Below are 56,159 nucleotides of genomic sequence, written 5' to 3' on the forward strand. Positions count from 1 at the left end.
AGCGGCAGCGCGGGCACCCGCACCCGCACGTCCACCCCGAGGCCGCCGATCACCAACAGGTCGTACATGGGGTTCGACGGTAGCCTGTCCCGGCCGCCTATCCTGGGCCCGGGCGTCGACGAGGGGGAGCACGTGCTGGTCATCCACGGGTTGTGGCTGCCCGGCGACGGCTCGGACGGCGGGCTCGCCGTCTGGGCCGAGGACAGCACCCGGCCGGCCGAGGTGCTCCGCCGGCCCGGCCGCGCCCCGCGGGAGCGCCCGCACCCGTTCGCCGCCGACCACGCCGCGCTCGCCGCCGCGCTGGCCGAGGCCGCCGAGCCGGCCGACCTCGGCACCGCGCTGCTCACCCTGCCCACCCGGGTCGGCGCACCGTTGGACTCACCGGAGCTGGTCCGGACCGCCGCGGTGGCACCGGCCCGCGGGCCGGTCACCCTCGCCGGCTGGCGGGTCCCCGTCCTGGTGTACGCCCCGGACGCCGCGTGGGCGCTGCTGCGCCGTCCCGACCTGACGGCCGCGACGCCCGGCGCCAGCCTGCGTCACCTCGCCGAGCTGGCCGAGTTCGCCGCCGACCTGGTCACCCGTGGCCGGGTGCTGCCCGGCCTCGCCGACGTCCCCGCCCAGGCGACGGATCCGGCCGGCGCCCCCGGCCGGCCCGGCGCCGCTGGTTCCGCCGGGGCCGAACCCGCCGCCCCGGGAGGCGGCGGCAGCGCCCGGGCGGTGTGGCGACCGCTGCTCACCGGCACCGACGCGGCCTGGGCCCGGGCGCTCGCGCTGGCTCTGCCCCCGGCCGCCCGGGCCGTGGTCGAGGTGGACCGGCTCGACCCCGAACCGGACGGAGGTCCGCCGGCCCGGCGCACCCTGGCCGCCCCCGCCCGGGACACCGCCGGTCGCCGGCCCGCCACCGCGGTCGAGGTCGCGCCGGGCGCGCTCGTCGCGCAGGCCCTCGACGCGCTCGCCGACGCCGCCGCCCGGGCGGCGCTGGGCGAGATCCGGCTCGGCCGGGGCGTCCGCCCGAACGGCGCGGTGCCGGCCTGGCTGGCCGCGCTCACCGGCCCACGCCGGGACTTCACCGCCGACCCGGCCGCCCTGGACACCCTCCGCACCGAGCTGGACGCCTGGCAGCGCGACGCCGCAGGCGGCTCGGTACGGGCCAGCTTCCGGCTGGTCGAGCCGCCCGCCGACGAGATCACCGAGCCGGTCGTCGTGGTGCCCGCCGACCCCACGGCGGCGGTCGGGCAGGGCGGGCGCTGGCGGGTCGAGTTCGGGCTCCAGGCGGCCAACGAGCCGAGCCTGCACGTCGACGCCGGGCAGGTCTGGCGGGCCCCGCAGGCGGCGGCTGGCCTGGCCGGCCGGCTGGACAGCCCGCAGGAGACCCTGCTGGCCGAGCTGGGCCGGGCCAGCCGGCTCTGGCCGGAGCTGGACACCGCGCTGCGTACCGCCACCCCGGAGGCGCTGGAGCTGGACGTCGAGGGGGCGCACCGGTTCCTCCGCGAGGGCGCCCCGGTGCTGCACGCCGCCGGGTTCGCCGTGCTGCTGCCGTCCTGGTGGCAGCGCCCCTCGTCGCGGCTGGGCGCCCGGCTGCAGGCGCGCAGCCGGACCGCGCCGGGCACCGTGGCCGCCGCCGCCGGCGGGGTCGGGCTGGACGCCCTGGTCGACTACCGCTGGGAGGTGGCCCTCGGCGACCAGCCGCTGACCGCCGACGAGCTGGCCTCGCTGGCCGCCCTGAAGACCCCGCTGGTCCGGCTGCGCGGCCGCTGGGTGGAGCTGGACCCGAAGCGGCTCGCCGCCGGGCTGCGGCTGCTCCGCTCGGCCGGCGAGCTGACCGTGGCCGACCTGCTGCGGCTCGGCCTCTCCGACGCGGAGCAGCCCGACGCGCTGCCGGTGCTGGAGGTGACCGCCGACGGCGCGCTGGGCGACCTGCTCGCCGGCGCGGTGGAGCGGCGGCTCACCCCGCTCGACCCGCCCCCGGGCTTCCAGGGCACGCTGCGGCCGTACCAGCGGCGGGGGCTGGCCTGGCTGGCCTTCCTCCAGTCGCTCGGGCTGGGCGGGGTGCTCGCCGACGACATGGGGCTGGGCAAGACGGTGCAGCTGCTCGCCCTGCTCGCCGGGGACCCGCCGGCGGCCGGGCCGACCCTGCTGGTCTGCCCGATGTCGCTGGTCGGCAACTGGCAGCGGGAGGCCGCCCGGTTCGCGCCCGGGCTGCGCGTACACGTGCACCACGGCGCCGAGCGGGCCCGGGGGGCGGAGTTCGCTGCCACCGCGCACGCCGCGGACCTGGTGCTCACCACCTACTCGGTGGCGGCCCGCGACGCGGTCGCGCTGGCCGGCATCGACTGGCACCGGGTGGTGCTGGACGAGGCCCAGGCGATCAAGAACGCGGCCACCCGGCAGGCCGAGGCGGTACGCGCGCTGCCCGCCCGGCACCGGATCGCGGTCACCGGCACGCCGGTGGAGAACCGGCTCGCCGACCTCTGGTCGATCATGCAGTTCGCCAACCCCGGGCTGCTCGGCCCGGCGGCCACCTTCAAGAAGCGGTTCGCCGAGCCGATCGAGCGGCACGGCGACGCCGAGGCCGCCGAGCGCCTGCGCCGGATCACCGGCCCGTTCGTGCTGCGCCGGCTCAAGACCGACTCGTCGATCATCTCCGACCTGCCGGAGAAGCTGGAGATGGAGGTGGTCTGCAACCTGACCGCCGAGCAGGCCTCGCTCTACCAGGCGGTGGTCGACGACATGATGGCCCGGATCGAGTCCAGCGACGGGATCGAACGGCGAGGGCTGGTGCTGGCCACCATGACCCGGCTCAAGCAGGTCTGCAACCACCCCGCCCAGGTGCTGCGCGACGGTTCGCCGCTGGCCGGGCGCTCCGGCAAGCTGGCCCGGCTGGAGGAGATCCTCGACGAGGTGCTCGCGGCGGGGGAGAAGGCCCTGCTGTTCACGCAGTACGCCGAGTTCGGCGGCATGCTGCGCGGGCACCTGGCGGCCCGGTTCGGCCGCGAGGTGCTCTTTCTGCACGGCGGGGTGGGCAAGGCCGACCGGGACGCGATGGTCACCCGGTTCCAGTCGCCGGACGGGCCGGCGCTGTTCGTGCTCTCGCTCAAGGCCGGCGGCACCGGGCTCACCCTGACCGCCGCCAACCACGTGGTGCACGTCGACCGGTGGTGGAACCCGGCGGTGGAGGACCAGGCCACCGACCGGGCGTTCCGGATCGGCCAGCGTCGCCGGGTACAGGTACGCAAGTTCGTCTGCGCCGGCACCGTGGAGGAGAAGGTGGCCGCGCTGATCGCCGACAAGCGCGGCCTGGCGGAGCGGGTGGTCGGCACCGGCGAGCAGTGGGTGACCGAACTGTCCACCGCGCAGCTGCGCGAGCTGTTCAGCCTGGAGGCCGGGGCGGTGGCGGAGTGAGCGAGAGCGAGACCGCGAACGGCCGGTTCGCCGACTACGGCCGCCCCCGCCGGGTGGACGGCGGCCTGCGGGCCCGCAGCACCCGGGGCGCCATCGGCCGATCCTGGTGGTCGCGCCGCTTCCTGGAGGTGCTGGAGTCGTTCGCGCTCGGCACCCGGCTGACCCGTGGCCGGTCGTATGCGCGGGCCGGCCAGGTGGTCCGCCTGGACATCGCCCCCGGCCTGGTCAGCGCGGTGGTGCAGGGCTCCCGCGCCCAGCCCTACCAGGTGCGCATCGCGCTGCCGGCGTTCCCGGCCGCGCTCTGGTCCCGGATCGAGGACGAGTTGGCCGCCCAGGCGTTCTTCAGCGCCCGGCTGCTCGCCGGTGACCTGCCGGCCGAGCTGGAGGAGCTGTTCGCCGCCGCGGGCGGCCCGCTGTTCCCAGCCAAGATCGAGGAGCTCGACCAGCGCTGCAACTGCCCCGACTTCGCGGTCCCGTGCAAGCACCTCGCGGCCACCTTCTACCTGCTCGCCGAGGCGTTCGACGCCGACCCGTTCCAGCTGCTGCACTGGCGCGGCCGGGCCCGGGCCGAGCTGCTCGACCGGTTGCGCGCCCTGCGCGCCGGGGTCGCCGGCGACGCCGCGGCCGACGCTGGACAGTCCACGCCAGACACTTTGCCTGGCGATCGACCGTCCACGCCGGACGCCTCGGGCGCGACGGCGACGGCCGGACCGGCGGCGGACACTGCGGACGCCCCGGCGGTCGGCGCCGCGCGGGCGGTGGTCGGTCTGCCCCCGGCGCCGCTGGCCGAGACGGTGGACCGGTTCTGGCTCCCACCGGTGCCGCTGCCCGACCGGCCGCCGAGCCTGGCCACCGGGCCGGACCTGCTACTGCGCCAGCTCGGCCCGCCGGCTCCCGCCATCGGCGGGCCGGGGCTGGTGGAACGGCTGCGGCGGGCCTACCGGGCCCTCGGCGGGTCATAGCCAGCGGCGCCGGTACCGCCACATCACCGCGGCATTGGCCAGCAGCACCACCGCGCAGATCGCCCCGGCCAGCCGGCCGGCCAGCACCGTCATCGCCGGCAGCGAGGCCCACAGCACGATGGTCAACAGCATCAGATAGCGGCCGCGGCGGGCCCGGGCCCGGGTGTCGAGCCGGGCGAAGAACGCCGGGTCGCTCTCCCGGAGGTGACGGGTGATCTGCTCGAACCTGCGCTGATCCTCTTTGCTGAGCATGTGCCTTCCCCTCACGCGTTCAGCGGTTCGGCGGCATACCCGCTGCGGCGGCGGCTCACGCTCCCGTCCTGGTGCCACTTTGCCCTCGGCCGGGGTCGGGCGCTTCCCGCCGCGGTCGTCGGCGGCGCTCCCACGCCGGAGCCGACCCGCCCCGCGTGACGCGCCGCCCGGACCACCTCAGCTGAGGCTTATCCGCACCTTAAGTTTCGCTGTGCCGTTGAACGGCGCGATAAGCGTCGGCTACGTCGAAAACGTTACGTCGGGGTCGGAGGGTGACGCGTCGGCCCTGCTCCGGGGGCGCGTGGCGGATGGGGTGGAAATCCCGCCCGGCCCGGCGCCGCTGAGGGCTGTCTTAAGTGTCCTCGCGGGGCCTCCACGAGTGCCTTGAGGGGGCCGGAGGCCTTGGTTACCTTGCCGTAGCAACCCCCTCAGGCAACAGTCGCCGCACCTCGACCTTCGCTGGTCGCAGCCGTGCCGGCGCTCGGTAGAAATCGGGATTGGTACATGGCCGACCAGAATCTGCCACCATGGCGACCGCGGGACGACCGCGGCTGGGACGCACGACAGCACCCCAGCACCGGACACCGCGACCCGAACGCGTCCACCCCGTACGGTCACCCCTCGCCCCACCCGCAGGCGCTGGCCGCGCGGGGACCGCAGTGGGTCGGTCCGGACGGCTTCGGCCAGCAGGCCGTCCCGGCCCGGCCGGCCGGCGCCGGACTGCCCAACCTGGACGACGACGAGGAGCCCGGCCGCCGGGTCGGCCGCCGCAAGGCGCTCGCCACGCTCGGCGGCACCGCCGCGGTGGTCGCCGGTGGCGCCGCCCTCGCGATGACCCCGCAGGTGCGCAGCCTCTTCGGCGACGAGCCGGTGGGCGACGCGACCGGCACCGCGGTCACCGACGGCACCGCCGCCCGGCCCAGCGGCCAGCAGCCGAGCACCGTGCGCACCTACACGGAGCAGAACGAGAGCTACATGGGCTCCCGGGCCGGCGAGGCGCTGAAGAAGAACGCCCCGGCCGGTGGCCGGACCTTCTCCGGGCCGGCCGCCGCCGCGGCGGAGACCCCGGTGACCGTCAAGACGGTGCTGGCCAAGGACCCGATCCTGCACCTCGCCCGGCGGGCCACCTTCGGCGCCACGCCCAGGGTGGTCGCGGACATCAAGGAGAAGGGAATCGACGGCTGGCTGCGCTGGCAGCTCGACCCGGACAAGATCGCCCCCACCCGGGCCGAGCTGAAGCTCGCCGAGCTGCCCACCCTCAAGCTCTCCACCCAGCAGCTGCGCGACCAGCGCGACCAGCTCAACGAGCGGGGCGCCCAGCCGGAGCGGGAGATGGTCGAGGCCACCGTCGCCCGGCAGATCTGGTCGGACCGCCAGCTCTACGAGGTGATGGTCGACTTTTGGAACGACTTCCTGCACGTGGCCGCGGACTTCGACGGCGGCGAGGTGTACCGGGCCTCGTTCGACCGGGACGTCGTCCGGGCGCACGCGCTGGGCAGCTACCCGGAGATGTTCCTGGCCGCCAACAAGCACCCCGCGCTGCTGCTCTACCTCAACCAGAACGACTCCCGCGCCGACGCGGTCAACGAGAACCTCGCCCGGGAGAACCTCGAGCTCTACACCGTCGGCGTCGACGGCGGCTACACCGAGAAGGACGTCCGGCAGGCCGCCCTGCTGCAGACCGGCCGGGGCGTCAACGACGGCCGGTACGTCTTCCGGCCCGAGCGGCACTACGTCGGCAAGGTGAAGATCCTCGGCTCCACCCACGCCAACAACTCCCGGGACCCGAAGAAGGCCGAGGCGGCCATCGACGCGTACCTGACCTACATCGCGCTGCACCCGTCGACCGCGAAGTACGTGGCGCAGAGCCTGGCCACCCGGTTCGTCTCGGACACCCCGCCGAAGTCCCTGGTGGACCGGCTGGCCAAGACGTACACGGCCAACAAGGGCCGGGTGAAGCCGGTGCTGATGACGCTCTTCAGCTCCTCGGAGTTCTGGGCCGCGGTGGGGCAGAAGGTGCGCCGGCCGATGGAGTACCTGGTCGCCACCTACCGCACCCTCGGCGTCTCGCCGGAGGCGTCGCCGAAGCACGACAACGGCGACAACAAGCGCACCCCGTTCGCCCGCGGCCTGCGGCAGATCCACGACAAGCTGCGCGAGCTGGGCCAGTACCCGATGGGCCAGCCCACCCCGGACGGCTACCCGGACGTCTACGTCGCCTGGACCTCCGCCGGCACCATGGTCAACGGCTGGAACGAGGCCGGCGACCTGCTGGCCGGCTACCGCACCGAGTTCACGTACACCAGGCCGGAGAAGCTGGTGGCCAGACCGCCGGCCACCGCCGGGGCGTACGTGGACGCGCTGGCCAAGCGGCTGGTGCAGCAGAAGCTTTCCGCCCGGGAGAAGGCGCTGATCCTCGGCGTGGCCGGCGTCTCGGCCAGCACCAGGGTCGACGCCACCTTCAACGGGGCCGTCGCCGCCGTCGCGCGGGCGATCCTCGCGTCCCCCCAGCACCACCTCCGGTGAGGCATTCGATGGAGAAGACCGTGTACTCGTACCCCCTGCACCCCGAATGCCCCGACCTGCGGCGGCTGGCCGACAACCCGGCCGAGGCGCTGCTGCGCGCGGAGGCCGACGTCGTCGCCGCCGAGAACGCCGCCGAGCGGGACCGCTACCGGCGGCTGGAGGACCTGGAGGAGGCCCAGCAGGACGGTCGCAGGGTGACCCGGCGCACCTTCGTCGCCGGCGCCGCGGCCACCGCTACCGCGCTGGCCACCGCCCAGTTCGTCACCACCTCGGCGTCGTTCGCCGCCACCAAGACCGGCACCCTGATCCACGTCTTCCTCTACGGCGGGCTGGACGGGCTGAGCCTGGTCGCCCCGGCCGACGACCCGGTGCTCGCCAAGGCCCGCCCCGACCTGTTGCTCGCCGACGACTCGCTGGCGGTCGGCCGCGGGTTCAAGCTGACCAGCGCGTTCAAGCCGCTGGAGCCGTGGCTGAAGTCCGGCCAGCTGGGCTTCGTCCCGGCCGTCTCCGACGAGCGGCTGTCCCGCAGCCACTTCCAGGCCGCGGACGCCTGCAACCTCGGCGGCCTGCCCGGCGAGACCGGCGGCCGGGGCTGGCTGGACAGCCTGGTCGACGCGCTCGGCAAGGGCACCGCGTTCCGCAGCGTCGGCATCGGCAGCACGCTGCCCCGCTCGCTGGTCGGCACCAACGGCGCGCTGTCGCTGAACAGCGTCGGCTCGCTGCGGCTCAACGGCGACGACCGGTTCCGCGCCGCCACCGAGAAGGCCATCAAGGGGCTGTTCACCGGGATCAACCACCCGGTCGAGGAGGCCGTGCAGTCCGGCCTGGGCGCGCTGGCCACCGCGCAGAAGCTGGCCGCCAAGCCCTACCAGCCGGCCGAGGGCGTGGAGTACGAGGGCGTCGGCCGCGCCTTCCAGCAGCTCGCGCAGCTCATCAAGGGCGGCGCGAACGTCCGGGTGGCCACGGTCGGGATGGGTGGCTACGACACCCACGAGAACCAGGGCAGCCGGTCCGGCGGCCAACTGCACCGCCGGCTGAACGAGCTGGCCGGCGCGATGGCCGCGTTCTTCACCGACCTCGGCGAGCAGGCCGCCGACGTGACGATCATGGTGTCCAGCGAGTTCGGCCGGCGGGTCGCCTCCAACGGCGGCGGGACCGACCACGGGCACGGCGGGGTGGTGACCATCCTGTCCGGACGCAAGCTGGCCGGTTCGCTGCTCGGCACCTGGAACGGATTGAACGATCTCGACTCCGGCGACGTACCCGAATACAACAACATGTTCAACGTCTACGGGTCCGTCGCGCAGGGTCGGTTCGGGCTCACCAACGCGGAGGTGGAGAAGATCTTCCCCCGGCAGAAGTACGCCCCGATGAAGCTGTACGCGTGACGTACACCCGCACGCACGCCGCCGGCCGCCGCACCGGGACCCCGTCCCGGCACGGCGGCCGGCCGGCTGCGGACGTACCGCCACCGGTGCCGCCGCGGCGCGGACCCGGCGGCCGGCGGCTGTTGGCCGCGCTGCTGGTGGTCGGCCTGCTGGCCAGCGTGCTGCCCTGGTGGCTGGACACCCCGGCCGGCTCGCTGCGCGACTCGGTCGCGACGCTCACCGCGGCCGGCCGGATCACCGGCCTGGTCGCCGGCTACCTGCTGCTGGTGCAGGTGCTGATGATGAGCCGGCTGCCGGTGCTGGAACGGTGGATCGGCGGCGAGCAGTTGGCCCGCTGGCACCGCGACGTCGGTGCCACCCTGCTGGTCGCGGTGCTCGCGCACACCTCGCTGATCGTGGTCGGCTACGCCGGCATGGAGGACAACTCCGTGCTCACCGAGGCGGGGGTGCTGCTGCGCGACTACGAGGACATGGTTTCCGCGTTCGCCGCCGCCGCCATCATGGTGCTGGTCGGCTTCACCAGCATCCGGGCCATCCGCACCGCGTTGCCGTACGAGCTGTGGCACGCCCTGCACCTGTCCGCCTATCCGGTGCTGCTGCTCGGCTTCGGCCACCAGTTCAGCAACGGCGCGCAGCTGTTCCGCCCCGGCCCGGTGCGCACCTTCTGGATCGCCCTGTACGTGCTGGTGGTCGCCGCCCTGCTCTGGGGCCGGGTGGTCGTGCCGCTGCTGTTCAACCTGCGGCACCGGCTGCAGGTCGCCGACGTGGTCGCGGAGAGCCCGGACACCATCTCGATCTACCTGACCGGCCGCTGGCTGGGCCGGATGGAGCTGCTCGGCGGCCAGTTCTTCCGCTGGCGGTTCCTCACCCGGGGCTGCTGGTGGCAGTCCCACCCGTTCTCGGTCTCCGCCGCGGCCAACGGCCGCTGGCTGCGCCTGACCGTCAAGGTGGTCGGTACGCACACCGCCGACCTGCGCGACCTGGACCCGGGCACCCGGGTCTGGGTGCAGGGGCCGTCGGGCACCTTCACCGCCGCGCACCGTACCCGGGAGCGGGCCCTGCTGATCGCCGGCGGCAGCGGGATCACCCCGATCCGGGCGATGCTGGAGGAGCTGCCACCCGGCGCGGCGCTGATCTACCGCGCCCGCACCCCGGCCGACGTGCTGCTCAGCCGGGAGCTGGACTGGCTGGCCCAGGCCCGCGACGTCTCGGTCTGGTACGTCATCGGCTCCCGCCACGACCCCGGCCCTCGGCAGGTGATGAGCCCGGACGGGCTGCACCGGCTGGTGCCCGACGTCGTCCACCGGGACGTCTACCTCTGCGGGCCGCCCGGCCTGGTCGAGCAGTCGCTCCGGGTGCTGCGCCAGGCCGGGGTGCCCCGCCGGCAGATCCACCTCGCCACGTTCGAGTTGTAGGAAGGCATCATGCGCCGCGCACTCCTCGCGATCACCGGCCTGGCGGCCAGCACCACCGCGATGGTGGTGCTCAAGGGCGGGCCGGACACCACCCAGGTCGCCGCCCAGGTCGCCGCCCAGGGCCAGCCGGTCGACGGGCGGCCGGTGGCCCCCGGTGCCGGTTCGGCACCTCCGCAGGCGCCGCCCGGGGCGAAGGACGGCACGCCGGCCGGCAGCACCGCCTCGCCCCGGCCCGCCCGCACCACCGCCCGACCCCCGGCGAGCCGGCCCGGCTCCGGCACCCGGGCGCCGTCCGCGCCGCGGACCAGCAGCAAGCCGGCGCAGCCGACCACCCGCACGGTGACCGGGCCGGTGGTGGAGAACGAGTACGGCAACGTCCAGGTGCAGATCACCCTGGCCGGGTCGCGGATCGTCAACGTGGTCGCGCTGGAGCTGCCCGAGGAGACGGCCCAGTCCGACCAGCGCAGCGAGCAGGTCGACGACCGCTACAGCGGCAGCTCCGGTCTGGTGGTGCAGCAGCAGAGCGCCGACCTGGACACCGTTTCCGGGGCGACCGCCACCAGCGACTCGTACCGGCAGTCGTTGCAGGCCGCGATCGACCGGGCCGGCTGAGGTGCCGGCCGCGCCGGCCCGGCCCGGGCTGCGCCGGGTCGAGCACGTCATGGGTACGGCGATCAGCCTGGACCTCGCCGACGACCTGCCCGTCGCCGAGCTGGCCGAGCTGGCCGACGGGGTGTTCGGCTGGCTGCGCGAGGTGGACGCCCGGTTCAGCACGTACCGGGCGGACAGCGAGGTGTGCCGGGTGGACCGGGGCGAGCTGCCGGTCGCCGACGCCTCGGCCGACCTGCGAGAGGTGCTGGCCCGCTGCGCGGAGCTGCGGCGCGCCACCGACGGGTTCTTCGACGCGTACGCGACCGGCCGGCTCGACCCGTCCGGGTACGTGAAGGGCTGGGCGGCGCAGGTCGCCTCGGACCGGCTGTGCGCAGCCGGCGCGGTCAACCACTGCCTGAATGCCGGCGGCGACGTGCGGGTACGGGGACGGTCGGCGAGCGGGCGGCCGTGGCGGATCGGCGTTCGGCACCCGTGGGACCCGATGGCCACCTGCCTGGTGCTGACCGGCACCGACCTGGCGGTGGCCACCTCCGGGGTGTACGAGCGCGGCCCGCACGTGTGGGATCCGCGGCGGGGCGTGCCGGCGAGCGGCCTGCGTTCGGTCACCGTGGTCGGCGCGGACCTCGGCCTCGCCGACGCGTACGCCACCGTGGCGGTGGCGATGGGCGTCGCCGGCATCGGCTGGTTGGACCGGCTCCCCGGGCACCGGCACGCGATCGTCACCGACGACGGCCGGCTGCTGCACTCGAGCGAACTCCCGCTGGCCGACTGACGCGGCGGACCACGGGGCCATCACCGCCCCCGAACCGGGCGTCTGGCCCGGGGCGAGGCGGAGGAAGCTCCTCCTTCCGGGCCTTCTGCTCTGCTTCAACCGGCGCAGCGGTCGGACCAGGGCGAGGCGGAGGGAGCCCCTCCCGTGCCCTTTGCTCTGCTTCAACCCGCGCAACGGTCGGAGCCTCCGAGTGCTGCGTGGGTTGAAGCAGAGCAAAGCGTGCGTGGGGGTGACTGGTCGCGGCCCGGGCCTGGTGAGAACCGCCTCGCCCGATCGAAACAGCCTTCCGCCCGGGCGAGCACGGCGTCGGCCCGGTGGATCACGGCCGGCTCGGCTCGGCGTGACCCCTACGGTCAGCGGGCCGGGCGGTGGGTGCCGGCGGGCCGGGAGCCGGCGGGCCGGGGCCGGCCCGGGCGGGAGCCGGCGGGCCGGGTGCCGGCCCAGCGGTACGCCGGGCGGCTGTGCCGGGGCGGCTCGGTGCCGTCCGGCTGGCGCGTGGTGTCGTCGGTGGACATGGAACCCCCGCTCCTGGCTGCTGCCCCGTCGCCCTGTGCAACGAGGCGGGGCCGGCCGGCGACGCTGCCCGGCCCGGGTTCACATCCCCCGGCGCGGCAGCGGAAGGTGCCCGGGAAGCAGTTCCGAACTCAACGTCACGCCGGTGGCCCGCAGCGCGTCGATCAGGGCGTTCTGCACCAGGTAGGAGTCGGGCAGCTGCCAGCGGGCCTGTTCGGGCGCGACGGCCCAGCGTACGGTGCCCTCCGGCAGCCGGGTCGGCGGCGCGGGGATCCACGAGCCGGGCCCGTGCCGGACCACGTGGAAGCAGTGGTCCAGCTCCGGCCGGAGCGGGTCACCCGGGCGGACCAGGAACATCCAGCGGCCGGTGGGGGTCACCAGCACCGGCCCGCGGACGCCGACGCCCGCCGGATGGGTCCGCACCGCGTCGAGGACCCGCCGGCCGAGGTGCGCGGCGACCTCCAGCACGTCGAACGCCCGGCCGGTGGGGAGCAGCACGCCGTGCGGCCGGTTCCGCCACCAGGTCGCCACCCGGGCCGGGTCGGCGCTGGCCGCGTGCTCCCAGTTCTCCAGGGCGGGGTGGCAGCCGACGGTGGGGCAGCCGGCACGGCCGCAGACGAACCGGCTCCGCGCCAGGCAGGCGCCCGGGGTCACCTCCCAGCCGTGCAGCGCGTAGCGCACGGCCACCCGGCGCAGCCGCACCCGTTCCAATGGCGACAGTTGGACGACGCGCGGCGCGACATTCCCCCACATGTGTGCCATCTCCCCTCGGCGGACCCGGTCGGACGCCCAGGTCGTATGTCGAACACCGTCACTGCCGTAACCCGCGCTCGTTTGGATTGACGAACGGTTGATGCAAGTTGCACGAAAACTACGAGGACTGGCTGTACGGCTGACGCACAGGCTGTGCGACCAGCGAAAACCTGAAACATGAACGTCGCGCCCGCGGAAGACCACCCGGCACGCCGGCCGGGTGGAGGCAAGGGGAGGGGTGGGGAGATGGACGAGTTACCCATTGGGCGGCGGGTGGCCTACTGGCGCGGGCGGCGCAAGATGTCGCAGCAGGTCTTCGCGGACCGGCTGGGCAAGTCGAAGAGCTGGGTGGACAAGGTCGAGCGCGGGGTACGCCGGCTGGACAAGTTTTCCGTCGTGTACGAGATCGCCGACATCCTCCAGGTCGACGTGCAACTGCTGCTCGGCAAGGACCCGGAGCGGCGTACCGACGCGTTGAACTGCATCGACCAGGTCGAGGTCCAGGAGATCCGGGCCGCCCTCGAGCGCTACGACGCGATGAGCGCGTACTTCGACGCGGCGCCGCACCCGCCACCGCTGGCCGACATGCGCAAGGCGGTCAACCACGCCTGGCTCACCTACCAGTACGGCCGCTACGGGATGCTCACCCGCGCGCTGCCCAAGCTGCTGCGCGACGCCCAGGCCGCCGACGCCGGCTACGGCGGGGACCAGGCCCGCGAGGCGGCCCACCTGCTCGGGCAGGTCTACCAGATCGCCTCCTCGGTGCTGCGCAAGCTCGGCGAGTGCGACCTGGCCTGGCTGGCCGCCGACCGGTCGATGGCGGTCGCCCAGCGCGCCGACGACCAGCTGCTCGCCGGCATCGCCACCACCCGGGTCTGCAACGCGCTGGTCGCGATGGGGCGGGCCCGGCCCGCGCTGGAACTGAACGTCACCATCGCCAACCGGCTCGCCCCCGGCGGGAGCAACGACGCCTCCCCGGAACGGCTCTCCGTCTACGGCATGCTGCTGCTGCAGGGCGCGATGGCCGCGTCCCGGATCGGCGACTCGGCCACCGTCGACGACCTGCTCAACGGCGCCCAGGAGGCGGCGACCCTGCTCGGCAGCGACCAGAACCACTACTGGACCTCGTTCGGCCCGACCAACCTGGAACTGCACCGGGCGGCCGCGGCGGTCGAGCTGGGTGACGGCGGCCGGGCGGTCGAGGTCCACCAGCAGCGGATCCAGGAACCCGCGTTCAACGCGCTGCTGCCGGAGCGGCGGGCGCACCACCTGCTCGACATCGCCCGCGGCTTCGCCCAGATCGGCGACGTGGCCAACGCCGGAGAGATGCTGCTGCGTGGCGACCGGCTGGCCCCGTCCGAGATCCGCTGCCGGCCGATCGCCCACGAGGCGATGTCCGACATCCTGCGTCGCACACGTGGTGCGCCGCCTTCTCCGATCGCGGAGTTGGCTGAGCACATGGGAGTAGGGGTATGAGCGCGGAGCCGGCCTGATGACCGGCCGGCAGCACACCGGGCGCCGCGAGGTGCTCTACGTCATCGCCTGCGGATCACCGCTGGCCCGCCACGTCGGCCGGCTCGTGGAGCTTGCCCAGCAGGACGGCTGGGACGTCTGCGTGATCACCACGCCGGACGGCGCGAAGTTCGTCGACCGGGCCGCGCTGGCCCGGCAGACCGGTCACCCGGTGCGGACCCGCTACAAGAACCCGGGTGACCCGGACGTCCTCCCGCCGGCCGACGCGATGATCGTCTGCCCGGCCACGGTCAACACGGTGAACAAGTGGGCGGCCGGGATCACCGACACGCTCGCGCTGGGCCTGCTGGTCGAGGCGCAGGGCCAGGGGGTGCCGCTGGTCGCGGTGCCGTTCACCAACGCGGCGATGGCCCGGCACCCGGCGTTCCGCAGCGGCATGGCGCGGCTCGCCGAATGGGGGGTGACGGTGCTCTTCGGCGACCACGTCTTCCCGCTGCACCCGCCCGGGACGGGGGAGCGGCACCTGCACGCCTTCCCGTGGGCACTGCCGCTCAGCGCGGTACGCGACCGGCTCTGCCCGGTCGGCCCCGCCGTGGCCTGAAACATCCGCCGCGCCCGAGCATCCGCCCAGGCCGTCCAGGTACCGGTAAGCTGGCCCGCCGTGAGCACAAGTGCAGTTCCGCCGACCGTCGCCGACGTGGTGGCCGAGCTGGAACGGCGCTACCCGCCGGTCTGGGCGGAGGACTGGGACCGGGTGGGGCTGGTGCTCGGCGAGCCCTGCGCCCCGGCGCGCCGGGTGCTCTGCGTGGTCGACGTGGTGCCCGAGACGGTCGCCGAGGCGCTCGCCGCGGGCGTCGGCATGATCGTCGCCCACCACCCGCTGCTGCTGCGCGGGGTCTCCTCGGTGGCGCCCACCACGTACAAGGGGCGGATCGTCCACCAGTTGATCAAGGCGGACATGGCGCTGTACGTCGCACACACCAACGCCGACGTGGCCGCGCCGGGCGTCTCCGACGCGCTGGCCGCCCGGTTCGGGCTGACCGGGCTGCGCCCGCTGCACCCGCCCGCGCCCGGCTCGCCCGCGCACGGCGCCGGGCGGGGAATCGGCCGGATCGGCGAGCTGCCGGAGCCGATGACCCTCGCCGAGCTGGCCCGGCACGCCGCCGCCGTGCTCCCGGTCACCGCCTGGGGGGTGCGCGCCGCCGGCGATCCCGGGCGGATGATCCGTACCCTCGCGGTCAGCGGCGGCTCGGGCGACGCCTTCCTGACCGACGCGGCCGCCGCCGGGGTGGACGCGTACCTCACCGCCGACCTGCGCCACCATCCCGCCGGCGAGCACCTCGCCGCCGGCGGCCCGGCCCTGCTGGACGCCGCCCACTGGGCGACCGAACGACCGTGGCTGGACGACCTGGCCGCCCTGCTGCGGGCGACGCCGGGTGTCGAGACGCTGGTGTCCGACCGGGACACCGACCCGTGGACCGTACACGCCGCCCCATCCGCGGTGGACGACAAGGAGCCCCGACCGTGAAGGCTGACCCCCAGGTCCAGCGCCGCCTGCTCGACCTCCAGGCGATCGACACCGCGCTCACCCAGCTCGCCCACCGCCGCCGTACGCTGCCCGAGCGGGCCGAGCTGGAGGCGCTGGCCCGCCAGCTGTCGGCGCTGGAGGACGAGCGCGTCCGCGCCCAGGTGGCGGTCGACGACCTGGACCGGGACATCGCCCGGCTGGAGAAGGACATCGACCAGGTGCGGGCCCGCAAGGCCAAGGACGAGGCGCGGCTCGCCGCCGGCACCGGCCCGGCCCGGGAGCTGGAGGCGCTCCAGCACGAGCTGGCGTCGCTCAACCGCCGGCAGGGCGACCTGGAGGACGCCGAGCTGGAGCTGATGGAGCAGCGGGAGACCGCGCAGGCCGTGCTGGACGACGTGGAGCGGCGCCTGGCCGAGGCCCGCGACCAGCGGGAGGCCACCGAGCAGCGCCGGGACGAGGCGCTGGCCGAGATCGGCAAGGAGGAGGAGTTCAAGCGGTCCGCCCGGCGGCCGCTCGCCGACGACCTCCCGGCCGACCTGATCCGGCTCTACGACAAGATCCGCGAGGACACCGGGCTCGGCGCGGCGCTGCTCACCGCCGGCCGGTGCGGCGGCTGCCGGCTGGAACTCTCCGGCGCGGACCTGGCCCGGATCCGCAAGGCGGACCCGGACGAGGTGGTCCGCTGCGAGGAGTGCCGGCGGATCATGGTGCGCACCAACGAGTCCGGCCTGTAGCCCCGTGGCGCCGCGGGTGGTCGTCGTCGAGGCCGACGGCGGATCGAGGGGCAACCCCGGGCCGGCCGGCTACGGCGCGGTGGTCCGCGACCCGGACACCGGCGAGGTGCTGGCCGAGCGCTCCGAGTCGATCGGGGTGGCCACCAACAACGTGGCCGAGTACCGGGGCCTGATCGCCGGGCTAGCGGCCGCCGCCGAGCTGGGTGCAGCCGAGGTCGAGGCGCGGATGGACTCGAAGCTGGTGGTCGAGCAGATGTGCGGCCGCTGGCAGATCAAGCACCCCGGGCTGCGCCCGCTCGCCGCCCAGGCGGCCGGGCTGGTCGAGCGGTTCGCCGCGGTCCGGTTCAGCTGGATCCCGCGGGAGCGCAACCGGCACGCCGACGCCCTCGCCAACGCCGCGATGGACGCCGCCGCCGGCGCCGCGCCGGTGGTCCCGGTCGTCGAGCCGCCGCGGGTGGTGGAGCCGCCGCGCGAGGTCGCCGGCCCCGGGCCGGCGGGCCGGGCGCAGACCCGCGAGGCGGCCGCCCGCGCCGCCTCGGCGCGGACCACCGGCACCGATCCGGCCACCGCGCCCGCCTCCTGGGAGCCGCGCCCGACCTTCACCGCCACCCGGCTGATCCTGGTGCGCCACGGCGAGACCGAGTACACCGCGCAGCGCCGCTACTCTGGTCGCGGTGACGTCCCGCTCTCCGAGCGCGGCCGGGCCCAGGCCCGGGCCACCGGCGCCCGGGTGGCCGAGCTGGCGCCGGCTGTCGCGGCGGTGGTCAGTTCCCCGCTGTCCCGGTGTACGGCGACCGCCGAGGCGATCGCCGGGGCGCTCGGCGGGCTGCCGGTGCGCCGCGAGGACGACCTGATCGAGTGCGACTTCGGCGCCTGGGAGGGGCGCACCTTCGCCGAGGTACGCGAGCGGTGGGCCGGCGAGATGGACGCCTGGCTCGCCTCCGCCCGGGTGGCCCCGCCGGACGGGGAGTCGTTCACGGCGGTGGCCGAGCGCACCCGCCGGGCGGTGGACGCGCTGGTCGAGGCGTACCCCGGGGAGACCGTCGTGGTGGTCTCCCACGTCTCGCCGATCAAGCTGGCGTTGCGCGACGCGCTCGCCGCCGGCGACGCCTTCCTGCACCGGCTCTTCCTGGACGCGGCCGGCATCTCGGTGCTGGACGTCTGGCCCGACGGCGGCGTCGCGGTCCGCACCGTCAACGAGACCGCCCACCTGGTCGAGCTCGCCTGACTCCCAGGAACCGGGACGGTGGCGGAGGCCACCGTGGACGATCCGGGAACTTGTTGACAGTGCACCGGCGGCCGGTGAAGATCGGTTTCGTGCGAAGCGTTCACCTGACGAAGCGGGGTCACATCGACCTGCTGCGCGTCGCCAGCGCCGCCTGTCGACGCTCCCTCTGACGCCGGGTTCCACCCTTCCTCGCACGCTGCTGGCGTAACCCCGACGCCGCGGGTCTCCGGCCCTGCGGTGCGTCCGCCTGTGCGCACCCCTCCTCAGGACAGGAGATGTGTCCTTGTTGGTCCGTAGACACCTTTCCCGGCTCACCGCCACCGTGTTGACCGCGTCGGTGCTCGCGACGGCGGCGCTGACCGCGCCCGCCGTCGCCTCGGCGCTGCCGGCGGTGCCGCCGCGCGCCACCGACCTCGCCGATGTGCGGGGCTATCCCCAGCAGCACGTCCTGCCGGTCTGGCCGGACAACCCGGCCGACGCCTCGATCCCGATCGGCGTCATCCCCTACGACGACATCGCCCCGAAGCTGAACGCCCTCCAGGCCGCCAGCGACCGGGTCTCCGCCCGGGTGGCCGGGAGGTCCGCCGGCGGCTACGACCTGTACGCGGTCACGGTGACCGCGCCGGAGAGTCGCGCCGAGGCCCGGCAGCAGGAGGTCTGGAAGCGTCGCATCGAGGACGAGCCGGCCCGGGCCCAGCAGGACGCCGCGCTGCTCGCCGGGTACAAGACCCCGCTCTTCGTCAACGCCAACATCCACGGCAACGAGTGGGAGGGCACCGACGCGGCGCTGCGGGTGATCGAGGACCTGGCCACCGACACCAGCCCCGAGGTGGCCCGGCTGCTGCAGCGCAACCGGCTGGTCTTCAACATCACCTCGAACCCGGACGGCCGGGTCGCCGGCACCCGGGCGAACTCCGCCGGCTACGACCTGAACCGGGATCTCACCATCGTCGCGCAGCCGGAGACCAACCTGATCCGCGAGCTGATCATCGACACGAAGCCGATCATCACGCTCGACCTGCACGGCTACGTCAGCCCGACGCTGCTGCACCCCAGCACCCCGCCGCACAACGTCAACAACGAGTACGACCTCTACATCAAGCACGGCCTGCCGAACGCCCTGGCGATCGAGGCGGACCTGCGCGGCCTCGGGTACGCCGAGACCCAGCGGGCCCGCATCCCGTTCCGGGACGACGAGCCCGGCGTGTGGGACGACTTCCCGCCGATCTACGTGCCGTCCTTCGCGATGCTGCAGAGCAGCATTCCGTACACCATCGAGGCCCCGCTGAACCCGCGCGGCAGCACCCTCACGCCGCAGGAGCGGGTGCGCCGCTCGGGGATCAACACCGACGTGCACGAGGTGGCGATCCGGACCTCCCTGCGGTACATCCAGGAGCACCGGGCCGAGGTGCTGCACGACCAGGCCGAGGTCTACCGGCGCGGCTGGGCGGGCGAGCCGCTGCGCGACATCCCCGACGGCTACGTGCCGGGCTGGGGGCCCGAGGACGACTACCGCACCACCTTCCCCCGCGCGTACGTCATCCCGACCGGCGCCGGCCAGCGGTCGGAGCCGGCCGCCGCCCGCCTCGTCGACCTGTTGATCGGCAGCGGTGGCCGGGTGTGGCGGGCGAAGAAGCCGTTCACCGCGGCCGGCCGGGCCTACCCGGCCGGCTCGTACGTGGTCGACCTGCACCAGCCCAAGCGGGGCCTGGTCAACTCGCTGCTCGAACCGGGCGCCGACATCACCGACCGGGTCGACGACCTCTACGCCGGCCCGGCCGCCTGGAGCCAGGGACTGACCTGGGGCGCCACCGTGGACACCGTCTGGGACGAACTGCCCGACGTGCGGCTGGAGCGGACCTACGACGGGCGGGCCGAGGGGTATCTTCCGCCGGGCGACGGTGACCTGCGCCTCGACCTGCGCGACGCCGCGGACCTGTTGGCGGTCAACTCGCTGCTGAGCCGGGGCGTCGCGGTGCACCGCCTCGCCGACGGTTCGATGGTCGTACCCGGCACGCCGGCCAACCGGAAGCTGGCCCGCGCCGAGGTCCGTGCCCACGGGGTGACCTTCGACCGCGCGCCGGCCGGCTGGAGCGGGACCCGGCTGGACGAGGTGGTCGTCGGGCACCTCGGCACGGTGGAGGAGCGGGACACGCTGGCCGACCTCGGCTTCCCGGCCCGTGCCCTGACCGCCGCCACGCTCAGCACCAGCCTGACCGACGACGTCGACGTGCTCCTCGTCGCCAGCACCGTCAACCTGGCGAACCTGACGGCGGAGAACCGGGCCGCCCTGGACGCCTTCCTCGCCCGCGGCGGCGGCGTCGTCGGCCTGGGCACCCCGGGGGCCGGCTTCAGCAACGCCGCCGGGCTGCTGTCGGTGACCGCCACCGCCGGCCCGAGCCTGGCCAGCGGGGTGGCCAACGTGGGGAACAGCGGCGGACCGGTCACCGCCGGCGCCACCGGGCACTCGTTCATCAGCCAGCCGGTCTGGTTCACCAACCTGGGCTCCGGGGTCAGCGTCGAGCAGTCGTACGCCGCGGACCCGCTGCTCTCCGGCTGGTGGGCCACCGAGGGCGTCGGCGGCCAGGGTGCGGCGGCCAACCAGGCCAGCATCGTCCGTGGGGTGACCGCCGGGGGCAACGGCGTGGTGCTGTTCGGCACCGACCCGACGTTCCGCCTGCACCCCAAGGGCCTGCAGCCGCAACTCGGCCGCGCCCTGCTCTGGGCCGCCGAACGGTGATCGTCAAGCGGTGAGTCGGTGGCGGGCCCGGGTGCGGCGCACCCGGGCCCGTCCGCGTCCGGGCCGTCGTTCCCGGCGTGGCGGGCCGCCGGTGGCGGTCAGACGGACCGGTGGACCAACCTGACCCGCCGTTCGGCGCAGCCGGCACGCCGTTCGGCGCAGCGGTGTGGATCAGTCGAACGTGACGGCGCTCACAGGGTCGTAGCCTCCGGCCGTCACATGCCGAGCTACGACTGGAGGTGGGTCCGATGGCCGCACCCGAACCGGCCACACCCGCACCGGAGACGCCCCTGACAGGGTCGTCCCGGGCAAAGGACAAGAGCGGATGGAACTGGCTGCTCTTCATCCCGATCGTGGTGCCGCTGATCCCGGCGTTCTTCAACGCGGACGGCCCACGGCTGTTCGGCTTCCCGCGGTTCTACTGGCTCCAACTGGCCTACATCGTGCTGGGCGTGACCACCACGACGGTGGTCTACCAGCTCACGAAGAAGCGGGGTGACCGCTGATGTGGCGCGACCACCTCACCGAGATCATCGTCTTCACGCTGCTCTTCCTGCTGGTCAGCGCGATGGGGTTCGTGGCCGCCCGGTGGCGGGCCCCGCGGGACATGGCCCACCTCGACGAGTGGGGCCTGGGCGGGCGCAACTTCGGCGGCTGGATCACCTGGTTCCTGGTCGGCGGTGACCTCTACACCGCGTACACCTTCGTCGCGGTGCCGGCCCTGGTGTTCGGCGCGGGCGCGATGGGCTTCTTCGCCGTGCCGTACACCATCGTCATCTACCCGCTGGTCTTCCTGGTGCTCTGCCGGCTCTGGTCGGTGTCGCACCGGCACGGCTTCGTCACGCCGGCCGACTTCGTCCGCAGCCGGTTCGACTCGCCGGTGCTGGCGCTGCTGGTCGCGATCACCGGCATCGTCGCCACCATGCCGTACATCGCGCTGCAACTGGTCGGCATCGAGGCGGTGCTCAAGGCCATGGGGGTGACCGGGGAGAGCACCATCGCCCGGCACCTGCCGATCATCATCGCGTTCGCCATCCTCGCCGCGTACACCTACCAGTCCGGGCTGCGCGCGCCGGCGCTGATCGCCTTCGTCAAGGACACGCTGATCTACATCGTGATCCTGGTGGCGGTGCTGTACCTGCCGTACAAGCTCGGCGGCTGGGGCGAGATCTTCGACGCGGCCGACGCGAAGTTCGACGCCTCGCCGAGCCCGGGCGACGGGATCCTGCTCAACGCCAACAACCAGCTCCAGTACGTCACGCTGGCGTTCGGTTCGGCGTTGGCGCTCTTCCTCTACCCGCACAGCATCACCGGCGTGCTGGCCAGCCGGAACCGGGACGTGATCAAGCGGAACATGTCCGCGCTGCCGGCGTACAGCCTGCTGCTCGGCCTGATCGCGCTGCTCGGCTACATGGCCATCGCGGCCGGCGTGAAGCCGCTGCCGGGGGCGAAGGAGGGCACGGTGGACAACAACACCATCGTGCCGCTGCTGTTCGACCAGCAGTTCCCGAGCTGGTTCACCGGGGTCGCGTACGCGGCCATCGGCATCGGCGCGCTGGTGCCGGCGGCGATCATGTCGATCGCGGCGGCGAACCTGTTCACCCGCAACATCTACAAGGAGTACCTGCGGCGGGACGCCACCCCGGCGCAGGAGGCGAACGTCTCGAAGATCACCTCGCTGGTGGTCAAGATCGGCGCGGTGGCCTGCATCGTCTTCCTGGACCCGCAGTTCTCCATCGACCTCCAGCTGATCGGCGGCGTGATCATCCTCCAGACGCTGCCGGCGGTGGCGCTGGGCCTCTACACCCGCTGGTTCCACCGGGGCGCGCTGATCGCCGGCTGGGTGGCCGGCATGGGGCTCGGGATGTGGATGCTCTACCAGATCTCCAGCCCGACCCGGAAGCACTTCGCCGGCTCGGCCTTCCCGTTGGAGAAGTTCGGCTTCGACACCACTCGGACGATCTACGTCGGCATCGTGGCCGTCCTGGTGAACCTGCTGGTGGCGGCGATCGTGACGCTGATCCTGCGGGCGGTGAAGGTACGCGAGGGGGTCGACGGCACCACGCCGGACGACTACTTCGCCGACGAGGGCGACCCGCGGGTGACCCCGGGCGAGCGCCGGGACGCCGACGCGGCGCCGGAACCGGTCGCCTGAGCACCCCCGGCACCCGGCTGACCGGCCGGGGGCCGGGCGCGGCGTGCTCGAGTGGGTGGTGCCGCAGTGGACGTGATGCCGCTGGGTCGTCCTGACGACCCGGCGGCATCGCCCTGTCCGGGCCGCCGCCCGCGCCGAGCACGCGCCGCAGGAGCCGGTCGGCGCGGCGTACCGAGCCGGTCAGGCCAGCGCGCGGACGAGCAGGTAGAGCCCGATCACCGTGCCGAACGTGACGATGAGCGTCCTGAGCACCACCGACGGCAGCCGGCGGACCAGCCGGGCGCCAGCGTACCCGCCGACCAGCGTGGCCGGCGCGACCAGCCCGACCGCCGCCCAGTTCACCGGGCCGAAGAGCGCGAAGACCACCAGCGTGGTCAACCCGACCACGGCGGAGAGCAGGTTCTTGATCGCGCTCACCCGGGCCAGCGTGGCGTCCAGCACCAGGGCCAGGCCGGCGACCAGCATCACCCCGAGCGCCGCGCCGAAGTAGCCGCCGTACACCGCGCCGAGCGCGACCATGGTCTGCACGACGACCGTACGGCGGCGCGGCGACAGGTCGCGCGGATGCCCGACCAGCCGGCGCAGCGGGTCCTGGAAGGCCAGCAGCGCCGTCGCCCCGAGCACCAGGAACGGCACCACCAGCTCGAACGCCCGGGCCGGGGTGGCCAGCAGCAACAGCGCCCCGGCGATCGTGCCGACGATCGTGGTGGGCACCAGGGTGGCCAGCGCCCGGCCGCGCGGCAGGTCGACCCGGCTGCCCGCCACGCTGGCCACGTAGCCGGGGAAGACCGCCACCGAGTTGCTGACGTTGGCCGGCACCGGCGGCAGCCCGACCGCGAGCATCGCGGGGAACGTGATGAGCGAGCCCCCGCCGGCCACCGCGTTCACCGTGCCCGCGGCGAGACCGGCGACGAGCAGCAGCGCGGCGTCGGAGAGATCCATGGTCCCCAGAGGCTAGTACGCGCCCCGGGCGGCCGCCGGAGCGGTGCTGCCGCGCCTCTCAACCTTCCGGCCCGGTGTCGCGTCGTACCGGTTGAGACGGCCCCGGGGAAAGGAAGCGGCACCATGACCGGTCATGACCAAGGGGCGGCGTGTGCATGACGCCGATTTCCGGGAGTTCGTCGAGGTGCGCTACGGCGACCTGCTGCGCACCGCGTACCTGCTGACCGGCAGCCGGGACGCCGCGCAGGACCTGGTGCACGACGCGCTGCTAAAGGTGATGCGGCACTGGCGCACGGTCGACGAGCCGATGGCGTACGTCCGCCGGGCGATGATCAACGAACGCACCAGCCGCTGGCGGCGGATCGGCCTGCGGGAACTGCTCACCTCCGTGGTGCCGGACCGGGCCGGCCCGGACGTCACCGACGCGGTCGCCGTCCGCGACGAACTGCTGGCCGCGCTGGACCGGCTGCCCGCCCGGATGCGGGCGGTGCTGGTGCTGCGCTACTGGGAGGACCTCTCCGAGGCCGACGTGGCGGCGGCGATGGGGTGCTCGGTGGGGACGGTGAAGAGCCAGGCGGCGCGGGGGCTGACCCGGCTCCGTGGGGTGCTGCACCCGCCGGCCGGCCGGTCGGGAGTCACCGGCGAGCTGATGGGGGAGCGGGCATGAGCGTGGACGAACTCCGTACCGGGCTGGCCCGGATCGCCGGGACGGTGGTGCCGGACGAGGACCCGTACGGCCGCCTGATGCGGCACGCCCGACGGCGCCGGCGGCGTCGCCTCGCGGGCCTCTGGGCGGCGGCGGCCGCGGTCCTCGCCGCCGCGCTGGCCGGCCCGGCGGCCCTCAGCGCGGCGGGCCTGGACGAACGGTCCGACGACGGCAGGACCGTCAGCCACGGCTACCCGGTCGACTCGGAGTGGACCTGGCGTCTGATCAACTCGCCCGCCCGGGGAAGCCTGGCCGGTGACCGGGCCTTCCTGACCGAGCTGACCCGCCTCGCCCGCCGGGACGACGACGACTGGCTGCGGATGGGCACGGAGTTGTCGACGGTGAAGGTGCTCTGGGCCGACGACACCGCGCGCTTCCGCACCGTCGTCCTGGCCTACCACTCCGACACCCATGCCGCGCTGGTCACCCTGCAGGCCCGGGCCGGGGCTTCACCCCGGGACATGCTCCGGGGCAACGCCACGATAAACGTGCGACCGACCCCTTTCGCCGTGCTGGACGCGAGCTACCGCGACGGCAATACCGAGCACACCTGGCTGCTCGGGTTGGCGCCGTCCGGGTGCACCGTCTCCTACGCCCGCTCGGCGCAGCTGTGGGCCGGCGTGCAGCGGCGCTGGCAGCCCGCACCCGGCGGCGACCACCTGCTGGTCGAGTGGAGCCTGGCCCGCGGCTGGTGGCGGGTCGAGTGCGACGGTCAGCTCCGGCAGGCCGGTCCCGTCGGCGTCCGGCTCTTCACCGTCGAGACCCGATGGGCGGGGATGGACGACCCCCGGGACGGCCGGCGGAACCTTTCGCCGACGGCCGACTGGCGGGCGGCGCGGGGCGCGGACACCGCGTACCGGAAGCTGGTGGACGACAGCGGCCTGGTGGGCGGCGTCATGCCGCCCGAGGTGCGCTGGGCCGGCCAGCTCGACGCCCGGGACGCCGTCCTGGTCGGCCCGCCCGGTGACGGCCCACTGGTCCTGCAACTCGGCTCCGGGGAGGGCGGGCGGCTCGCGCTGGCCGGGCCCGGCGAGACCCGGCCCGACATCCCGCGGGTTGAAGGATTCGGCCGTGAACCCCTCCCGCTGGTGGCCACCGGCACCAGCGTCGCGTACGACCTGGCCGCGGTCCGCGTGCCGGCGCTGGTCGACGGCCATGCCGCCCTCACCGAACGCCTGCTGGTGGTCCCGCGCCGGGAGGCCGTCCGGGTCGAGGCGGTCGCGGGCGGCCAGGTCCGTGCCACGGCCGGGGTACGCGGTGGCGCGGCGCTGCTGACCCTGCCGCTCGGCGCGCAGGTGACCCTGCGCGCGGTGGACGGCGACGGGAAGGTGGTGGGCTCCGGGACGCTGCGTGAGCCGGCGAAGGGCGAGCGGATCTTCAACGAGTCGCTCGTGTGGAACTGGTGAGGCGCTCACGGAGTCGATCTCAGGGGCCGGCGGTCGACACGGGGCGATCCGCCGGCCCCTGAGATATTCCCGCTGCCGCGCGCCGGGGCGGAAATGGGTGCCGCCGCCACGTCGTTAGGATGAGTGCGCGACGGACGAGTCGACCGGGCGGTCGCGTCGGCGGGCTCCGGCCCGCCGCCGAGGAACGTCCGGACTCCACAGGGCAGGGTGGTTGCTAACGGCAACCCGGGGTGACCCGCGGGACAGTGCCACAGAAAACAGACCGCCGGCCCCAACGGGGACGGTAAGGGTGAAACGGTGGGGTAAGAGCCCACCAGCACCCCGGGTGACCGGGGTGGCTCGGTAAACCCCACCCGGAGCAAGGCCAAGAATGGGTCGTCGCCCGCAGGATGACGATCCGCGCAGACGCTTGAGGGTGGCCCGCCCGATGTCTGCGGGTAGGCCGCTGGAGCCTGCCGGCGACGGTAGGCCGAGATGGATGGCCGCCGCCGGCGCGGGCCCTTCGGGGCGCGTGTCGGTCACAGAATCCGGCGTACAGGTCGACTCGTCCGTCGCCCACCAGGTCAGCCGCCTCGCATGCGGCTGGCCTGCTGTTTCTTCGGGCACCGCTGGTCGTCGTCGGTCGTTGTTGGTCCGCGCTCGACGGCCCAGAGACGGCCCCGGGCTGCCTCAGACCAAACGGCAGAGGTGATGATCACCACGCACGCCCGACTCTCCCCTTACGGAAGGGTAGCGTCTGTCGGGGTCGTCAGGGTCTGACCGACAGGTCTCCTTGACGACCGTGCCGCGTCTTGGGCGATGAGGCCCGGATCTGGAGGATCTGGTGCGGCCGTCGCTGATCGTTCTGTAGTCGTCTGCCCCGACCTGGGCGGTTGCTGTGCGCCCGGCTGGGTGCGCCTGAATGGAAATGGCTGCATGTCTTCTGTTTTGTCTGCGGTGTCCCGGCCGCGCCTGTCCCGTCCGTCCTTGCTGTCGCCAAAGGTGTTCCGCACCGAGGTTCTCGCCGGCTTGGTCGTCGCTCTCGCCTTGATTCCCGAGGCGATCTCCTTTTCGATCCTGGCCGGGGTCGATCCTCGGGTGGGCCTGTTCGCCTCGTTCACGATGGCGGTCACGATCGCGATTTGCGGTGGTCGTCCGGCGATGATCTCCGCCGCGACCGGTGCCATCGCACTGGTCGTTGCGCCGCTGGTCAAGGAGCACGGCTTGGACTACCTGATCGCGGCGGTGATCCTAGGTGGCGCGATCCAGGTTCTACTCGCGGTGCTTGGCGTGGCGAAGCTGATGCGGTTCATCCCGCGTAGCGTCATGGTCGGCTTCGTCAATGCCCTTGCGATCCTGATCTTCGCTGCTCAGGTCCCGCAGCTACTCGGCGTGCCGTGGCTGGTCTACCCGCTCGTCGCCGTTGCCCTGGCGATCATGGTCGGGCTGCCCCGGCTCACCAGAGCGATCCCCGCGCCGCTGGTGGCGATCGTCCTGCTGACCATCGTCACGGTGGCTGTCGGCGTAGCCGTGCCGACCGTCGGGAACGAGGGCGCCCTTCCGGACAGCCTGCCCACCCTCGGTGTTCCGCAGGTGCCCTGGACGCTGGACACCCTCACCCTTATCGCGCCATACGCCCTGGGTGTGGCGCTGGTCGGGCTGATGGAGTCGCTGATGACCGCCAAGCTCGTCGACGACATCACCGACACGCACTCCAACAAGACCCGAGAGTCCTGGGGACAGGGCGTCGCCAACATCGTCACCGGGTTCTTCGGTGGTATGGGTGGCTGCGCGATGATCGGTCAGACGATGATCAACGTCAAGGCGTCCGGTGCCCGTACCCGGCTGTCGACCTTCCTGGCAGGTGCGTTCCTCCTGGTCCTGGTCGTCGCGCTCGGCGACGTCGTCGCGGTGATCCCGATGGCCGCCCTGGTCGCCGTGATGATCGTTGTGGCGGTGTCGACGTTCGACTGGCACTCCGTCGCCCCGAAGACGCTGAAACGGATGCCGTACGGCGAGACGATCGTCATGCTGGCCACCGTCGCGACCACCCTGGCGACCCACAACCTGGCCATCGGCGTCGTCGTTGGCGTGCTCACCGCCATGGTGATCTTCGCGCGTCGAGTCGCTCACCTGGTCGAGGTCACCAGCGTGCTTGACCCGGACGGCACCACCCGGATCTACTCCGTGCATGGTGAGCTGTTCTTCGCCTCCAGCAACGACCTGGTCGGTCAGTTCGACTACGCGGGCGACCCTGACAACGTGGTGATCGACATGACCCACGCGCACGTCTGGGATGCCTCTTCGGTCGCCGCTCTGGACGCGATCACCACTAAGTACGCCGCCCGAGGCAAGGCCGTGGAGATTGTCGAGTTGAACAAGCCCAGCGCCCGCATCCACGACACCCTCGCCGGGCAGCTCGGCGTCGGTCACTGATGGCCGCCGCTGCGAGCCGCGGTGCCGAACCGGAGCACAACGCCTCTGGCCCGGCCGCCGGTCGGTTAATGCAAATTGGGGAGGCCGCCGAGCGGGTCGGGCTCAGCATCCGCACCATCCGCCACTACGAGGAAGCCGGCCTCATCGTGCCCTCCGCCCGCAGTGAGGGCGGCTTCCGTCTCTACACCGAATCCGACCTCGACCGCCTCGCGGTGGTGAAGCGGATGAAGCCCCTCGGGTTCACCCTCGATGAGATGCGCGATCTTCTCGCCGTCCTCGACGCCCTCGACACCGCTACCGGCGCCGACCGGGCCGAACTCCTCGACCGGCTCGGCATGTTCCACACCGCCGCCGCCACCCGGGTCACCACGCTCCGGGATCAACTCGCCATGGCAGAAGGCTTCGCCGGCACGCTGCGCACCAAGCTCGACCACCACGGCGGCCCATCGCCTGACCCACCGCCTTGCTGGTGACGTTCGCCCAGCTCAGAGCCTGTGCCACTACGAGAATCCGGCGTGCAGTTCGACTCGTCCGTCGCCCACCAGGTCGCAGCCTCGATCAAGGCTGCAACCTCGCCGTATTCCAGGCCGTCTATGGGCGTTGGCGGTCGTCGGTTGGTCGGAACCTGTGGCAGGTTAACCAGGACTCTGTTGCCGAATTCGCCCCGTCGGTGTTGGGCGGCGGGGCTGACGGGCCCCAGAGATGGCCAGCGGGTGACTGTAGCCGTCGACAGAGTTATGAATCGGCCCGTCCCGGCCGGAACTCCGGGCTGGCCTGCCGGCCTTCGAACAGGGCCCTGCCCACGGAAGCGATGAAGACGGCTGACGCGATGGTCAGCACCACGGCCACAGGAGCGATGTGCTCCGTCTGCCACTCGAAATCGCCTGCGGTGATAGTCGTTTGATCGACGCCAAAGATATCCAACGACGACGGCAGCAGCGAGGCCGGGTACCACAGCGCCGCGTATGAATACGGCAGACCAACACCATCGTTGAGCGTCCAGTAACCGGCCCCGTCGTAGATCAACGCACTATCGACGACGACCGCCACATCGCAGGCCAATAGGGCCGCGACGCACAGCAGCACGACGGCACTCTTGGCGTGCCCCCACCTCGCCAGCCGGCTCGCCAGAAATGCGCCCATGCCGAGGAGCGCCGCCCAGACGCTGGCGGTGAGCGCCTCAATCGGCAGGTACTCGGCACGTAGTCCGTGCGCAAATAGCACAAGGAACAGCACTGCAACGATCCACAACAGACCAAACCGCTGGATCATCGACCAGGTTGAACCCATGCCGCGAGGCTACCGTAGATCGACTCGGGTCCTGAATCAGAGATTCTGGCGGCGGGACGGATTCGCCAACAGAGTCAACCAGGCCCGCAGAGGTGCACGCAGGGAAGGTGACAGGGGCGCCTGGGGACCCATCCTGTTCTCCGACGACACGGCATGCGACGTGCACGACCAAAGCCGCGAAATGCTCTCGAAATACCCTGGTCCGCTAGCAAAGCTAGGGTGCGACGGCTTGTTGGGTGAGTGCGGTCCATGTCTCTGTGCCATGACCGCCTGGCCGCGCTGAGCTTGTCGACGAGATGGGCCGGGGTTAAATCCCTGGTCGGCCGATAGGCGTATCACCGATGATTGCGGCCATGACCACGACCCGACGCGCTGATACATCCACCGCCGGGTCGCTCGATGGCCACCTGGGTGGCAATGCCGCCTCGATCCGGGCGACGGCCCACGCCCTGGCGAAGGTCGAGTCTGCAGCGGCCGTGGTGCTCGTCGAGGGCATCAGCGACCAGATTGCCCTGGAAACGGCCGCAACGGGCCGCGGCCGGGATCTCGAGGCGGAGCGGGTGGTGATCGTGCCGATCGGCGGAGCGCATGCAATCGGCCGCTTCCTGACGACGTTGGCCCCGCTGAGCGCCCGGCTGCGACTTGCCGGTCTGTGCGACCTGCGTGAGGAGGAGGTGTTCCGGCGCGCACTGGACGTGACCCATGGTGGCTCACCCCGCACCCGCACCGACATGGAGCACCTCGGGTTCTACGTCTGCGTCAAGGATCTGGAGGAGGAGCTGATCCGCGCCCTGGGCGCCGCGCAGGTCGAAGCGCTCTTCGACTCGCAGGGCGACCTCCGATTGTTCCGCTCGTTCCAGAGCCAGCCCGCCTGGCGCGGCCGGGAGCCCGAAGCACAGATGTGGCGGTTCCTGCGCAGCAGCTCGCGTCGTAACCAGCGCTACGCACGCCTGCTCGTCGAGGCAGCAGTTGGCCGGGACACCTTGCCGCGGCCGCTCGACGCGCTGCTCACCGCCGTCTGACCCACCGAAGGCGGCTCGGGGTCAGCCTCGGCTCTCCTCGGCCGTTGCTGCGAAGATGCGCCCATAGATGGCGTCGATGACGTCGTTCTTCGCCAGGCTGTAGTCGCCAGGCCGGTGCGCGGTGTCCCGCGCGAGGCGCCGCTTGGTCGCGGCGTAGAGCTCCCGGTCTTCCGGGTGCGAGCGCAGCCAGTCGCGGAAGAGCCGGTGCCGGACAGGTTCGGGCGCTTCGCGCGGCCAGACGTGAAGATTGACGTCCTCCGCGGTGCTGACCAGCATCCGGTGCCCGTGCCACCATGGCTCGCGAAGGACAAGGCGGTACCCGATCCGTTCGAGGGCGGGGAGGTAGCGGTCCTCTTCCGTCGTGTCCTCGACGAGCAGATCGATGTCGATGACGGGCTTTGCCGCCAGGCCGGGCACCGATGTGGACCCGACGTGTTCAAGGCCGACGATCTGGCCGCGCAGAGCGTCGTTGAGCAACGAGCTGGCGGCGGCGAAGCGGTCCACCCAGGCCGGGTCGTAATCCTCGATGACGATGGACTGCCACGTCCTCGGCGCCTCGCCGACCAGCGCGGCGGCCAGTTGCTCGGCGGTGCCGTGGAAGCGCTGCGTGACCTCCGGCGGATTCTCAGCCAACTCAACCTCCGAGCGCGTCAAAGTTGGTCAGGATACGACGTCAGCAATGGCTGTGCTGGAACGCGCTGCGAGTCCGCTTCACCCGAGGTCACTGCGGCGGCCAGTTCCTGAGCAGGGCGTCGAGGGCGTCCAGGGTCCGGGACCACGAGGCGTTTGCCGTACGCGGATGGTGTCGGAAGCCCCCCGTCCGCTCCAGGGTCACGAATCCGTGGAACGTGCTGTGCATCATCCGTACCGCGTCCGTCTGATCGGGCTCGGACAGCCGGTAGCCGCGCAGGATCGCCCGCGTCATCTCCGCGTGCCGGGGGCCCGCGCTGGCGGCCGCCGTCTCCGGGTCGAACTCCTGCTGCATCGCGGCGTACCTGCCCGGATGCTGCTTCGCGTAGTCCCGGTAGGCGTTCGCGAAGGCCACCAGCGCGTCCTTGCCGGCGCGGCCGGCGAGCGCGGCGGCGACCCGGTCGGCGAGTTCGGCCAGGGCCAGCAACGCCACCCTGATCCGCAGGTCCTGTGCGTTCTTGATGTGGGAGTACAGGCTCGCGTCCTTGACGCTGAAGCGGCGCGCGAGCGCCGAGACCGTCACGTTCTCGAAGCCGACCTCGTCGGCCAGCTCCGCCGCCGCAAGGGTCAGGCGCTCAGCGGTCAGCCCCGCACGCGTCATGTGCCGCACCCCACACCTAGTCGTTTTATGTGTTTGCCTAATGAGGTTAGGCTTGTTCCTATGTTACCAAGGACCGAGTCTGCGATCCGCGCCTCCTTCGTCAACTGCACCAAGGGCGAGGCGAAGCGCCTGGCCGTGCCGAAGGATCTGGCGGAGCGCCCCTGGGCCGACCTCGACTTCCTCGGGTGGCGCGACCCGTCCGCGGGGGAGCGGGCCTACCTGGTCGCCGAGACCGGCGCAGGGCTGGTCGGGGTGGCCCTGCGGGTGGCACCCCAGACCGGGCGGGTCCGGCGCAGCATGTGCTCGTTCTGCCTGACCACCCACACCGGAGACGGCGTCTCGCTGATGACCGCGCGCAAGGCCGGGAAGGACGGCCGGCAGGGGAACTCCGTCGGCGCGTACATCTGCACCGACCTGGCCTGCTCGCTCTACCTGCGCGGCAAGAAGAACGCCGGACGGCGCATCGACGAGTCGATCACGCTTGCGGAGAAGATCGAGCGAACCACGGCCAGCGTCGTCGCCTTCCTGCAAAAGGTCGTCGGGTGACCGTGCGCCGGTGACCGGCGGGCCAGGCGGCCTCCGCCGATCGACCGACTGCCGCCCGCCACGAGCGCCGCGATCCGCCTCGTCGAACTGACCTCCCGCGACTGGCATGTCCGACCGGGCAATGCCGCCGCCTTCCTGCGCGACTACCGGGCCTTCCTCCGCCGACCCGGCCGCGAACTGCGGCTCGTCGCCTCCCCGTGCGCCTGTCCCGGCTGCATGTCCCTGGACGTGGCGGTCGTCCGGGACGGGCTGGAGGCGCTCGCCGCCGCGCTCCCCGCCGGTCCAGGTGCGGAACTGCGCCGGCTGCTCGCCACGCTCGATGACGAGTTCCGCCGCCGTACGCTGCCGCAGCTGGACCCGCACCGGTGGCGGGACTGGAGTGGGCAGCCACTGCCCTGGTGGCACCGCCGGCTCTATCAGGACGACTAGGCACGATCGGAGCGGAGGGCGAGGGGACGCGAGGGGACCGGCCGGCAACTACGCTTTCGGCGCATGCATCGAAGCCGCGTCTACGCCCTCCTCATCGACACCCCCGAGGCCGAGCAGGCGACCGCCTTCTGGTCGGCCGCGCTCGGCGTGCCCACCGAGGTCGACCCCCGGTACCCGCAGTTCATCGGCCTGCACGACGCCCTGCCCGGGATCGTCACCGCGGTGCAGGCGGTCGACGACGTACCTCGTTTCCACCTCGACTTCGAAACCGACGACGTCGACGCCGAGACCGCGCGCCTGGTCGCCCTCGGCGCCACCGAGGTGACGCGGTGGCAGGAGTGCCGGGTGCTGCGGGTGCCGGGCGGTCACCTGGTCTGCGTCCTGCCGGTGGAGAGCCCGCCGGAGGTCTTCGACGCGCAGGCCAAGACCTGGCCCTGACCCGCCGTCACGCTGGCGACCGTCGTAAGGATGCGACAGCCGCCGCGGATCGGCCGGCGCCCCGACCGATCCGGGCACCAGATGTCGGGTACGCACCACCTCGCCCCGCCTAGCGTTGCTGCTCGAAAGGGAAGGAGACCGGGGTGCTGGAGCGGCTGAACCAGGCCATGGAGCACATCGAGCGCCACCTCGACCAGCGGATCGAGGTGGCCGAGCTGGCGCGGATCGCGGTGACGTCGGAGTACCACTTCCGGCGGCTCTTCTCCGCGCTCGCCGGCATGCCGCTGTCGGAGTACATCCGCCGCCGGCGGCTCACCGTCGCGGGCGCGGAGGTGCTCGCGGGGGAGCGGACGCTGCTGGAGGTCGCGGTCCGCTACGGCTACGGCTCCACCGAGGCGTTCGCCCGGGCGTTCCAGGCCGTGCACGGCGTGGGCCCCGGCGAGGCCCGGCGTACGGGGGCGGCGCTGCGCTCCCAGCCCCGGATGTCCTTCCGTCTCGTCGTGGAAGGGAGCAGCAGTATGCGATACCGGATCGTGCGCAAGGACGAGTTCCGGCTGGTGGGACGCAAGGCCCGGGTACCGCTGGTGCATGAGGGGATGAATCCCGCGATCGTCGCCTTCGTCAAGGGCATCGACCCGGAGACGGTACGCCGGATCGAGTCGCTGTCCGACCAGGAGCCGCAGGGCATCGTCAACGTCAGCGACAACCTGGCCGGCAGCCGCGTGGAGGGCACCGAGCTGGACTACTGGCACGGGGTGGTGACCGGCGCGGACGCGCCCGCCGACCTGGACGCGCTGACCGTGCCGGCGGGCACCTGGGCGGTCTTCGAGACCTCCGGGGCGTTCCCGCAGGCGTTGCAGTACCTGTGGCGGGACGTGTTCACCCAGTGGTTCCCGTCCAACCCGTACCGGACCCGGCCGGGGCCGGAGATCTCCCGCACCCGGCTCTCCGCCGACGGCAAGGAGGCGGACGCGGAGCTGTGGATCCCGGTGGAGCGGGTGACCGCCTGATCGGTTGACCGGTGGGGGTCCGGCGGGCGGGAACCGCGGGACCCCCACCCTATGTAGGGTTCCGATATAGTGCCGGCGTGCGGATCACGATTCCGGTGGCGCGGGTGCTCGCGGCGTTGCTGGCCGAGCCCGACGCCGAGCGCTACGGCCTGGATCTGATGGCCATGACCGAGCTGCCCAGCGGCACCCTCTACCCGGTGCTGCACCGCCTCCAGTCGGCGGGCTGGCTCACCGCCGAGTGGGAGTCGGTCGATCCGTCCACGGTGGGCCGACCGGCGCGGCGCTACTACCGGCTCACCGCGGAGGGGGCGGTCGCCGCCCGGCGTACCCTCGCCGAGCTGCGGGCGCTGGCACCGGGCCGCCCGGTCCGCGGTGGCGCCGAGCCCACCGGGGCGCCGGCGTGGTGACCCGTCGGGTGGCCGAGCTGCTGCTCGCGGTCGCGCAGCGCCGCTGGCCGGTCGAGCTGCGGGCCGACCTGCGCCGGGAGTGGGCGGGCGAACTGCACGTCCTCGCCGAACGGCGGCAGCGGTTGCCGATGCTGCGCTTCGCCGTCAGCCTCGCCGCCCGCCGCTCCGGCGTCGACGCCGCCGAGCACGTCCCGATCGGCCGCCGGCTGCTCCGTACCGCCCTGCCGCTGCTGCTCGCCCCGGCGGCCGGCGCCGGCGTCGTGTTCGCCGGACTGGTCGTGATGCAGACGGTGGTCGCGGCGCTGAGCTGGCGCGGCGGCCTCTGGGCGTACGAGCTGCAACTGCCGATCGCCTCGGGGGTGACCGCCGCCGGGGCGGTGGGGCTCGCGCTGCTCGCGGACCGGCTCGCCCGGGCCGGTTCGCCCAGCGCGGGATGGCGGACGACGTTCGGCATCGTCGCACCGGTCGCGCTGACCGTCGCGGCGCTCGGCTACCTGGTCTTCGACTACGCCGACGCGCCGGCCCGGGTCGCGCCCGGCCTGGTGCTCTGGCTCGCCGGCCTGGCCCTGGTCCTGCGCGGGGCGGCCCGGCTGGCCGGGCGGGGTCGGGTCCGCGCCGCCTGGTGGCTCGGGGTCCTGGATGCGATCGCCGTCGCCGACGCGGCGACGATCCTCGCCGTGCTGAGTCAGGTGCCGACCGGTGCGGAGGGCGTCGTCGACGGGGTGCCGCAGGGCGACACCCTCGACCCGGTCTCCGCCCCGCTGTGGCTCCTCGTCTGCTACACCGACTCGGCACTGGGGCTGCCCCGGCCGACCGGCCAGGAGGTCTTCCTGATCACCGACGCGGTCCTGCTGGAACCGTTGCTCTACCTCGCCTGCACCCCGTACGCGCTGGCCTGGGCGATCCGTGCGGCGCGCGGGCGGGCGGCCCCGGAGCCTGGCCTCGCCGCGCCCGAACCGGTCGTCCGGCCGTCCTGATCCGACTCCCGGGTCACTCCGCGCCGGCGCCGATCTCGGCCAGCACCCGGCGCTGAAAGGCGCGGGCCTCGGGACCGCTCGGCGGCGGGCCACCGGCCCGGGCCGCGATCGACCGTTCGATCAGGTCGGCCGGCTCACCGTCCGCGGCCCAGCCGTCGGCGATCAGCCGGCGACCGGCCTCGGCCTTCGACAACCACCGGCCGTGCCGGACCTTCGCCAGGGACCGGCAGGCGCCGAGCACCGCGTCCTCCGCGGCGGGGGCGGGGCCGTCGCCGGGCGGGGTGGGCAGCGCGAGCCACCAGCGCAGCGCGTCGACCAGCAGCCGGCGCAGATCCGCCGGGGACAGGTCGGCGAAGGCCTCGGCGGCCGGCGGCCCGAGCAGCACGTGCCCGCACTCGTGCAGGATGCTGCGGTCCAGGCCGTACCAGAACCGCCCGTCCGCGGCGGGCCGGTCGGTCGGGTCCCAGGTGACCCGGAAGTCCATCCGTGCCCCGGTGTTCAGCTCGACCTCGAACCCGGGCTCCGGGGCGCCGGAGCGGGCGACCGCCGCGGTGTAGACGACCAGTTCGAGCCCGCGCGCCGGGCAGGGCAGCGCCTCGTGCCGGAGCCCGGCCACCAGCCGGCGCTCGCGGTCCGCGTCGAGCGGCTCCGCGCAGACCAGCGCCACGTCGACGTCGCTGCGGCCGGGTTGGTAGGCCCCCAGGCCGACCGAGCCGGCGGCGTACGCGCCGACCAGGTCGTCGCCGAGCACGTCACGGGCCACCCCGACCAGGTCCGTCAGGTAGCGGCGCACCTCGCTGTCCACGCCACATTGTGGCCTGCCGGCTCGACGGGGCCGCGGCGAGGGGGCGGCTCAGTCGTCGTCGGTCCACGCCGAGCCCGGCGGCAGGTACCAGGCCACGGACTCCTCGGCCAGGGCGTGCCGGATGACCGTGCGGGCGTGCGCGTCCAGCGTCGGCAGCGCGTCCATCGGGAACCACCGCACGGCCACCGACTCGTCGTCGTTGACCCGGGCCGTGCCACCGAGCAGGCGGCAGTGGAAGCCCAGGTTGAGGTACTCGCAGCGGTCGCCGTTCGGGTACGTGTGCGGGTGCGAGACGACGCTGCTGAGCCGCACCGGCTCGACGTCCAGGCCGGTCTCCTCGTACACCTCGCGGATCACCGCGGTGGCCGGCTGCTCGCCCGGCTCGACGAAGCCGCTGACCACCGACCAGCGCCCGTCGTCGGCGCGCTTGCCGAGCAGCAGTTCGCCGGCGGCGTTGCGGACCACCGCGCTGACGCTCGGCAGCCACAGCAGGTCGTGGCCGACGTGCTTGCGCATCCGCAGGATGTAGTCCGGTACGCCCATCCGCAGACCCTAACCCGGCCCGACGATCCGACCTGGTTCCCGGCGGGCCGGGTCAGGGCCGGGCACCGTGTCGATCATGAGGTCCGGTGGTGGCGTCGGGACGTGCCCGGAGCCGGTCGTCCAGCCGATCCCGCCCCCGTCCCCGCTACGCACCCGTTTTCGCAGTTCCGGCCCGTCGGGCCGGCCGTCACGTCTACTGTGGAGAAGGCGGAGATTTGCGGTGTTCCGGTGGCGGCCGGGCGATTCGCGGTGCACAGTGATCCCATGAGCGACAGCGGGAGTGGTGGGCACTACTACTGGTGCACCCGACACCACCGGGTCGAGACCGATGCCGACGTGTGCCCTGCCAAGCACGTTCTCGGACCGTACGCCTCAGCCGCCGACGCGGAGAACGCGCTGCAGCAGGTGCGGGAGCGCAACGAAGCGTGGGACGCCGAGGACGCCCGCTGGGCCGGGGAGGACAGATAGGCGGCGCGGGACGGCCCGCGTCGAGGTACTCCGTGCTCCGCGAGGAGGCACGCGAGAGCACGTCCCCAAGGAGGGAACCGAGATGGCCCAAGCACAGCAGGCCACCCGCCCGGCCACGAAACGGACCACCGCGAAGAAGACCGCCGCGGCGGAGCGGAACACCGGCGCCAGCCGTACCACGCCCGCGCGCCGGGCCGCGGCGACCACGGCGGCCAAGAAGGCGTCCGCCGGCGCCGGCCGGGCGCCGGCCAAGAAGACCGCGAAGACGACCCCCGCCCGGCAGGCCGCGGCCAAGGCCACCACCGCGGCGAAGAAGGCGGCGGCGAGGAAGACCGCCGCGAAGGCGCCGGCCGAGAAGGCGGCGGCCCGGACCACCGGCACCGCGAAGAAGACCACGGCGGCGGCGAAGGCCCCGGCGAAGAAGGTCAGCGCGGCGGCGAAGAAGACCACCGCCGCGGCGAAGAAGACCACGGCGGCGAAGGCCCCCGCGAAGAAGGCCCCGGCGAAGAAGGCGCCGGCGAAGAAGGCGCCGGCGAGGAAGACCACGGCGGCGAAGGCCCCGGCGAGGAAGACCACCGCGGCGAAGGCCCCGGCGAAGAAGGTCACCGCGGCGAAGGCGCCGGCGAAGAAGGTCACCGCGGCGAAGGCGCCGGCGAAGAAGGTCACTGCGGCGAAGGCGCCGGCGAAGAAGGTCACCGCCAAGAAGACCGCCGCCAAGAAGACCGCGCCGACCCGTCCGACCGGCACCGCCCGCACAGTCGCGGCGAAGAAGGCGCCCGCGAAGAAGGCGACGGCCACCTCCGCGACCGCCCGCAAGGCGGGCACGGCCAAGAAGGCGCCGGCGAAGAAGACCACCGCGGTGAAGACACCGGCGACGAAGATGGCCGGGCGCACGACGTCGGCCCGCGGCACCGGAACCACCGCCCGGAAGGCCACCGGCTGACCGGCCCGCGCTGACCCACCCGCGCCGGGGAAGCGGATCAACCGCCGCGCTGTCAGGATTGACCCGTGGTCATCCGACGCGTACTCGCGCCCCGCATCGATTTCGGCGCGCTGCGCCGCGAGCTGGGACTCCCCGAGGAGTTCCCGGCCGCGGCGCAGCGCGAGGCGGACGCCGCGGCGGCCGCGCCGCCGCGCCCGCCCGTCGACCGCACCGACGTGCCGTTCGTGACCCTCGATCCGGCCACCTCCCGCGACCTGGACCAGGCGATGTGCCTCACCCGCCGGCCCGGCGGCGGCTACCGGGTGCGGTACGCGATCGCCGACGTGGCCGCGCACGTACGCCCCGGTGGCGCGCTGGAGGAGGAGACCTGGCGGCGGGGGCAGACCGTCTACCTGCCCGACGGCAACGTGCCGCTGCACCCGGAGACGCTCAGCGAGGGCGCGGCCAGCCTGCTGCCGACCGTCGACCGGGCCGCCGTGGTGTGGACGATCGACCTGGACGCCGACGGCGGCACCGTCGCCGTCGAGCTGGAACGGGCGCTGGTCCGCAGCCGGGCCAAGCTCGACTACGCCGGCGTCCAGGCCGACGCCGACGCCGGGCGGCTGCCCGACCCGATCGCCCTGCTGCCCGAGCTCGGCGTGCTGCTCACCGCCCGCGGGCTGCGCCGGGGCGCGATCAACCTGCCGCTGCCGGAGCAGGACGTGGAGGCCGACGGCGACGGTTGGCGGCTGGTGCTGCGCGGGCCGGTGCCGATGGAGGAGCACAACGCCCAGATCTCGCTGCTGACCGGGATGGCCGCCGCCGACATCATGCTGGCCGGCCGGGTCGGCCTGCTGCGTACGATGCCGCCGCCGAAGCCCGAGGCGGTGCAGCGGCTGCGGGCCGCCGCCGCCCCGCTGGGCGTGCACTGGCCGGACGGCGCCGGCCCCGGCGAGGTGATCGCCGGGCTGGACCCGTCGCAACCTCGGGCGGCGGCCTTCGTGGACCAGGCCGCCGAGCTGATGCGCGGTGCCGCGTACACCGCCTTCGACGGCGAGGTGCCCGAGCAGCCGGAGCACGGCGGGGTGGCGGCCGCGTACGCCCACGTCACGGCGCCGCTGCGTCGGCTGGCCGACCGGTACGCCACGGAGGTCTGCCTGGCGCTGCACGAGGGCCGGCCGGTGCCGGAGTGGGCCCGGGCGGCGCTGCCCCGGCTGCCCGAGGTGATGGCCACGACCGACCGGACCGCCTCGGCGGCCACCCGGGGCGCGATCGAGCTGGCCGAGGCGGTGCTGCTGGCGCACCGGGTGGGGGAGACCTTCGACGCCGCGGTGCTGGACGTCGACGCGCCGCCGAACGGCCGGAGCCGGCCCGGCCGGCCGCCGGGCGGCACGGTGGCGCTGGACGACCCGCCGGTGCGCGCCCGCTGCGCCGGCGAGCTGCCGCTCGGTGAGCGGATCCGGGTCCGGCTGGTCACCGCCGACCCGGTCGTCCGCTCGGTGGTCTTCGAACGCGCCTGAGCCCCAACGGTCCGGGCAGCGGGGATTGTCACAGCGCCGGACGCTCCTGCCGGGCCGGCGGGTTTGCGAGGATGACCGCATGGCATACGACGCGAGCGCACTGCCCGACGTGTCCGGGCTGACCGTCGGCATCATCGGCGGCACCGGCGACCAGGGGCGGGGGCTCGCCTACCGGTTCGCCCGGGCCGGCCAGACCGTGCTGATCGGCTCCCGGTCGGCCGAGCGGGCCGCGCGGTCCGCCGAGGAGATCGCCGCCCTGCCCGGCGTGCCGGCCGCGGCGAGCGTCACCGGCGCCGACAACGACGAGGTGGCCCGGCGCAGCGACGTGATCGTCATCGCGGTGCCGTGGGACGGGCACGCGGCCACCGTCGCCGCGCTCGCCGAACCGCTCGCCGGCAAGATCGTGGTGGACTGCGTCAACCCGCTCGGCTTCGACAAGCAGGGCCCGTACGCGCTGCCGGTCCCCGAGGGCAGCGCGGTCCAGCAGGCCGCCGGGCTGCTGCCGTCCTCCCGGGTTTGCGCGGCGTTCAACCACGTCAGCGCTCCGCTGCTGGCCGACCCGGAGATCGACCGGATCGACCTGGACGTGCTGATCTGCACCGAGGACCGGGAGGCCGCCGGGGTGGTCGCGGCGCTCGCCGCCCGGATCCCGGGCATGCGCGGCATCTACGCCGGCCGGCTGCGCAACGCCCACCAGATCGAGGCGTTCACCGCCAACCTGATCGCCATCAACAAGCGCTACAAGGCGCACGCCGGCATCCGCGTCACCGACGTCTGAGCCCACGTCGCCCGTGATCGAATGACGCCTGGCAGGGCCGATCAGCCGGTCGTCACCCGCTGAGCAGCAGACGATCATGCCGCGCCCCGGGCACCGGTGGGGCGGTGGCGCCCCACCGGTGCGGACGGGATCAGAAGGTGTGTTCGGCCGTCGGGAAGTCGCCGCCACGCACCTCGTCGGCGAACCGGCGGGTGGCGTCGGCGAGGGTGCCGGCCAGGTCGGCGTAGCGCTTCACGAAGCGCGGCGCCTTGCCGGTGCGCAGCCCGGCCATGTCCTGCCAGACCAGCACCTGGGCGTCGGTGTCCGGGCCGGCGCCGATGCCCACGGTCGGGATCCGCAGCTCGTGCGTGATCCGCTTGGCCACCTCGCCGGGCACCATCTCCAGCACCACCGCGAACGCGCCCGCCTCGGCCACCGCCCGGGCGTCGGCGATCACCTCTTCGGCGGCGTCGCCGCGGCCCTGCACCCGGTAGCCGCCGAGGGCGTGCTCGCTCTGCGGAGTGAAGCCGATGTGCGCCATCACCGGGATGCCGGCGCCGGTGATCGCCGCGATCTGCGCCGCGCAACGCCGGCCGCCCTCCAGCTTCACCGCGTGGCAGCCACCCTCCTTCATGAACCGCACCGCGGTGCGCAGCGCCTGCGTCGGGCCCTCCTCGTACGAGCCGAAGGGCAGGTCACCGACGACCAGTGTCTGCCGGGTGGCGCGGACCACCGCGCGGACCAGCGGCAGCAGCTCCTCGGCGGTCACCGGGATGGTCGTCTCGTAGCCGAACACGTTGTTCGCCGCCGAGTCGCCGACCAGCAGCACCGGGATGCCGGCCTGGTCGAAGATCGACGCGGTGTACTGGTCGTACGAGGTGAGCATCGCCCACCGCTCGCCGCGCTCCTTGGCGGCGATCAGGTCGCGGGTGCGGACCCGCCGGGTGGCCGGGCCGCCGTAGAGGGCGGTCACCTCGGTCGGGGTGGACTCCACCATGACTCTCTCCTTCCTCGAGGCCGCGTGCGCGGTCCCCGGGTTCCGCCGCGATCGTCGCACCGGACGACCGGGCGGCGGCAGAGCGCAGTGGAGGATTTCACTCCCGGCGGGGCCGGCCGTCGGCGGCCACCCCGCGCCGCCGGCCGCCTCAGCCCTTCTCTCGCCACCGGTTGGTGATCGGCAGCCGCCGGTCCCGGCCGAAGGCCTTCATCGAGATCTTCGTGCCGGGCGCGGACTGGCGCCGCTTGTACTCGGCGGTATCCACCATCCGCAGCACCTTGTCGACCACCGCCGGGTCGTGGCCGGACTCGACCAGCCCGTCCCGGCCCAGGTCGCCGTCGACGTAGCCGATCAGGATCGGGTCGAGCACGTCGTAGTCGGGCAGGGTGTCGCTGTCCAGCTGGCCCGGGCTCAGCTCGGCGCTCGGCGGCTTGCCGATGGAGTTCTCCGGAATGGGCGGGGTCTCGCCGCGGCGGGTCGCGTCGGCGTTGCGCCACTTCGCCAGCCGCCAGATCAGCGTCTTCCACACGTCCTTGACCGGGTTGAAGCCGCCGACCGAGTCGCCGTAGAGGGTGGAGTAGCCGACCGCCAGCTCGCTCTTGTTGCCGGTGGTCAGCACCAGGTGACCCTCCTGGTTCGACAGCGCCATCAGGATCACCCCGCGCACCCGGGCCTGGAGGTTCTCCACCGTCACCCCGGACAGCGACATGTTGGCCAGGAACGTGTCGACCATCGGCTGGATCGGCTCGGTCCGGTAGTCCAGCCCGGTGCGCTTGGCTAGCTCGGCCGCGTCCTCCTTGCTGTGCTCGGAGGAGTGCTGGCTGGGCAGCGACACCCCGACCACCCGGTCGGGCCCGAGCGCGTCCACGGCCAGCGCGGCCGCCACCGCCGAGTCGATGCCGCCGGAGAGGCCGAGCACCACCGACGGGAACCGGTTCTTGTTGACGTAGTCGCGCAGGCCGAGCACCAGCGCCTGCCACACCTCGGCCTCGTCGGCCACCGGGGCGATCAGCCCGCCGGCCGCCGCCGGCCCGGCGGGCAGCGGCGGCAGGTCGCCGATCGCGGCGCGCACCACCCGCAGCCCGTCGGCCAGCTCGCCGTCGGGGCCGGTCCGCTCGGCCGCCGCGGGCAGCGCCAGGTCGTGCAGCAGCAGGTGCTCGACGAACTGCGGGGCCCGGGCGAGCAGCTCACCGTCGGCGCCGACCACCATCGAGTCGCCCTCGAAGACCAGCTCGTCCTGGCCGCCGATCATGTTCACGTACGCGATGGCCGCGCCGGCCTCGACGGCCCGGCGGCGGACCAGCGGCAGCCGGATGTCGTCCTTGTTCAGCTCGTACGGCGAGCCGTTGATGTTGACGACCAGGCCGACGCCGGCCTGCCGGGCGGCGGCGAACGGGCCGCCGGCCTGCCACAGGTCCTCGCAGATGGTCAACGCCACGTCCACCCCGCCGGCCCGCACCACGGTCAGCATCTCGCCCGGGACGAAGTAGCGGTCCTCGTCGAACACCCCGTAGTTGGGCAGGTGGTGCTTGAAGTAGGTGGCCGCCACCTCGCCCCGCTGCAGCAGCGCGGCGGCGTTGCGGGCGCCCCGGCCCGGTTCGGCGTCCCCGGCGACCTGCGGCGGGCCGTCGGCGTCCAGGTAGCCGACGACGACCGCCAGCTCGCCCAGCCCGTCCGCGGCGAGGTCGGTGGCGAGCCGGTGCAGGGCGGCCTGCGACGCCGCCACGAAGGACCGCCGGAAGACCAGGTCCTCGACCGGGTAGCCGGTCAGCATCATCTCCGGGAACGCGACGAGCTGGGCGCCGGCGTCGGCGGCCTGACGGGTCCAGCTGCGGACCAGGCCGGCGTTGCCGGCGAGGTCGCCGACGGTGGGGTTGACCTGGCACAGGGCGAGACGCAGGGTCGGCATGCCCTCATCTTGCCCCAGCGGCAAGGGCACGACACGGCGGGCGGCGCGAGACGGCGGCCACCCTCCGGCGGCCCGTCCGGCCGGCGGACCGCCCCGCACCGAAGGAGCCGCCCGCGCGGCGGGGCGGGCCCACCGCGGGCGGCCGCCCGGGCGGCGGGACGTGGGGGGACGACCGGCGGGAGATTCGCGTAACGTCGGCGTAACGAGGCCGGTGGAGACTGGTCGGTCAGGCCGGGCCGGGGCCCGGCCGGTGGCCGACGACGTGTCGCGAGGAGTGGAAGTGGACCGTCAGCAGGAGTTCGTCCTCCGTACGCTGGAAGAGCGGGACATCCGGTTCGTCCGGCTCTGGTTCACCGACGTGCTCGGCACGCTGAAGAGCGTGTCGGTGGCGCCCGCCGAGCTGGAGGCGGCGTTCGAGGAGGGCATCGGGTTCGACGGCTCGGCGATCGAGGGCTTCGCCCGGGTCTTCGAGTCCGACATGGTGGCCATGCCCGACCCGACCACCTTCCAGGTCTTCCCGTTCGAGGGCGGGGTCAGCGGCGAGAGCGCCCGGATGTTCTGCGACATCCTGCTCCCCGACGGCGGGCCGTCCTGGGCCGACCCGCGGCACGTGCTGCGGCGGGCGCTGTCCAGGGCCGCCGAGAAGGGCTTCACCTTCTACACCCACCCGGAGATCGAGTTCTTCCTGCTGGAGAACGGCCCGATGGACGGGTCGGTGCCGGTGCCGGTGGACACCGGCGGCTACTTCGAGCACACCACCCACGCGGTGGCCCGGGACTTCCGCCGCCAGGCGGTGCTGGCCCTGGAGCGGATCGGCATCTCGGTGGAGTTCAGCCACCACGAGGTGGCCCCCGGCCAGCAGGAGATCGACCTGCGCTACGCCGACGCGCTCACCACCGCCGACAACATCATGACCTTCCGGCACGTGGTTAAGGAGGTGGCGCTCTCCACCGGGGTGCAGGCCACCTTCATGCCGAAGCCGTTCACCGACCAGCCGGGCAGCGGCATGCACACCCACCTGTCGCTGTTCGAAGGGGAGCGCAACGCGTTCCACGACGCCGGCGACCCGATGAAGCTGTCCAAGGTGGCCCGGGCGTTCATCGCCGGGCTGCTGGTGCACGCCCGGGAGTACACCGCGGTCACCAACCAGTGGGTGAACTCCTACAAGCGGCTTTTCCCGCAGGCCCTGCCGGACCGGGTCACCGAGAGTCCGGCGTACGTCTGCTGGGGTCACCTGAACCGTTCCGCGTTGGTCCGGGTGCCCGCGTACGGCAAGCCGAACTCGGCCCGGGTCGAGGTCCGCTCGCCGGACTCGGCGGCCAACCCCTACCTGGCCTTCGCGGTGCTGCTCGGCGCCGGTCTCAAGGGCATCGAGGAGGGCTACGAGCTGCCGCCGGGCGCCGAGGACGACGTGTGGTCGCTGACCAGCGCCGAGCGGCGGGCGATGGGCTACGAGCCGCTGCCGGAGAACCTCTCCGAGGCGATCGACGTGATGGCCGGCTCGGAACTGGTCGCCGAGGTGCTCGGCGAGCACGTCTTCGACTTCTTCCTGCGCAACAAGCGCGCCGAGTGGGAGCAGTACCGCCGGGAGGTCACCCCGTACGAGCGGCAGCGCTACCTGTCGCTCTGACCGGGGGCCCCGCACGGGGCTGCCGGCGGTGGCGCGCTGCCGCTATCGTCTCGATCACCGCGCCGGCATCGCGCCGGGCGTACCGGTCGGGAGGCAGTCGGTGCTGGAGGATCTGCTCAGCGGAGCCTGGCAGAGCGTGGTGTTCGGGATCGTCGGGGTGGCCCTGATGGCGGCCGGCTTCCTGCTGGTCGACCTGCTGACCCCGGGGCGGCTGCGGGAGTTGATCTGGGTGCGCCGCAACGGCAACGCCGCGCTGCTGCTCGCCGCCAACCAGCTCGGCATCGCCGGGATCGTGTTCACCGCGATCCTGACCAGCTACAGCGACTTCGGCAAGGGGCTGGCCTCCACGGTGATCTTCGGGCTGGTCGGGCTGGGCATCATGGCGCTGGCCTTCTTCGTGCTGGACCTGCTCACCCCGGGCCGGCTCGGGGAGATCATCTGCTCGGACGAGCCGCACCCCGCGGCCCGGGTCAGCGCCGCCACCCACTTCGGCGCCGCGCTGATCGTCTGCGCCTGCATCGCCTGACCCGGACTGTCGTACCCGCGACCTAGGTTCGCGGGGTGAACCGCACGGACCGTCTCTACGCCCTGGTCGAGGAGTTGCGCGCGGTGTCGCCGCGGCCGCGCAGCGCCCGCTGGCTGGCCGAGCGCTTCGAGGTCAGCACCCGCACCATCGAGCGCGACATCGACGCCCTGCAGCAGTCCGGGGTGCCGATCTGGGCCGAGCCGGGCCGCACCGGCGGCTACGCGGTGGACCGCGCCCGCACCCTGCCGCCGGTGAACCTGACCGCCGCCGAGGCGGTGGCGATGGCGGTTGCCCTGCACCGGCTGCGCGGCACGCCGTTCGCCGCGGCCGCCGGCACCGCGCTGCGCAAGCTGCTCGCGGTGATGCCGGCCGCCGACGCCGCCGAGGCGCACCGGCTGGCCGCGCGGGTGCACCTGATCGGCGACGGGCCGGTGACGCCCGTCCCGGCCACCGTCGCCGACGCGGTGCCCGCCGGGCGGGTGCTGCGCATCCGGTACGCCGACCGCTCCGGCGCCGGGACGCTGCGCGACGTGGAGCCGCTCGGCTACCTCGGCAATCCCCGGCACTGGTACCTGCTGGCCTGGTGCCGGCTGCGCGACGGCATCCGGGCGTTCCGCACCGACCGGATCACCTCGGTGACCACGCTGGCCGGGCGGGTGCCCGAGCGGGAACTGGCCGCCGACGACCTCGACATCCCGCACGAGCGGATCCGCCGGCTCAGCCTGGTCTGATCCTCAGAGGGCGGTCGCTGGCCCGTGGCCTGACCCGGGTCGGGCGGCGTCGGCCGCGGGCCGGTGGGCCCGGTCCGGGTCCTGCGGTGTCGGCCGCTGCTGACGCCCGCTGCGCGTCGGGCGGTGCCGGCCGCTTGGCGAAACCCGTCGCGGACAACGTCGGAAACACCGACAGGACGCTGTCGCGGCCGGCCGCGAGGCTGCTTTCTGACGACGCCGGCCGACCCGGCCGGCGCATGGCACGGGAGGCCACACATGACCATCAGCAACGCCGTCACCTGGTTCGAGATCGGCACCGAGCGGCCGGACGAGGCCCAGCGGTTCTACGGCGACCTGTTCGGCTGGAGCTTCACCGAGGAGGGCAGCGCCGAGGCGTCGTACCGGACGACCGAGGGCGGCACCGGTGCGGGGATCGGCGGGGCGGTCCGGGGCACCGGCGGGGCGAGCCCGAGCTACGCGATCTTCTATGTGCAGGTGGCCGACGTGGCGGAGACCTGCCGGCGGGCGGAGGCGGCCGGCGGCAAGGTGCTGGTGCCGCGCAAGGAGAACGACAACGGGCTGACCTTCGCCCACCTGCTCGACCCGGCCGGCAACCACATCGGCGTCTTCGCCCCGCCGCCCGCCGCCGCGTGACCGGTTGACCATCCCCGGTCGCCGGTGCGGCGGTGCCGGACACCGCCACACCGGCGGGACGGGGCTGGTCAGCCAGCCGTCACTTGACGGCCGGGCCGCCGTGTCCGCCGTGTCCGCCGTGTCCGCCGGGGCCGGCGGGGAAGACGCCGGCCTCGGCCGCCGCGCTGATCGCGTCGGCCTGCTCCTGGGTGAGCTTGCCGTCCTCGACCGCCTGCGCCAGCTGCTCCTTCAGCGCGGCCTGCCGCTCCTCCGCGGACGGGCGTTCCGGCCGGTCGGCCGGCTTGTGCTCCGCGCGGATCTTCTCCAGCGCGGCGGTCACCTTGTCGGCCGGGACGCCCAGTTCCTCGGCGAGCGCCTCGGCGAACTCCGCCTGCCGGTCGGCGCGCTGCTGCTGCCGGTCCTCGCCGGCGCTGGCGCTCGGCGTCGGGTCGGCGCTGTCGGCGGCGAACGCGACCGTCGGCGCCGCGACCCCCAGGCCGAGCGCGCCGGCCGTGGCCAGGGCCGCCAGCAGGTGCTTCCTCGTCATGGCCATGATGTCCTCCAACTCGTCGGTGGTGGTGCGCTGACCTGACCGACGGTGACCAGCCGGGCTGGGGGGAACCCGTGGCGAAGCTGTCAGCGAGCTGGCAATCCGGCGCGGCGGGTCGGACAAACCGGTTGCTCCGGTGCCCGGCGGTGACAAGGGTGGACGGTCGTCAGACCTGACCCGCGCCCCGGGCGCGGGGAGCACCGACCGGAAGGTGACCGCCAGTGACAACCCCGCAGATCCGCGAGATCCCGCTGCCCGACGGCGCCGCCGGCCCGTACGGCATCACCGCCGGGCCGGACGGCGCGCTCTGGGTGACGCTGGTCCAGGCCGGCGCGATCGCCCGGGTGCAGCCGGACGGCACGACCCGGCTGCACCCGGTGGCGCCCGGCAGCCGCCCGCTGATCATCACGACCGGCCCGGACGGGGCGTTGTGGTTCACCCGCTCCGGCGACGACCGGATCGGGCGGATCACCACCGACGGGAGGCAGAGCGCCGTCGCGCTGCCGGCCGGCACGGGCCCGTGCGGCATCGTCGCCGGTCCCGACGGCGCCCTCTGGTACGCGGGGATGACCTCCGACACGGTCGGCCGGGTCGGCACCGACGGGGAACTGGCCGAGTTCCCGCTCCCGGTGACCGGCGGCTTCGCGTCGATGGTCGCGACCGGGCCGGACGGGGCCGTCTGGTGCACGCTCAACCAGGCGAACGCGATCGCACGGATCGGCACGGACGGCGCGGTGGCGGTGCACCCGCTGCCCACCGAGGACGCGGCGCCGGTGGGCATCACCGCCGGGGTCGACGGGGCGCTCTGGTTCGTCGAGATCGCCGCCGGTCAGCTCGGCCGGATCACCCCGGAGGGCCGGATCGACGAGTTCCCGCTGCCGGACCGGGCCGCCCGGCCGCACGCGATCGTCGCCGACCCGACCGGCGGCTGCTGGTACACCGAGTGGGCCGCCAACCGCATCGGCCACGTCGACGAGACCGGCCGGATCGACACGTACGACCTGCCCACCCCCGCCGCCGAACCCCACGGCCTCACCGTCACCCCCGACCACACGGTCTGGACCGCCCTGGAATCCGGCGCCCTGGCCCACCTGACCCCCTGACCCCACCCCGGCCTCCGGACCACGTTGATCATGAGGTTAGCGGGGCCGATTCCGGCATTTCGCCCCGCTAACCTCATGATCAACCAGCGGGGGCGGGGGGAGGGGAGGAGAGGGGTTAGTGGACGGCGGGGGTGACGGTGAGGGTGCCGGCCTCCGCGTCGAGGGTGGCTTCGGTGCCGACGGGGACGGTGAGCTGGCCGACGCCGTGGCCGATGGGGAGGCCGCCGAGGACCGGGACGTCGAGGTCGCCGAGGCGCTCGGCGAGCACGTCGGCGACGGTGGTCGACCAGCCGTCCGCGCAGTCGGTGAACTGCCCCACCGCCACCCCGGCCAGCCCGTCCAGCGCGCCGGCGCGGCGGAGCTGGGTGAGCATCCGGTCCACCTTGTACGGCGGCTCGCCGACGTCCTCGACGAGCAGCACCGCACCGGTCAGGTCCGGCATGTCCGGGGTGCCGAGCGTCGCCACGGTCAGGCAGAGGTTCCCGCCGAGCAGCCGGCCGGTGGCCCGGCCGGGCACCCGCACCGGGTAGGTGTCCTCCTCGGCGACCGCGGTCACGGTGACCGGCTCGGTGGTCATCAGCGCGGCGTGCAGCGACTCGGCGGACCGGGGCGGGGTGCGGTCGTCCGTCCAGGCGGCGCCGGGCCCGTGCACGCTGGCCAGCCGGGCGCCGCGCCAGAGCGCGAACTGCAACGCGGTGATGTCGGAGAAGCCGGCCACCACCTTCGGGTCCCGGCGTACGGCGGCCATGTCGATCGCGTCCACCACCCGCTGCGCGCCGTACCCGCCGCGGGTGCAGATCACGCCGCGCACCTCGGGGTCGGCGAACGCGGCGTTCAGGTCGGCGGCCCGCACCTCGTCCGCGCCGGCCAGGTAGCCCTGCCGGGCATAGACGTTCGGCGCCAGCTTCGGGCGCAGCCCCCAGCCGGTGAGCAGCTCGATGCCCCGGGCCACCCGTTCCGGGCGGGTCGGCCCGGACGGCGACACCAGCATCACCGTGTCGCCGGGGCGCAGGGCGGGTGGTCGTACGACGTCGTCGGTCGGCACAACGGCAGAGCCTAGCGGGCCGGTCGGGTGGTGGCCGCTGTGCGGACCTGGACCCCGGCCAGTAGTCGCCAGCCGAGGTAGGCCGAGGTATGAGCAGCAGCAGGTCGGCGAGGTGGGCGACGATCACCGCACGCGGAATCCGGCTGAGCGGAAAGGCGGCGCCGCCGATCGCCAGCAGCAGTCCCACCCAGAGCGGGGCGAGTCTGGCCTTGATCACGGCGATGCCCAGCACGATCATGCCGAGTGGGAACGCCGGTCCGGCGACCGACCAGAGCAGGATGGCCGACTCCACCGGATACCCGGCCAGGGCGTCGAGCGACTGCTCGGCCGAGAGGCCGAACGCCGCCTCGAAGAAGCCCTGCAGTCCGAAGGCCGTGCCCCCGACCGCGCCCAGAACGGCCAGCGGAGCGCCCGCCGAGCCGAGCAGTGGCGACCGTTCCCGGATCCGGTCCCAGAGGCCGAGCAGCCCACAGAGCCAGACCGCCATGGCGAGCACGAGCACGAGGCCGCCACGCACGCCGTAGCGCCCCTCTTGCCACAGGAACGTCGCGGCGGCGGCCAGTGTGGGGCCGAGGATGAGACAGGTGCCCTGCAGGTTGCGGAACACGGGTGGTTCGTCGGGACGCATCGATCCTCCTCCGGTCGGTGGTCGTCGCCGGGAGCGTATAAGTAGAGTCGCTACATATGCATCAGGGGCCACCCTGATTGCCGTTACGGCCCGCTCCCACCGACCGGCTAGCCTCGACGGCGTGGCAACCGCGCTGGTGATCGAGAACGACCCGACCGACGACGCGCGCCGGCTGGGCGAGTGGCTGACCGAAGCCGGCCTGGACCTGTGGGTGGTGCGCCCGCACGCCGGTGACGAGCTCCCCGCCGACCTCGAGGGGTACGCGGCGCTGGTGGTGCTCGGCGGCGAGCAGCAGGCGTACCCGCTGCCGGACGGCTCGCCCGGCGCGCCCTGGTTCCCGGCGGTGGAGGGGCTGCTGCGCAAGGCCGTCCGGCACCGGGTGCCCACCCTGGCCATCTGCCTGGGCGCGCAGCTGCTGGCCACCGCGCACGCCGGCCAGGTGGAGCGCAGCCCGGCCGGGCCGGAGGTCGGCCCGGCCGTGGTCGGCCGGCGGGACGCCGCCGAGGCCGACCCGCTGTTCCGGTACGTGCCGCTGATCCCGGACGTCCTCCAGTGGCACGCCGACGAGATCACCGAGCTGCCGCGGGGCGCCACCCTGCTGGCCGCCTCCACCCGCTACCCGCACCAGGCGTTCCGCCTCGGCGACCGGGCCTGGGGGCTGCAGTTCCACATCGAGTGCGACACCGCGATGATCGCCGACTGGGCCACCGACTCGACGTTCCTGGCCGACCTGGGCTACGACCCGGAGCTGGTGGTGGCCGCCTGCCACGGGGTGATGGCCGACGTCGAGGAGGTCTGGCAGCCGTTCGCCGCCCGGTTCGCCGCGCTCGCCCTCGGCGAGCTGGACGACGCGCCGCGGCGCAGCCTGCCGCTGCTCGGGCAGTGATGAGCCGGCCGACCAGGGCCGCCGGCCGGTTGGCCCGGTACGGCTTCGGCGTCGGCACCGACGACGGCGGGGCGCGGGCGGCCGACCTGCTCGGCCCGGCCGGGCTGGGCCTGTGGCGGCCGGAGACCCAGGAGCCGGCGGACGAGCCGGCGGCGGAGCTGCTCGCGGCGCTGTCCCGGGCGGCCGACCCCGACTTGGCGTTGCGCCAACTGCACCGCCTGGTCGAGGCCGAGCGCCGGGCGACGACCGGCGGCACCGCACTGCTGGCCGCGCTGGCCGACGACCCGGGGCTGCGGCGGCGGCTGGTCGCCGTGCTCGGCGCCTCCTCGGCGCTCGGCGACCACCTGGTCGCCAACCCGGACCAGTGGACGGCGCTCGGCACCGCCCCGGACGGGCTCGCGCCGACCGCCGAGGGGCGGCTGGACCTGACCGGTGACGGCAACCCGATCGCGGTGCTGCGCAGGGCGTACCGGCTGGCCCTGCTGCGGATCGCGGCGGCCGACCTGACCGGCGGTCGGGGCCTGGAGCAGACCATGGCCGCGCTCTCCGCGCTGGCCGACGCCACCCTCGCGGCGGCGTACGAGATCGCGGTCGGCGGGCTGCCGGCGGGCACGCCACGTCCCCGACTTGCCGTGGTGGCGATGGGCAAGTGCGGCGGCGACGAGCTGAACTACGTCTCCGACGTCGACGTGATCTTCGTGGCCGCCGAGGACAGCGACCTGGCCGCGGCCACCACGGTCGCCACCCGGCTGATCCACATCTGCGGGCTGGTCGCCTGGCCGGTCGACGCCGCGCTGCGCCCGGAGGGCAACCGGGGCCCGCTGGTGCGCACCCTCGCCAGCCACCTGGCCTACTACCGGCGCTGGGCCCGCACCTGGGAGTTCCAGGCGCTGCTCAAGGCCCGGCCGGCCGCCGGCGACCTGACGCTGGCCCGGGAGTGGATCGACCAGCTCGCCCCGCTGGTCTGGCGCGCCGCCGAGCGGCCGGAGGCGGTCGAGGACGTCCGCGCGATGCGGCGCAAGATCATCGACAACATCCCGCCGAAGGAGCTGGAGCGCGAGATCAAGCGCGGCCCGGGCGGGCTGCGCGACATCGAGTTCGCGGTGCAGCTGCTGCAACTGGTGCACGGCCGCGGCGACGAGTCGCTGCGGGCGGCCGGCACCATCCCGGCGCTGCGCGCGCTGGTGGCCGGTGGCTACGTGGGGCGGGCCGACGGTGAGGCGCTGCTGCGCGGCTACCGGTTCCTGCGTACGGTCGAGCACCGCCTCCAGTTGCAGGGCCTGCGCCGCACGCACACCGTGCCGACCGAGCCGGCCGCGCTGCGCTGGCTGGCCGCCGCGCTGGGCTACCTGGCCACGCCGGGGCGCAGCGCCGTCGAGGAGTTCCGCGCCGAGTGGGTCACCCACGCCACCGAGGTACGCCGGCTGCACGCCAAGCTGCTCTACCGGCCGCTGCTGGAGTCGGTGGCCCGGGTGCCGGCCGACGGGTTGCGGCTGACCCCGGAGGCGGCCCGGCACCGGCTGGAGATCCTCGGCTTCGCCGACCCGGCCGGGGCGCTGCGGCACCTGCAGGCCCTGACCGGCGGGGTGAGCCGCACCGCCGCCATCCAGCGCACCCTGCTGCCGGTGCTGCTCAGCGAGTTCGCCGACGCCCCCGAGCCGGACCGCGGCCTGCTGAACTACCGGCAGGTCTCCGACAAGCTCGGCAGCACCCCCTGGTACCTGCGGCTGCTGCGGGACTCCGGCCCGGTGGCCCGCCGGCTGGCCCGGGTGCTCTCCTCCTCCCGGTACGCCGCCGACCTGCTGGCCCGGGAGCCGGAGGCGCTGCGGCTGCTGGCCGAGGAGAGCGAGCTGACCCCGCGCCCCCGGGAGGTGCTCTGCGAGGGGTTCGCCGCCGCGGCCGCCCGGCACGCCGACCCGGTCGAGGCGACCCGGGCGGTGCGCGCGCTGCGCCGCCGGGAACTGGTCCGGCTGGCCTGCGCCGACGTGCTGAGCCGGGCCGGCTCGCTGGCGCCGTCCCCGCCCCGGCCGGAGGGGGACGGGCGCGCCGCGTCGGCGCTGACCGACGTCACCGCGGTCGGCACCGCGCTGGCCGACGTCACCGACGCCACGCTGGCCGCGGCGCTGCGTACCGCCCGGGCGAGCCGGCCGGAGCTGCCGGGGCTGCGGTTCGCGGTGATCGGCATGGGCCGGCTCGGCGGGTACGAGTCGAACTACCTCTCCGACGCCGACGTGCTCTTCGTCTACGACCCGCCGGCCGGCGCCGCCGAGAGCGCGGCCAGCGCCGCCGCGCACGCGATCGCCGAGGAGCTGCGCCGACTGCTCGGCATGCCCGCCCCCGACCCGCCGCTCGGCGTGGACGCGGACCTGCGCCCGGAGGGCCGGCAGGGGCCGCTGGTGCGCAGCCTCGCCGCGTACGCCCAGTACTACGCCCGCTGGTCGCGGGTGTGGGAGGCGCAGGCGCTGCTGCGGGCCCGGTTCGTCTGCGGCGACGCCGACCTGGGCGCGGAGTTCGTGGCGCTGGTCGACCCGGTCCGCTACCCGGCCGACGGGCTGACCCGGGAACAGGTCGTGGAGATCCGCCGGATCAAGGCGCGGGTGGAGCACGAGCGGCTGCCCCGCGGCGCCGACCCGGCCACTCACACCAAGCTGGGCCGGGGCGGGCTCGCCGACGTCGAGTGGGCGGTGCAGCTGCTCCAGTTGCGCCACGGCGGGGCGAACCGGGCGCTGCGCGGCACGCGTACCCTCGACGCGCTCGCGGCGGCCCGGGACGCCGGCCTGGTCGACCCGGCGGACGCCGCCGCGATGGCCGCCGGCTGGACCCTCGCGGCGCAGGTCCGCAACGCGCTGATGCTGGTCCGCGGCCGGGCCGGCGACCAGCTGCCCCGGCACGGGGTCGAGCTGGCCGGGGTGGTCCGGCTGCTCGGGCGGGACGATCCCGGCGAGTTCCTCGACGAGTATCTGCGCACCGGCCGGCGCTCCCGGGCGGCGATGGAACGGGTGCTCGATGCCTGAGGCACAAGGAAGTGGCCCTGCCCATCGGTTCCCGAGGAGCATTCTCCCTCTGCTCACCGGGCGCGCCTGGCTGCCCGCGGCCGGCACGGCGCTGCTGCTGGCTGCGGCGTTCCTGCTCGCCCCGCCGATGGGCACCGACCTTGCCGCCCAGGTGGCCCGGGCGGAGTTCGCCGACCGGCACGGCACCCCCGTCGACCTCGGCTGGTACGGCGGCGTCGACCAGTACGGTTACAGTCTGTTCGTTGCCCGCCTGGCCGCCTGGACCGGGCCCCGGCCGCTCGGGGCGGTCGCCGCGGTGCTCGCCGCCGGGGCGCTGGGCTGGCTGTTCGCCCGGCACCGGGCCCGCCGCCCGGTGCTGGCCGGGGCACTTGGCGCGGTGGTTCTGGTCGGCAACCTGGTCAGCGGCCGGATCACCTTCGCCGTCGGGCTGGCGCTCGGCCTGCTCGCCCTCTGCGCGGTCTCCGCCGATCGACCGGCCAGGCCCGCGCGGCTGGTTCTGGCCGGGCTGCTTGCCGCGCTCGCCACCTGGGCCAGCCCGGTCGCCGGGCTGTTCACCGGCCTGGCTGGCGTGGCCCTGCTGCTGGCCAGCCTGCGCCGGGTGCCCGGCCCGGGACGACCGCTGCCTGGCGGCTGGCGGATCGACCGCCCGCTCGGTGAGGGACTGACGCTCTGCCTTGCCCCGGCGGTCGCCCTTGCCCCGATGGCGCTGCTGTTCGGCAATGGCGGCACCCAACCGTTCAGTGCCGAGTCGATGCGGATCAACGTGGCGCTGACTGTGGCGGTGTTCTTCGTGGTGCCGCGCCGCCGCCGCGCGCTGCGGGCCGGCGCCGCGCTGACCGTGCTGCTGTTGGTCGCCGCCCAGGCGCTGCCCAGCCCGATCGGCTCCAACGCGCTGCGGCTGCCGATGCTCTTCGCCCTTCCGCTGCTCGCCGGGTACGCTTCGCTGCCCGGCCCGTGGCTGGCTGGGCTCCTTGCCGCCTGCGTCTGGTGGCAGAACCCGGTAATGACCAGCGACCTGGCCCGGGCCGGCTCGCCGGAGAGTGTCGCCGCGTTCTACCGGCCGCTCGTCGACGAGCTGGCCCGCCGGCAGCCGGTGGGCCGGGTCGAGGTGGTGCCGCTGCGCGACCACTGGGAGTCAGCGTATCTGCCGGCGACCGTGCCGCTGGCCCGAGGCTGGGAGCGGCAGGTCGACACCGACCGCAACGGACTCTTCTATGCCGACGACCTGACCCCCGAGGAATACGCCAAGTGGCTGCGCCGGGAGGCGGTCGGGTACGTCGCGCTGGCCCCAGACAATCCGCCCGACCGATACGCCCGGCAGGAGGCTGCCCTGGTCGCCGCCGGTCAGCCATATCTGCGCGAGGTGTGGCGGGACAGGACGTGGCGGCTCTACGCGGTGGTCGACCCAACCCCGCTGGTCGGCGCGCCGGGCCGGCTGGTCAGCTCCGGTCGGGCCGCCGTGCGGTTCGTCGTCGACGCCCCCGGCGACGTGCCGGTGCGGGTGCGCTGGTCGCGGTGGCTGTCGCTCCAGGGGGCGGGCGGGTGTCTGCGGCCCGGCGCAGACGGGTGGACCGATGTGCGGGTCCGTGTGCCGGGTCAGTTCTCGATATCCAGCAGCCTCACACCGGCGAACCACTGCTAGTAGGCCGTGTTTCAAACAGCCCAGCGGCACAGCATGCTGATCCGCCGCAACACCACCACCGGTGAGCCGGCCTTCTACCGCTGCTGAGCCCCGCATCCGGTCACCCTCGCCCAACTCGTGCGGGTCGCCGGGATCCGCTGGACCGTCCGGAGGAGGCCTTCCAGGCCGCCAAGAGCCAGGTCGGTCTGGACCAGCACCAGGTCCGCCGCGTGCGACTCCTGGCACCGCTTCACCACCCTCGCCCTGGCCGCCCTCGCCGTCCCGGCCATCTGCGCCGCCGACGCCAGAGCCGACGACGCCACCGACAGCGCCTTGGTCAGGCCACGGTCAACGAGACCCGACGCCTGATCATCCCCCGATCCGCGACCTCGCCCACCGTTTGCACTGGTCACAGTTCCGGCGATCCCACCAAGAACGAGCGCGACGAGCCCACTGCACACGCCGACTCGAGCTCGAACTCCAGGCATGACCTCAACCTCGAGTGGCGGCTGCCGTACGAGGCGTAACTAGAGGCGGAGCGGGTAAGCCCGGGCCCCGCT

51 protein-coding genes, 1 other RNA gene and 2 pseudogenes (1 of these 54 cut by a window edge) are annotated in these 56,159 nt (G+C 73.8%); 39 read left to right on the top strand and 15 right to left on the bottom strand.

Annotation, left to right across the window (positions count from 1 at the left end; all coding sequences use genetic code 11):
- Positions 1 to 68, bottom strand: partial view of a carbohydrate kinase family protein gene (locus tag ACVCAH_RS15880; protein WP_447136895.1) — the 5' end (the start) only. The gene continues 796 nt to the left of window position 1, outside the view; only the first 68 of its 864 coding nucleotides appear in the window; it begins with the start codon at positions 66 to 68; its stop codon lies off the left edge, out of view.
- Between the two features lie 64 nt (positions 69 to 132).
- Here ACVCAH_RS15880 and ACVCAH_RS15885 point away from each other — a divergent pair.
- From ACVCAH_RS15885 to ACVCAH_RS15895, 3 genes and pseudogenes are all read left to right on the top strand, one after another.
- Positions 133 to 604 (top strand): annotated as a pseudogene (locus tag ACVCAH_RS15885) (ATP-dependent helicase); the annotation flags it as partial.
- A gap of 104 nt (positions 605 to 708) precedes the next feature.
- Positions 709 to 3,402: pseudogene (locus tag ACVCAH_RS15890) on the top strand (DEAD/DEAH box helicase); the annotation flags it as partial.
- Complete coding sequence (locus ACVCAH_RS15895; protein ID WP_447136896.1) at positions 3,399 to 4,364, top strand: SWIM zinc finger family protein; 966 nt, start codon at positions 3,399 to 3,401, stop codon at positions 4,362 to 4,364. The pseudogene ACVCAH_RS15890 and the gene ACVCAH_RS15895, both read left to right, overlap by 4 nt.
- On the opposite strand, the gene ACVCAH_RS15900 is transcribed toward ACVCAH_RS15895, so the two are convergent.
- A complete protein-coding gene (locus ACVCAH_RS15900; protein WP_447136897.1) occupies positions 4,359 to 4,616 on the bottom strand; it encodes a DUF3040 domain-containing protein in 258 nt (85 codons plus the stop codon). The two genes, ACVCAH_RS15895 and ACVCAH_RS15900, sit on opposite strands and share 6 nt — an antisense overlap.
- 504 nt (positions 4,617 to 5,120) lie before the next feature.
- Here ACVCAH_RS15900 and ACVCAH_RS15905 point away from each other — a divergent pair.
- From ACVCAH_RS15905 to ACVCAH_RS15925, 5 genes are read left to right on the top strand one after another with little or no spacing between them, the layout of a single operon-like run.
- Positions 5,121 to 7,142 (top strand): DUF1800 domain-containing protein, encoded by a 2,022-nt coding sequence (locus ACVCAH_RS15905; RefSeq protein WP_447136898.1) that lies wholly within the window; start codon positions 5,121 to 5,123, stop codon positions 7,140 to 7,142.
- 8 nt (positions 7,143 to 7,150) lie between these two features.
- On the top strand, positions 7,151 to 8,530 hold the full coding sequence (locus ACVCAH_RS15910) for a DUF1501 domain-containing protein (protein ID WP_447136899.1): 1,380 nt from the start codon (positions 7,151 to 7,153) through the stop codon (positions 8,528 to 8,530).
- On the top strand, positions 8,527 to 9,945 hold the full coding sequence (locus ACVCAH_RS15915; protein WP_447136900.1) for a ferredoxin reductase family protein: 1,419 nt from the start codon (positions 8,527 to 8,529) through the stop codon (positions 9,943 to 9,945). Before ACVCAH_RS15910 ends, ACVCAH_RS15915 begins: the two co-directional genes overlap by 4 nt.
- A 9-nt stretch (positions 9,946 to 9,954) precedes the next feature.
- Positions 9,955 to 10,557, top strand: coding sequence for an FMN-binding protein (locus tag ACVCAH_RS15920; protein WP_447136901.1), 603 nt, complete (start codon positions 9,955 to 9,957; stop codon positions 10,555 to 10,557).
- A gap of 49 nt (positions 10,558 to 10,606) precedes the next feature.
- On the top strand, positions 10,607 to 11,329 hold the full coding sequence (locus tag ACVCAH_RS15925; RefSeq protein ID WP_447136956.1) for an FAD:protein FMN transferase: 723 nt from the start codon (positions 10,607 to 10,609) through the stop codon (positions 11,327 to 11,329).
- A gap of 353 nt (positions 11,330 to 11,682) precedes the next feature.
- On the opposite strand, the gene ACVCAH_RS15930 is transcribed toward ACVCAH_RS15925, so the two are convergent.
- Together ACVCAH_RS15930 and ACVCAH_RS15935 are read right to left on the bottom strand one after the other, a co-directional pair.
- Entirely contained in the window at positions 11,683 to 11,844 is a 162-nt protein-coding gene (locus tag ACVCAH_RS15930) for a hypothetical protein (protein ID WP_447136902.1), read from the bottom strand.
- Between the two features lie 79 nt (positions 11,845 to 11,923).
- Complete coding sequence (locus ACVCAH_RS15935) at positions 11,924 to 12,604, bottom strand: bifunctional DNA primase/polymerase (protein ID WP_447136903.1); 681 nt, start codon at positions 12,602 to 12,604, stop codon at positions 11,924 to 11,926.
- Between the two features lie 237 nt (positions 12,605 to 12,841).
- Between ACVCAH_RS15935 and ACVCAH_RS15940 the strand changes: the two genes are divergently transcribed.
- The 9 genes from ACVCAH_RS15940 (at position 12,842) to mctP (ending at position 22,453) form a co-directional block, all read left to right on the top strand.
- Positions 12,842 to 14,071 carry a helix-turn-helix domain-containing protein gene (locus ACVCAH_RS15940; protein WP_447136904.1) on the top strand — a complete coding sequence of 410 codons (1,230 nt, stop codon included), beginning with the start codon at positions 12,842 to 12,844 and terminating at the stop codon, positions 14,069 to 14,071.
- A gap of 16 nt (positions 14,072 to 14,087) precedes the next feature.
- Positions 14,088 to 14,669 carry a flavoprotein gene (locus ACVCAH_RS15945; RefSeq protein ID WP_447136905.1) on the top strand — a complete coding sequence of 194 codons (582 nt, stop codon included), beginning with the start codon at positions 14,088 to 14,090 and terminating at the stop codon, positions 14,667 to 14,669.
- 96 nt (positions 14,670 to 14,765) lie between these two features.
- A complete protein-coding gene (locus ACVCAH_RS15950) occupies positions 14,766 to 15,596 on the top strand; it encodes a Nif3-like dinuclear metal center hexameric protein (RefSeq protein WP_447136957.1) in 831 nt (276 codons plus the stop codon).
- On the top strand, positions 15,593 to 16,330 hold the full coding sequence (locus tag ACVCAH_RS15955) for a zinc ribbon domain-containing protein (RefSeq protein ID WP_447136906.1): 738 nt from the start codon (positions 15,593 to 15,595) through the stop codon (positions 16,328 to 16,330). Before ACVCAH_RS15950 ends, ACVCAH_RS15955 begins: the two co-directional genes overlap by 4 nt.
- 4 nt (positions 16,331 to 16,334) lie before the next feature.
- The gene (locus tag ACVCAH_RS15960) at positions 16,335 to 17,558 is read left to right on the top strand and encodes a bifunctional RNase H/acid phosphatase (RefSeq protein ID WP_447136907.1); all 1,224 of its coding nucleotides are present in this window, start codon (positions 16,335 to 16,337) and stop codon (positions 17,556 to 17,558) included.
- An 89-nt stretch (positions 17,559 to 17,647) separates the two neighbouring features.
- Positions 17,648 to 17,728 (top strand): putative leader peptide, encoded by an 81-nt coding sequence (locus ACVCAH_RS15965; protein WP_355149468.1) that lies wholly within the window; start codon positions 17,648 to 17,650, stop codon positions 17,726 to 17,728.
- A gap of 113 nt (positions 17,729 to 17,841) precedes the next feature.
- On the top strand, positions 17,842 to 20,298 hold the full coding sequence (locus tag ACVCAH_RS15970) for a M14 family zinc carboxypeptidase (RefSeq protein WP_447136908.1): 2,457 nt from the start codon (positions 17,842 to 17,844) through the stop codon (positions 20,296 to 20,298).
- 248 nt (positions 20,299 to 20,546) lie between these two features.
- Entirely contained in the window at positions 20,547 to 20,804 is a 258-nt protein-coding gene (locus tag ACVCAH_RS15975; protein WP_447136909.1) for a DUF3311 domain-containing protein, read from the top strand.
- Positions 20,804 to 22,453 (top strand): monocarboxylate uptake permease MctP, encoded by a 1,650-nt coding sequence (gene mctP / locus ACVCAH_RS15980; protein ID WP_447136910.1) that lies wholly within the window; start codon positions 20,804 to 20,806, stop codon positions 22,451 to 22,453. The genes ACVCAH_RS15975 and mctP overlap by 1 nt, the downstream gene beginning before the upstream one ends.
- Before the next feature lie 180 nt (positions 22,454 to 22,633).
- On the opposite strand, the gene ACVCAH_RS15985 is transcribed toward mctP, so the two are convergent.
- Positions 22,634 to 23,395 carry a sulfite exporter TauE/SafE family protein gene (locus ACVCAH_RS15985; RefSeq protein ID WP_447136911.1) on the bottom strand — a complete coding sequence of 254 codons (762 nt, stop codon included), beginning with the start codon at positions 23,393 to 23,395 and terminating at the stop codon, positions 22,634 to 22,636.
- A 151-nt stretch (positions 23,396 to 23,546) separates the two neighbouring features.
- Here ACVCAH_RS15985 and ACVCAH_RS15990 point away from each other — a divergent pair, with 151 nt between their 5' ends.
- From ACVCAH_RS15990 to ACVCAH_RS16010, 5 genes are all read left to right on the top strand, one after another.
- Positions 23,547 to 24,062: a SigE family RNA polymerase sigma factor gene (locus tag ACVCAH_RS15990; protein ID WP_447136912.1), complete on the top strand. Its 516-nt coding sequence runs from the start codon at positions 23,547 to 23,549 to the stop codon at positions 24,060 to 24,062.
- Positions 24,059 to 25,507, top strand: coding sequence for a hypothetical protein (locus tag ACVCAH_RS15995; protein ID WP_447136913.1), 1,449 nt, complete (start codon positions 24,059 to 24,061; stop codon positions 25,505 to 25,507). Before ACVCAH_RS15990 ends, ACVCAH_RS15995 begins: the two co-directional genes overlap by 4 nt.
- Before the next feature lie 135 nt (positions 25,508 to 25,642).
- Positions 25,643 to 26,058: RNase P RNA component class A (rnpB, locus tag ACVCAH_RS16000), an RNA gene on the top strand.
- Positions 26,059 to 26,422: 364 nt separating this feature from the next.
- Complete coding sequence (locus ACVCAH_RS16005) at positions 26,423 to 27,922, top strand: SulP family inorganic anion transporter (protein WP_447136958.1); 1,500 nt, start codon at positions 26,423 to 26,425, stop codon at positions 27,920 to 27,922.
- The gene (locus ACVCAH_RS16010) at positions 27,922 to 28,395 is read left to right on the top strand and encodes a MerR family transcriptional regulator (protein WP_447136914.1); all 474 of its coding nucleotides are present in this window, start codon (positions 27,922 to 27,924) and stop codon (positions 28,393 to 28,395) included. Before ACVCAH_RS16005 ends, ACVCAH_RS16010 begins: the two co-directional genes overlap by 1 nt.
- 262 nt (positions 28,396 to 28,657) lie before the next feature.
- Here ACVCAH_RS16010 and ACVCAH_RS16015 read toward each other — a convergent pair whose 3' ends face one another.
- Positions 28,658 to 29,212, bottom strand: coding sequence for a hypothetical protein (locus tag ACVCAH_RS16015; RefSeq protein ID WP_447136915.1), 555 nt, complete (start codon positions 29,210 to 29,212; stop codon positions 28,658 to 28,660).
- 353 nt (positions 29,213 to 29,565) lie between these two features.
- Between ACVCAH_RS16015 and ACVCAH_RS16020 the strand changes: the two genes are divergently transcribed.
- Complete coding sequence (locus tag ACVCAH_RS16020) at positions 29,566 to 30,234, top strand: TOPRIM nucleotidyl transferase/hydrolase domain-containing protein (RefSeq protein WP_447136916.1); 669 nt, start codon at positions 29,566 to 29,568, stop codon at positions 30,232 to 30,234.
- Between the two features lie 21 nt (positions 30,235 to 30,255).
- Here ACVCAH_RS16020 and ACVCAH_RS16025 read toward each other — a convergent pair whose 3' ends face one another.
- Complete coding sequence (locus ACVCAH_RS16025) at positions 30,256 to 30,867, bottom strand: GrpB family protein (protein WP_447136917.1); 612 nt, start codon at positions 30,865 to 30,867, stop codon at positions 30,256 to 30,258.
- An 88-nt stretch (positions 30,868 to 30,955) separates the two neighbouring features.
- Positions 30,956 to 31,525 (bottom strand): TetR/AcrR family transcriptional regulator, encoded by a 570-nt coding sequence (locus ACVCAH_RS16030; protein WP_447136918.1) that lies wholly within the window; start codon positions 31,523 to 31,525, stop codon positions 30,956 to 30,958.
- A 60-nt stretch (positions 31,526 to 31,585) separates the two neighbouring features.
- Between ACVCAH_RS16030 and ACVCAH_RS16035 the strand changes: the two genes are divergently transcribed.
- The 6 genes from ACVCAH_RS16035 (at position 31,586) to ACVCAH_RS16060 (ending at position 35,332) form a co-directional block, all read left to right on the top strand.
- Positions 31,586 to 32,071 (top strand): FBP domain-containing protein, encoded by a 486-nt coding sequence (locus ACVCAH_RS16035; RefSeq protein WP_447136919.1) that lies wholly within the window; start codon positions 31,586 to 31,588, stop codon positions 32,069 to 32,071.
- 216 nt (positions 32,072 to 32,287) lie between these two features.
- A complete protein-coding gene (locus tag ACVCAH_RS16040; RefSeq protein WP_447136920.1) occupies positions 32,288 to 32,500 on the top strand; it encodes a hypothetical protein in 213 nt (70 codons plus the stop codon).
- Between the two features lie 63 nt (positions 32,501 to 32,563).
- Entirely contained in the window at positions 32,564 to 32,938 is a 375-nt protein-coding gene (locus tag ACVCAH_RS16045; protein WP_447136921.1) for a VOC family protein, read from the top strand.
- 143 nt (positions 32,939 to 33,081) lie between these two features.
- Positions 33,082 to 33,948, top strand: coding sequence for a GyrI-like domain-containing protein (locus ACVCAH_RS16050; protein WP_447136922.1), 867 nt, complete (start codon positions 33,082 to 33,084; stop codon positions 33,946 to 33,948).
- 77 nt (positions 33,949 to 34,025) lie between these two features.
- Positions 34,026 to 34,355, top strand: a complete 330-nt coding sequence (locus tag ACVCAH_RS16055; RefSeq protein ID WP_447136923.1) for a PadR family transcriptional regulator — start codon at positions 34,026 to 34,028, stop codon at positions 34,353 to 34,355.
- Positions 34,352 to 35,332 (top strand): hypothetical protein, encoded by a 981-nt coding sequence (locus ACVCAH_RS16060; protein WP_447136924.1) that lies wholly within the window; start codon positions 34,352 to 34,354, stop codon positions 35,330 to 35,332. Before ACVCAH_RS16055 ends, ACVCAH_RS16060 begins: the two co-directional genes overlap by 4 nt.
- A 13-nt stretch (positions 35,333 to 35,345) precedes the next feature.
- Here ACVCAH_RS16060 and ACVCAH_RS16065 read toward each other — a convergent pair whose 3' ends face one another.
- The 3 genes from ACVCAH_RS16065 to ACVCAH_RS16075 all read right to left on the bottom strand — a co-directional run bounded on the left by ACVCAH_RS16065 (position 35,346) and on the right by ACVCAH_RS16075 (position 38,060).
- Positions 35,346 to 36,137 carry a nucleotidyltransferase domain-containing protein gene (locus ACVCAH_RS16065; RefSeq protein ID WP_447136925.1) on the bottom strand — a complete coding sequence of 264 codons (792 nt, stop codon included), beginning with the start codon at positions 36,135 to 36,137 and terminating at the stop codon, positions 35,346 to 35,348.
- Positions 36,138 to 36,185: 48 nt separating this feature from the next.
- Positions 36,186 to 36,680 (bottom strand): NUDIX hydrolase, encoded by a 495-nt coding sequence (locus tag ACVCAH_RS16070; protein WP_447136926.1) that lies wholly within the window; start codon positions 36,678 to 36,680, stop codon positions 36,186 to 36,188.
- A gap of 372 nt (positions 36,681 to 37,052) precedes the next feature.
- Positions 37,053 to 38,060, bottom strand: coding sequence for a hypothetical protein (locus ACVCAH_RS16075; RefSeq protein ID WP_447136927.1), 1,008 nt, complete (start codon positions 38,058 to 38,060; stop codon positions 37,053 to 37,055).
- 96 nt (positions 38,061 to 38,156) lie between these two features.
- Here ACVCAH_RS16075 and ACVCAH_RS16080 point away from each other — a divergent pair, with 96 nt between their 5' ends.
- Both ACVCAH_RS16080 and npdG read left to right on the top strand, forming a co-directional pair.
- Complete coding sequence (locus ACVCAH_RS16080; RefSeq protein ID WP_447136928.1) at positions 38,157 to 39,590, top strand: RNB domain-containing ribonuclease; 1,434 nt, start codon at positions 38,157 to 38,159, stop codon at positions 39,588 to 39,590.
- Between the two features lie 79 nt (positions 39,591 to 39,669).
- Entirely contained in the window at positions 39,670 to 40,368 is a 699-nt protein-coding gene (npdG, locus tag ACVCAH_RS16085) for an NADPH-dependent F420 reductase (RefSeq protein WP_447136929.1), read from the top strand.
- 130 nt (positions 40,369 to 40,498) lie between these two features.
- Here npdG and panB read toward each other — a convergent pair whose 3' ends face one another.
- Both panB and ACVCAH_RS16095 read right to left on the bottom strand, forming a co-directional pair.
- Complete coding sequence (panB, locus tag ACVCAH_RS16090; protein WP_447136930.1) at positions 40,499 to 41,344, bottom strand: 3-methyl-2-oxobutanoate hydroxymethyltransferase; 846 nt, start codon at positions 41,342 to 41,344, stop codon at positions 40,499 to 40,501.
- A 148-nt stretch (positions 41,345 to 41,492) separates the two neighbouring features.
- Positions 41,493 to 43,253, bottom strand: a complete 1,761-nt coding sequence (locus ACVCAH_RS16095) for an NAD+ synthase (RefSeq protein WP_447136931.1) — start codon at positions 43,251 to 43,253, stop codon at positions 41,493 to 41,495.
- Positions 43,254 to 43,533: 280 nt separating this feature from the next.
- Between ACVCAH_RS16095 and glnA the strand changes: the two genes are divergently transcribed.
- The 4 genes from glnA (at position 43,534) to ACVCAH_RS16115 (ending at position 46,773) form a co-directional block, all read left to right on the top strand.
- On the top strand, positions 43,534 to 44,883 hold the full coding sequence (gene glnA, locus ACVCAH_RS16100) for a type I glutamate--ammonia ligase (RefSeq protein WP_447136932.1): 1,350 nt from the start codon (positions 43,534 to 43,536) through the stop codon (positions 44,881 to 44,883).
- Positions 44,884 to 44,983: 100 nt separating this feature from the next.
- Positions 44,984 to 45,409 (top strand): DUF350 domain-containing protein, encoded by a 426-nt coding sequence (locus ACVCAH_RS16105; RefSeq protein WP_447136933.1) that lies wholly within the window; start codon positions 44,984 to 44,986, stop codon positions 45,407 to 45,409.
- A gap of 35 nt (positions 45,410 to 45,444) precedes the next feature.
- The gene (locus ACVCAH_RS16110) at positions 45,445 to 46,140 is read left to right on the top strand and encodes a helix-turn-helix transcriptional regulator (RefSeq protein ID WP_447136934.1); all 696 of its coding nucleotides are present in this window, start codon (positions 45,445 to 45,447) and stop codon (positions 46,138 to 46,140) included.
- Between the two features lie 255 nt (positions 46,141 to 46,395).
- The gene (locus ACVCAH_RS16115) at positions 46,396 to 46,773 is read left to right on the top strand and encodes a VOC family protein (protein ID WP_447136935.1); all 378 of its coding nucleotides are present in this window, start codon (positions 46,396 to 46,398) and stop codon (positions 46,771 to 46,773) included.
- 79 nt (positions 46,774 to 46,852) lie between these two features.
- On the opposite strand, the gene ACVCAH_RS16120 is transcribed toward ACVCAH_RS16115, so the two are convergent.
- Positions 46,853 to 47,305 carry a hypothetical protein gene (locus tag ACVCAH_RS16120; RefSeq protein ID WP_447136936.1) on the bottom strand — a complete coding sequence of 151 codons (453 nt, stop codon included), beginning with the start codon at positions 47,303 to 47,305 and terminating at the stop codon, positions 46,853 to 46,855.
- A 218-nt stretch (positions 47,306 to 47,523) separates the two neighbouring features.
- Here ACVCAH_RS16120 and ACVCAH_RS16125 point away from each other — a divergent pair, with 218 nt between their 5' ends.
- Complete coding sequence (locus ACVCAH_RS16125; protein ID WP_447136937.1) at positions 47,524 to 48,405, top strand: Vgb family protein; 882 nt, start codon at positions 47,524 to 47,526, stop codon at positions 48,403 to 48,405.
- A gap of 115 nt (positions 48,406 to 48,520) precedes the next feature.
- On the opposite strand, the gene ACVCAH_RS16130 is transcribed toward ACVCAH_RS16125, so the two are convergent.
- Positions 48,521 to 49,450: a S66 peptidase family protein gene (locus tag ACVCAH_RS16130; protein ID WP_447136938.1), complete on the bottom strand. Its 930-nt coding sequence runs from the start codon at positions 49,448 to 49,450 to the stop codon at positions 48,521 to 48,523.
- Between the two features lie 749 nt (positions 49,451 to 50,199).
- Here ACVCAH_RS16130 and ACVCAH_RS16135 point away from each other — a divergent pair.
- From ACVCAH_RS16135 to ACVCAH_RS16145, 3 genes are read left to right on the top strand one after another with little or no spacing between them, the layout of a single operon-like run.
- A complete protein-coding gene (locus ACVCAH_RS16135; protein WP_447136939.1) occupies positions 50,200 to 50,964 on the top strand; it encodes a type 1 glutamine amidotransferase in 765 nt (254 codons plus the stop codon).
- Complete coding sequence (locus ACVCAH_RS16140; protein ID WP_447136940.1) at positions 50,964 to 53,978, top strand: bifunctional [glutamine synthetase] adenylyltransferase/[glutamine synthetase]-adenylyl-L-tyrosine phosphorylase; 3,015 nt, start codon at positions 50,964 to 50,966, stop codon at positions 53,976 to 53,978. The genes ACVCAH_RS16135 and ACVCAH_RS16140 overlap by 1 nt, the downstream gene beginning before the upstream one ends.
- A complete protein-coding gene (locus ACVCAH_RS16145; protein ID WP_447136941.1) occupies positions 53,971 to 55,620 on the top strand; it encodes a hypothetical protein in 1,650 nt (549 codons plus the stop codon). The genes ACVCAH_RS16140 and ACVCAH_RS16145 overlap by 8 nt, the downstream gene beginning before the upstream one ends.
- The last annotated feature ends 539 nt before the right edge of the window (positions 55,621 to 56,159 follow it).

This window comes from Micromonospora sp. LZ34, from assembly GCF_052981855.1.

Bases quoted from the DNA above. Each gene is read 5' to 3' on its own strand.
- ACVCAH_RS15900 (WP_447136897.1), bottom strand. From the start codon at position 4,616: ATGCTCAGCAAAGAGGATCAGCGCAGGTTCGAGCAGATCACCCGTCAC.
- ACVCAH_RS15905 (WP_447136898.1), top strand. From the start codon at position 5,121: ATGGCCGACCAGAATCTGCCACCATGGCGACCGCGGGACGACCGCGGC.
- ACVCAH_RS15910 (WP_447136899.1), top strand. From the start codon at position 7,151: ATGGAGAAGACCGTGTACTCGTACCCCCTGCACCCCGAATGCCCCGAC.
- ACVCAH_RS15920 (WP_447136901.1), top strand. From the start codon at position 9,955: ATGCGCCGCGCACTCCTCGCGATCACCGGCCTGGCGGCCAGCACCACC.
- ACVCAH_RS15925 (WP_447136956.1), top strand. From the start codon at position 10,607: ATGGGTACGGCGATCAGCCTGGACCTCGCCGACGACCTGCCCGTCGCC.
- ACVCAH_RS15930 (WP_447136902.1), bottom strand. From the start codon at position 11,844: ATGTCCACCGACGACACCACGCGCCAGCCGGACGGCACCGAGCCGCCC.
- ACVCAH_RS15935 (WP_447136903.1), bottom strand. From the start codon at position 12,604: ATGGCACACATGTGGGGGAATGTCGCGCCGCGCGTCGTCCAACTGTCG.
- ACVCAH_RS15940 (WP_447136904.1), top strand. From the start codon at position 12,842: ATGGACGAGTTACCCATTGGGCGGCGGGTGGCCTACTGGCGCGGGCGG.
- ACVCAH_RS15945 (WP_447136905.1), top strand. From the start codon at position 14,088: ATGACCGGCCGGCAGCACACCGGGCGCCGCGAGGTGCTCTACGTCATC.
- ACVCAH_RS15975 (WP_447136909.1), top strand. From the start codon at position 20,547: ATGGCCGCACCCGAACCGGCCACACCCGCACCGGAGACGCCCCTGACA.
- mctP (WP_447136910.1), top strand. From the start codon at position 20,804: ATGTGGCGCGACCACCTCACCGAGATCATCGTCTTCACGCTGCTCTTC.
- ACVCAH_RS15985 (WP_447136911.1), bottom strand. From the start codon at position 23,395: ATGGATCTCTCCGACGCCGCGCTGCTGCTCGTCGCCGGTCTCGCCGCG.
- ACVCAH_RS15995 (WP_447136913.1), top strand. From the start codon at position 24,059: ATGAGCGTGGACGAACTCCGTACCGGGCTGGCCCGGATCGCCGGGACG.
- ACVCAH_RS16005 (WP_447136958.1), top strand. From the start codon at position 26,423: ATGTCTTCTGTTTTGTCTGCGGTGTCCCGGCCGCGCCTGTCCCGTCCG.
- ACVCAH_RS16010 (WP_447136914.1), top strand. From the start codon at position 27,922: ATGGCCGCCGCTGCGAGCCGCGGTGCCGAACCGGAGCACAACGCCTCT.
- ACVCAH_RS16015 (WP_447136915.1), bottom strand. From the start codon at position 29,212: ATGGGTTCAACCTGGTCGATGATCCAGCGGTTTGGTCTGTTGTGGATC.
- ACVCAH_RS16020 (WP_447136916.1), top strand. From the start codon at position 29,566: ATGACCACGACCCGACGCGCTGATACATCCACCGCCGGGTCGCTCGAT.
- ACVCAH_RS16030 (WP_447136918.1), bottom strand. From the start codon at position 31,525: ATGACGCGTGCGGGGCTGACCGCTGAGCGCCTGACCCTTGCGGCGGCG.
- ACVCAH_RS16035 (WP_447136919.1), top strand. From the start codon at position 31,586: ATGTTACCAAGGACCGAGTCTGCGATCCGCGCCTCCTTCGTCAACTGC.
- ACVCAH_RS16040 (WP_447136920.1), top strand. From the start codon at position 32,288: ATGTCCCTGGACGTGGCGGTCGTCCGGGACGGGCTGGAGGCGCTCGCC.
- ACVCAH_RS16045 (WP_447136921.1), top strand. From the start codon at position 32,564: ATGCATCGAAGCCGCGTCTACGCCCTCCTCATCGACACCCCCGAGGCC.
- ACVCAH_RS16070 (WP_447136926.1), bottom strand. From the start codon at position 36,680: ATGGGCGTACCGGACTACATCCTGCGGATGCGCAAGCACGTCGGCCAC.
- npdG (WP_447136929.1), top strand. From the start codon at position 39,670: ATGGCATACGACGCGAGCGCACTGCCCGACGTGTCCGGGCTGACCGTC.
- panB (WP_447136930.1), bottom strand. From the start codon at position 41,344: ATGGTGGAGTCCACCCCGACCGAGGTGACCGCCCTCTACGGCGGCCCG.
- ACVCAH_RS16095 (WP_447136931.1), bottom strand. From the start codon at position 43,253: ATGCCGACCCTGCGTCTCGCCCTGTGCCAGGTCAACCCCACCGTCGGC.
- ACVCAH_RS16115 (WP_447136935.1), top strand. From the start codon at position 46,396: ATGACCATCAGCAACGCCGTCACCTGGTTCGAGATCGGCACCGAGCGG.
- ACVCAH_RS16120 (WP_447136936.1), bottom strand. From the start codon at position 47,305: ATGGCCATGACGAGGAAGCACCTGCTGGCGGCCCTGGCCACGGCCGGC.
- ACVCAH_RS16140 (WP_447136940.1), top strand. From the start codon at position 50,964: ATGAGCCGGCCGACCAGGGCCGCCGGCCGGTTGGCCCGGTACGGCTTC.
- ACVCAH_RS16145 (WP_447136941.1), top strand. From the start codon at position 53,971: ATGCCTGAGGCACAAGGAAGTGGCCCTGCCCATCGGTTCCCGAGGAGC.